Raw genomic sequence first — 50,500 nt, forward strand, 5'->3', positions numbered from 1 at the left:
TTAAAAATATTTCAAAGAGTTTCCCAAATCCATATGGTCAACCCAACACTATATTTGAAAATTTATCTCTTAGTATAGAAGATGGTGAATTTGTAAGTATCATAGGTAGTAATGGAACTGGTAAATCCACTTTATTAAATATAATATCGGGTCTTATAAAAGAATCTTCTGGTCAAGTATTATTAAATAAACACAATCTATCTAATTTAGCTGAACATAGAAGAACTCAAATAGTAAGTAGAGTTTTTCAAGACCCAAGTTTAGGAACTTGTCCTTCTATGACAGTTAGAGAAAACTTATCCTTGGCTCTTAATAAAGGTAAGTTATTGAATCTAAAAAAATGTCTTCGTTATAAAAGAGATTTTCTAGAAAATTTATTAGAAGGAGTTTCTCTGGATTTAAAAAAATACCTAGACGTACAAGTACAATTTTTATCAGGAGGTCAAAGACAATCACTTTCACTAATTATGTCATGCTTAACAAGCCCTTCAGTTTTATTACTTGATGAACATACAGCGGCACTTGACCCAAAGACATCAAATGAAGTAATTGAATTAACTGATAAGATTGTAAGAGAAAAAAATATAACTACCCTTATGGTAACTCACAACTTAAAGCATGCTCTTCAGTATGGAGATAGATTGATAATGCTCCATAAAGGTGAAGTTGTCTTAGATGTAAAGGGAAAAGAAAAAGAAAAATTAACAGTTGAAGAAATATTAGAAAAATTTGAATATGCAGTTTAAAAGTATCTATTATGATAATTTAATTTTAGCTTAGTTACAAATTAGTTTATTTATAAAATAATTTTAAAGTCATAATATTTTTAGCAATACTACAACAATTCATATGAATATATGAACATATATAACAATAAAACTTTTGAGGGGGATATAAAAATGATTAATAAAAAAAGATTGGTAAGTTTAATTTTAGCTGGTGCTCTTGGAGTATCTATGCTTACAGGATGTTCACAAGGTGGAGACTCTGGCAATTCTAAACAAGAAAATAGCTCTAAAGATAAAGAAGTGAAAAAAATTGGTATAACTCAATTGGTTGAACATCCAGCCTTAGATGCTACTAAAACAGGATTTGTAAAAGCCTTAGAAAAAAATGGATTTAAAGATGGAGAAAATATTGATATAGATTTCCAAAATGCTCAAAATGATATGCCTACTACACAAAGTATTGCAAGTAAATTTGCATCTGATAAAAAGGATTTAATATTTGCCATATCTACTCCATCTGCTCAAGCAGCGTACAATGCAACTAAGGATATACCTATACTTATAACTGCTGTCAGTGACCCTGTTGCTGCTGGCTTAGTTAAATCAATTGAAAAACCAGGTGGAAATGTATCTGGAACATCAGATTTCGTTTCTGTGGAAAAAGGCTTAGAACTTCTTAAAATATTTGCTCCTAAGGCAAAAACTATAGGAGTTATGTACAATACTAGTGAAGTTAATTCAAAAGTTCAAGTGGATGCTTTAAAAGAATATGCTTCTAAAAATGGTTTTAAAGTTGTTGAAAAAGGGATAACTACTTCAAATGAAGTCAATCAGGGAATTTCTAGTTTAGTTGGTAAGATAGATGTTTTATATGTTCCTACTGACAACTTAGTAGCTTCTTCTATGCCTATAGTTTCTAAAATAGCTACTGAAAATAAGATTCCAGTTATAGCAGCTGAATCTGGTCCAGTTGAAAAAGGTGCTCTTGCTTGTCAAGGTATAAACTATGAAAAACTTGGTTACAAAACAGGTGAGATGGCTGTTAAAATTTTAAATGGTGAATCAGTTTCTGATATGCCTGTAGCTACATCAGATGATACAGATATCATTGTTAATGAAGATATATTAAAAGCTTTAGGTATGGAAAAACCTTCTAATGAAAATATTTCTTATGTAAAAACTAAACAAGAATAAATATAATAGATTTTTATGAGGGAGTGGTCAAAATGAAGTCCAGTAAGTTGATAAATTTAATTTTAATTGGTGTTCTTAGTGTATCCACCATTACAGGTTGTTCTAAAAATAATGAGGATGATTCAAATAAATCATCTGATAAAAATAATGAAATTAAAAAAATTGGTATTACTCAATTGGTTGAGCATCAAGCTTTAGATGCATCTAGAGAAGGATTCATTAAAGCTCTAGAAGATAATGGATTTAAAGATGGTAAAAATATAGAAATAGATTATCAAAATGCTCAAAATGATATGCCTACTACACAAACTATAGCTAGTAAATTTGTTTCTGATAAAAAAGATTTGATATTTGCTATATCTACTCCATCTGCTCAGGCAGCATACAATGCTACTAAAGATATACCTATACTTATAACTGCTGTAACTGACCCTGTTTCTGCTGGATTTGCAGATTCTTTAGATAAACCAGGTAAAAATGTTTCTGGAACTTCCAATTTTACACCTATTGATAAGAGTTTAAAGGCTCTTGATATACTCATCCCACAAGCAAAGACTATAGGTGTTATATATAATACTAGCGAGGTAAATTCTAAAGTTCAAGTTGATAACTTGAAGAAATATGCAAATGATAAAGGCCTTAAAATTGTTGAAAAAGGAATTAGTTCTTCTAGTGAAATAAATCAAGCTGCTTCTAGTTTAATGGGTAATGTAGATGTTATTTACGCTCCTACAGATAATTTACTTGCATCTTCTATGCCTATAGTTTCTCAACTTGCTACTAAAAACAAAATACCTATAATAGCTGCAGAAGAGGGTATGGTAAAAGGTGGAGCATTGGCTTGCCAAGGTATAGATTATGAAAAATTAGGTTATAAGACTGGTGAGATGGCTGTTAAGATTCTAAAAGGAGAATCTAAAGTTTCAGATATGCCTATAACAAGTTTAGAAGAAACTAATTTAATTATTAATGAAGATACTCTAAAGGCACTTTCTATAGATAAACCTTCTGACGAGAATATAGTTTATATTAAAACTGAAAATAAATAATTTGGCTACTCTAATTAATATAAAATATTAAAACAAAGTAAAATTCAATGAGATTTTTGTATACAATCAATATGCCTGTTTCTATGAGTTTTTCAAGACATAAAACAGGCATATATTTTTACTTTTAATACATTATTTATTTAAAGATAGTATGTAAATACTCTTAACTTATTTATATAAATAAGCTTATTTTTCTATTTTCTTTATTACTCTACATGGATTTCCAACTGCTATAGTATTTGATGGTATATCTTTTGTAACCACACTTCCTGCACCTATTACCACATTATCACCTATAGTAACTCCTGGAGTTATAATTGCTCCTCCACCTATCCATGCATTATGCCCTATCTTTACAGGTGAGCCATACTCTATTCCTGAAATTCTAAGCTGTGCATCAATTGGATGATAAGCTGTATAAATTTGAACATTTGGAGCTAACATTACATTATCACCGATTTCAATTTTACATACATCTAAAAAAATACAGTCATAATTTGCAAAAAAATTTTCACCTACATATATATTATATCCATAGTCACACTTTATGCTTTGTTCCACATTTATTTTATTACCAACTGAACCAAATAGTTGTCTTAAAATATCTGCTCTCTTTTCATACTCATCTTCCAAAGTATTATTAAATAATCTAGTTAATTTTCTACAATACTCTCTCTCTTTTACTAACAATTCATCACTTGCATAGTAACCTTGACCTGACAACATTTTTTCTTTTTCAGTCATATAATTTACTCCTTTTCGTTGTAATTGTACTTAAAGCAAAATAAATATTCCTGTGGAAAATCTAAATAAATGCTGTCTCCCTTCTCAAATCTCATTTTGTTTTTTTCTAATTCTATTTGAATAGGCATACTTTCACTAGATAAATTATGGTTTCTAGCATATATAGTATATGTAAATGGATTTTCTATGATGTTAATTAATTGAAAACATAACTTGCCATCTAAATTTTCACTAGAATCTAAAACCTTAATATGATGCTCTCTGATTCCCACATATTCTATATTATCACCTATGTTTCCAGTTAATGTCAACTTGCATCCCCAATCTGTGGCGTAAATAGTATTTTCATCTATTCTATTTAATCGAGATATATTTTTACATCCTGTTATTTTTGCTTCTATAAGATATTTTGGAAACTCAAATAGTTCTTTTTTAGGTCTTTTGGGAAGACCTTCTCCTTTATTATAAACCATAATATCATCACAAACTCGGTAAGCTTCTTCAATATCATGAGTAACAAACAATATATCTCCCTTATAATCTTTTAACATGTTCATAAGTTCTTTTTCCATATTACTCCTCAAATGATGGTCTAATGCAGAAAAAGGTTCATCTAAAAGTAGTATATCTGGAGATGTAGCTAATGCTCTAGCTAGTGCCACTCTTTGTTGTTGCCCGCCAGATAATTGCCAAGGATATCTCCCCTCAAATCCATTTAATTTAAGTATTTCTAAATATTTCATTATTATTTCCTTTTTTTCATCTTTACTTAACTTCGAAAGACCAAGTTCGATATTTTGGCTTACAGTCATATGTGGAAATAATGCATAATTTTGAAATAAAAAACCAACGTTTCTTTCTTGTGTTGATAAATTTATCTTTTTTTCAGAATCAAACAACACTCTTTCATTTAATATAATCTTACCTCTTGTAGGTTTTTCAAGTCCTGCTATACATTTTAATGTCATACTTTTTCCAGAACCAGATTCACCTAAAAATCCTAAAATTCCTTTTTCCTGTTCAATTTTTACTTTTAATTTAAAAGAGGATAAATCTTTTTCAATATCTACATATAAACTCAACTATCTACACCTCTTTCCTATTATTTTCTGCTGGAATTCCGACCAATAATTTAATAATAAAATCATTGCTATAGATATTGCTACAATAATCATAACCCACATCATAGCTTTATTCATATCTCCACCTTCAACTGCAAAAAATATAGCGATTGGCATCGTTTGAGTTTTTCCAGGTATATTTCCAGCTATCATAAGTGTAGCACCAAATTCTCCAAGTGCTCTGGCAAACGACAACACAAGTCCACCTATTATCCCAGGCCAAGCTAATGGTACTGCAATCTTTAAAAAAACTTTCCATTCATTAAGACCTAAGGTTCTAGCAGCAGACAACATATTGTTATCAATTTGTTCAAAAGCTGACCTTGAGGTTCTATACATCATAGGAAAAGATACTACTACTGCTGAGATTACAGTTGCTGTCCAGCTAAATATTAAGGTTTTATCAAAATTCAGTAAAAATTTACCTACAAAGCCATTTTTCCCACATAACAACAATAAAAAGAATCCAACAACTGTGGGTGGCAAAATTAATGGAAGTGTAAATATACCATCTATAAAACCTTTCCACTTACCTCTATAGTTAGCCATAATATATGACACAAATATTCCTATTATAAAAGTTATTATCGTTGACAAAAAAGCTGTCTTAAGTGATATCCATAAAGGTGACCAATCTGTCCCCATTTTTTCCCTCCTTAATTTAAATGGAAATAGTGAAATTAATAAATCTATTAATTTCACTATTTCCATTTTATTATAATATACAATTATTTTCAATTTTCATTTATCTATATACAATTTCTTTTTAATTATATATAAATTATTTTTAAACTTATTCTACTTTTTTATATCCAAATTCCTCAAAAATCTTTTGTCCTGCATCACTTAATAGAAATTCTTCAAATTTCTTAGCAGCATCTGCATTTTTACTAGCTTCAATTACTGCAACTGGATATGTAATAGGTGAATGAGTTTTTTCATCTGTTTTTTCAACTACTTTTATTTTATCATTATTAACAGTATCACTAAAGTAAACGAATCCAACATCTGCATTTCCTGATTGTACCCATGCTAAAACTTCTTTTACATCTTTTGCAAACACTAATTTATCTTTCAATGTATCTTTTAAATTTAAATTAGTTAATACTTCATCTGCATATTTACCTGCTGGAACACTTTCAGCTTCTCCAACTGCAATTTTCTTTACTTTATCTGTAGTTAAGTCTTTCATACTAGATACATCGCTACCAGCAGAAGAAATAAGAACTAAATCATTTTTAACTAAATCTTTCATAGTATCAGAAACCAATAACTTTTCTTCATCTAAAGCTTTCATTTGTTTTTGGCCTGCTGAAATAAATAAATCACATGGTGCACCTTGTTCTATTTGTTGTTGAAGCGAACCTGATGCTCCATAGTTAACTGTAAGTTTTACATTGGAATCAACTTTTTTGTATTCTTCTTCAATTTTTGCCATTGCTTCTTTTAAACTTGCTGCAGCTGATATGTTTAATTCTACTGCCTCACTACTTTTACTTGTTTGTTCTTCTTTTCCATCATCTTTTGGACTTTCTTTACTACTACATCCAACTGTCCCCAAAGTTAAACATGCAACTAGTCCTAATATTCCCAATATTTTTTTCATAATACTCTCCCTTTTTGTAAATTTGATACATATTTTAATTCGTTTTATCATGTTTTATCATGTTTTGTTATGTATAACTTAATTATATATACCTGCTAATAAATTTTCAAGTAAATTATTTATATTACTTTTAAATATTTTTCTACATTTTTCTTTTTTTAATGTTAAAATAACCTTATATGGAGGTGGATTATGGACTCATTATCATCTTTGACACCTGTTGAAGTAGCTGAACTATTAAAAATAACAAAAAATACTGTATATGAATTAATCAAAAGAGGTGAGCTTCCTTCTTACAAAGTAGGTAAAAAAATAAGAGTTGATATTAAAGATGTTGAAGAATATATCAACAATCAGAAAACTAGTAAAATTAAAGATACACATTTTAACAATAAAAATATAGATATTGATAATAATTCTAAAATTATTATTTCTGGTCAAGATGTAATATTAGATATTTTAGCTAGGTCTGTTGAAAAAAAATTAGATAGAGTAAATACATTTCGCTCTTATATAGGCAGTTATAATGCTCTATATGAATTGTATAATGGCAGGGTTTCTATAGCATCATCCCATCTATGGGATTTTGAAACAGATGAATACAATAGTACTTTTGTTAAAAAACTGTTACCAGGAATCCCATGTGTACTTATAAATCTAGCTTATAGAATGCAAGGTTTTTACGTTGCTAAAGGAAATCCTAAGGAAATAAAAAATTGGAAGGATTTAACCAGACCAAATATAACACTTGTAAATCGAGAAAAAGGGGCTGGAACTAGAGTTTTGCTTGATGGCAAACTTAGACTTTTAAATTTTAATGGCACTGATATAAATGGTTATTATAATGAAGAATTATCACATTTAGGCGTAGCAAGCAAGGTTTCTCGTGGTATAGCTGATGTTGGATTGGGCAATGAAAAAGCTGCTCTACAAGTAAACAATATTGACTTTATTCCTCTTCACAAGGAACGCTATGATTTGGTCATAAAAAAAGAAGACTTAAAAAACCCTGTCTACCAAACTATAATTAGTATAATTAATTCAGCTGAATTTAAGGCTGAACTTCAGGGTCTTGGTGGATATGATTTGATTGACACAGGTAAAGTCATAGCAGAAGTTTAAAAATAAAAATCGCAATCTATTTTTACAAGACTTATAAATTAATAGTAAGGTAAATTGCGATTTTTATGTATATCAAAAAACTTAACCTATCAAAGAAACCTATACTATTCGTCTTAATAGTCATATATAGAATTCAATACACTAAACAGTTAAATATATATTAATATATATTTACATAATAGTATTTTTCCTTAATGTAGATTAACGCGTTATGTGTTTTAAATATGAATAATTCTCCTCTCTTGTATACATGTGGTAAAATAAATGAGTTTAATAGGTTATATACAAAGTTGCTTTCTTCTTGTATTTTCTCAACTAATAAATTATTAATAAAATTATCTTTTTCATTTTCAATAACTTCACTCCAATTTATTTTAATTTTTAATGTGTATCTTCCTACTAAGTATACACATTCTGCAACAAATAATAACAATACTATATAGTCGGCTCCTCCTGGTTGATATAAACTTCCTGATACTAAGGGTTTAGCAAAAAAGTTATAAAAATTTAAAGTATCTCCTGTATAATCAAAAAATATCAATAGTAATCCCAAAACTCTTAATGCTCTCACATTCAACATGCCTTTTTCTTTATTATTTTTGTTTTTCATATATACTACCTCTCTTTTCGTTAGATTTTGTTATATATAATACTAACTCTTTTATTTGAGGTATAAGTGAATTTAATTGGTAGTTATTTTCATTTTCATAATCAATTAATTCATATTAAACATTTATATTTAATATGAAAAAGGGACTGTCTCAAAATAGAGATAAGCCTCTTTGTCATTGTTGAAATGATGAAAATATAGTTGATTTCATACAAAAAAGAGTGCCTCATGAACTAAAAAGTTCATTTTGAGACACCCCCTTGAAATATACAACTAATTTCTATTAATTAATAATACTACTATCTATAAACTTGAAAATTCTATTGAAATATGTTCTACTATCAGAGTCATATCCAGCGACATGTTCAACACCTTCTATAAGCCATAGCTCTTTTTTATTATGTTTGACTAAGTCATACATTGTTTGGCTATTTTGATAATTACAAACAGTGTCTTTTGTTCCATGTATAAATAGTATAGGAACATTACTCTTTTCGATTGCCTTATATGGCTCTACATCACTATACCAAAATCCAGATTTAAATTTATTATACAAATCTCCACATGCTACTACATAATTTACTAATATATTTGGTATATGTTTTTCTATTACTCCCATTCTAATGGCATCCTTCATTTCAGAATATGGAGAATCTAATATATAAAAATCGACCTCTTGACTTTCTGAATTTATAGCTGTATGCATAGTAGCCGTTCCTGCACCCATAGAAAATCCATGGATTCCCAATTCACCACCTGGGAATTTATTTTTTACAAACTTAACCATACTATCTAAATCATATCTCTCATAAAGACCAAATGTGAAATTATCGCCTCCACTGTTACCAGTATTTCTTTGATTGTAAATCAATACATTATAACCTTTATCTAAGTATTCATATGCTATTTTTAACATTTCATAGTGACTACTTCCAATTCCATGAACAACTATAATAGTATTTTTTGTTTTTATATTTGAATTTATAAAAAGACTTTCCAGTTTGTAATTATTAGAACTTTGTATCATTAACTCCTCTGTCTTGTAGTTTTTTAATTTATCTAATGGTTTATCTTTTCTCTCAGAAAATACTTTTACTACATCCTCTTTTTTTATTAACTGTTCTGAGCCAACTGAGCTATCGTACACCAATTTTCCAAATATGTACGATATGATTAATAGTATTAACAGAAATACAACTGACACAACTATTACCTTATTTGTTAAACTAATATAATTTTTAAAACTATTTTTCATATTTATTTACCATTTAATTTTCCTATATTGTGTTTTTTAAAAGTAATACAATCACTACTTATACTACTCTTATGATTTCTATTATACCTATTAATCTACTAAAATTACAAATTATATTTTTTTAATCATTAATATTTATAAGCTATTACCTCATCTAATAAATATTACTATATACTTTATTGACAAGTACTATCTAAATATTCTTCTATATTTTTCTTCTTCCTCTTCTGTGAATACATTAAATACAACTTTTAAATTTTTCTCATGATTTTCTTTTAACCACAATCTCACCCTATTTACAGCAAGATTAGCTGCTTCTTTTTTTGGATATCCAAATACCCCTGTAGAAATACCACAAAAAACGATATTCTTTATTTCATCAATTTCTCTTATAGTATTTAGAGATGATTTGTAGCAATGTAGTAATTGTTTTTCCTGTTCTTTACTTGGCTGACCACCAGATACAATAGGTCCAACAGTGTGTACTACAAATTTTGCAGGTAGACAATAACCTCTAGTTATTTTAGCATCTCCTGTATATTCTAAATGTCCTTGTTTTTTTATTATTTTGTCACAATCTTCTCTAAGTCTAGGACCTGCACATGAATGTATCTCATTATCTACACATAAATGTAATGGTTGCAGGCATCCCAATAACTTATTATTTGCAGCATTTACTATTGCATCTGCTTTTAAATTAGTTATATTGCCTCTCCATATAGCAATACCTTCCTCTACTTCTTCTATATCATTTACATCTACTAACTCTCTTTCTTCACATTCAATTAACAATAAATTATGTAACATACTCAGTATCTCTGGAGCAATTTCTTTTGGTGGATATACATTAAGAAGTCCTCTAAGTATATCTCTAGGCTTGATTTCATCATTTGATAAATTGTATATTTTAGAAGGAACTTCTTTTGAAAAATATGCAATTAAAGTGTTTATATTTTTCTTTTTTTGTTCGTCAGTTAGAGGTTTGATACTTCTATCAAAATCCTCAAATAAGTTTACATCATCAGCATAATCTCTCCACTTCATAGCTATCTCTCCATTCTTGTATTTTAGAATTATAAAAAATAATTATGTATTATGTACATACTTATTTATTTCTATAAACACTTACATAAATCCTGTTAAAAGTGTAAATTTTTTAATATTAATATATTTAAAGACAAAATATAGAACTATTTTAAGTATTTTATAGAACCCTTTATAGAAATAATATGCTACTTGCTAACACTTTAAACATAAAATTTTTAAATATAATAATTAAAGGCGAAAGTTTCTAAAACTGACACTTTTACACATAAATTTATATACATAAAAACCACTCTAAATCTATATACTCTCTTACCTAGAGTGGTTTTTACACTAAACAACTTTTAAATTTTGTTGGTATTTATCTATATCTGATTTAGAAGCATATACAAAATGACCATCTGAAACCTCAATCCAACTTGATAACTCATCATTTGAACAATTATACATACTAGAATTATATTCCACTCTATTTCTTAGCTTAGCATATCTTGGGTCAGGAATAGGAATTGCAGAAAGTAAAGACTTTGTATATGGATGAATAGGATTATTATACAACTCTTCTGAATCCGCTAATTCTACTAATTTTCCATTATGCATAACTCCTATACGGTCACTAATATGTCTCACCATAGATAAATCATGCGCTATAAACAAACAAGTTAAGTTTTTTTCTTGCTGTAATTTTTTAAATAAATTTACTATTTGTGCTTGTATAGATACATCTAAAGAAGCTATAGGTTCATCAGCTATTATAAACTCTGGGTCTACTGAAAGAGCTCGAGCTATACCAATACGTTGTCTTTGTCCACCCGAAAAGTCAGAAGGATACTTATTTGCATAGCTTCTATCAAGCCCAACTAAATTTAACATCTCATAGACTTTATCCAGTCTTTCTGCTTTATTTTTACAGACACCCTGAATTTTAAGTGGCTCTGAAATTATATCTCCAATTGTCATACGAGGATTTAATGATGAAGTAGAATCTTGAAAAATAATCTGCATACTTTTATTTACATCTTTTTTTACAAATTTATATGCTTTTTTATCTGAGATACAATTTCCCTTATAAATTACCTCTCCACCAGTAGGCTCATGTAACTTTATTATAGTTTTACCAGTTGTAGATTTTCCCGAACCAGATTCTCCTACTAAACCAAATATCTCTCCTTTATATATATCAAAACTTATATCATCAACTGCTTTTACAGTAGTACTTTTATCCAAATGAAAATATTGTTTTAAATTTTTTATTTCTAGTAATTTTTCTTTATTCATTAGAAATCACCCTTCCACCATTTACCCTAACTGGTATATTTATTTTAGGTGCATCTGGATGCAATAACCAAGTTGCTGCACTGTGTGTATCATTAATTTTAAACATTGGTGGCTCCTTTTCATAATCTATCCTAAGAGCATTTTTATTTCTTACTGCAAATGCATCCCCCTTTGGAGGATTTAATAAATTTGGAGGCATTCCAGGTATATTATACAAATACTCTTCTTGTGAATCTAAAGTAGGTAATGAACCTAATAATCCCCAAGTATATGGATGTCTAGGGTCATAAAATATATCTTCTACTGTTCCTATTTCTACAATCTTACCTGCATACATAACTGCTATCCTATCAGCCATAGTTGCAACTACACCTAAATCATGAGTTATAAATATTATTGATAAACCTATTTTATCTTGTAGTTCTTTTATTAAGTCAATTATCTGAGCTTGTATAGTCACATCCAAGGCTGTTGTAGGCTCATCAGCAATTAATACTTCTGGATTACAAGCCAGTGCTATAGCAATTACTATACGTTGCCTCATTCCTCCTGAAAAATGATGCGGAAATTGTTTAAATCTTTTTTCAGGATTATCTATCCCAACTAATTCAATAAGTTCTATAGCTCTTTTTTTAGCTTCACTTTTACTTATGCCTTGATGGATTACTATAGCTTCAGTTATTTGCTTTCCTATTGATATGGTTGGATTCAAAGATGTCATAGGGTCTTGAAATATCATTGATATATCTCTTCCTCTAATCTTTTCCATTTCTTTCTCAGATTTTTTAACTAAGTCCTTTGATTTAAGTAGAACCTCTCCACCTTTGATATATCCATTATATGGAAGTATCTTCATCAAACTTTTACACAATACAGATTTTCCACAACCAGATTCTCCTACTATAGCTAGTGTTTCACCCTTCTTTAGAGTAAAATACACATCTCTCACAGCTTGTACTTCACCTTCTTCAATTTTAAAGCTTACAGATAGATTATTAACCTCCAATAAATGTTCCAAAAACCATCAACCCCTATGCTATTCAAACCTTAGGGATATATTTTATCCCTAAGGTTTCTAATTAATCTAACTATTATTCTATTGTCCAATCAGCTATGTTCCAGAATATACCTACACCATGATGACCTAAAACTGTATCAGGTGTTAAACCTTTTATATTTGGTTTTCCAACATATATGGCATCTATATAAGCAATAAATGTGTATGGCATATCTTTAGTCATCTCTACTTGGAATTGTTTATATAACTTTAATTTTTCATCTTTATTTTCTGTTTCTCTTGCTTGTTGAAGTATTTTATCTATAGTAGGATTAGAATAAGCATTATAGTTTGCACCTTTATCTGTTCCAAATACTTTATATGTATGGTCATCTGGGTCAAATGGACTTCCCCAACCGATTAAATGTGCATCTTGATTAGCCCAATCTGTTTCAGTTACAACTACAGCTTTAGCATCAACACCTATTTCTTTTAACTGCTGTGCACATATTTTAGCCATATCAACTCTAACTTGGTCACTTTCACCAGCTGTTATTTCAAAAGCTAATTTAGTACCTTCTTTTTCATATATTCCATCAGAACCTAATTTCCAACCTAATTTCTCAATTTCTTGCTTAGCTTTTTCTGGATTATACTCAAATTTCTCTATATCAGGATTATTATATGGTCCCATTTGTAAAGGTGAATATGCTGGTACACCATGTCCCAATAATACACTATCAACTATTGCTTTTCTATCTATTGCATAACTTAAAGCATTTGGTAATCCTTTAGTCTTTTCATCTTTAAAGAATTTAGAATTGAAGTTATATAGTATCCCTCTATAATCTGCAGTTTTCATTATATTTACTTTAAAATTCTTTTCGTCTTTCTCAAAATTAGACATATCTTTAGGAGTTACTTGTGCTAAATCTAATTCGCCTGATTTTAATTGCATTGCTTTAGCTTTGTCATCTGGTACAATCTTAAATACTACTTTATCTAGACCTGGCTCTTTTACAAAATAATCACTATTTTTAACAAGTGTTATACTTTGACCTTTATCCCATTTTTCAAGTTTAAATGGTCCAGTACCTATTGGTTTTTGATTAAATCCATCAGTAGCTATATCCTTACCTTCTAATGCATGTTTTGGTAATATTCCAACTGTTAGATAATCAAGCATTGCTGTATTTGGTGCTTTTAAAGTAATTTTTATAGTAGTATCATTAACTACATCAATTTTTGTTATATCTTCATAATTTGATGCTATTTCAGAAGCATTGTCTGGATTCATTATAGTTTCCATTGTGAATTTAACATCATTTGCTGTAAACTTCTCTCCATCATGCCATTTAACATCATCTCTTAAATTAAACGTATATGTATTTGTTGCTTCATCAAATTTCCAATCTTTTGCTAGACAAGGAACTACTTTATTATTTTCATCATGAGCTGTTAATCCATTAAATATCAATGAATTTATTTCTCCATGTTCATATAGTGCCGGATTTATACTTGTATAGTCATTACTTCCATAAACAAGTACTTTACCATCTTTAGGTTTATCTGTTTTTTTGTCCCCATTTCCTGCACTAGAACAGCCTGCCATTAGACTAAGTATCATTACTAGACTTAAAACTTTTAATTTCTTTAATTTCATGATGCTCCCCCTTTTGCTTTTAATAATAAATATTTTTTAAAGCTTTGACCCCATTTATTTAAATAGATATTTCAAATACCTTAGTATTTGCTTATTTAACACTTGAAACGCTGATTTATAAATTACTTGATTTTTTATTATTGCTCTTTCTTATATAATTACCAATATTAGTTATACAAACCAATGTAGTAACTAAAAATATACCTGGAATTAGGATAATCCACCATCTATTTGAAAGCAGTGCTTCCTCTGATAAAGATAGCATACTTCCCCAAGAAACAATTTCTATTGGCAAACCAATTCCTAAAAAACTCAGTGTTGATTCAGTTCCAATAGCTGCACCTATATTTGTTACTACCATAAACATTATTGATGCAACAAAATTTGGAAGTAAGTGCTGTTTTAATATATAGAAAAATCCTCCACCCATACTTTTAGCTGCTAGTATGTACTCACTATTTCTTATTTGTCTAACTTCAGTCCTTACAATTTTAGATATATTCATCCAACTTGTTATCCCTATTACTATGGACATAGATATTGGATTTGAATTCCCAAGTATCGCTTGTACAAATATTATAATTAATATTGATGGTATACTAAGTATGATTTCTGTAAATCTCATCATTGCATCATCTACAAGTTCAGATGCTGAACCACTTATGCTACCATAAACAATTCCTATGATAGTTGATATTATTGTCGAAAATATTCCTATAAATAAAGATATTTTTCCTCCATACCATATCATAGAATATATATCTCTTCCCATTGAATCTGTTCCAAAGAAAAAATCTTTACTTGGAGCTAAATTAGAACTTACTAAATCCATATATGTTGGCTCATGTGTCATTATCAAAGATGAAAATACACTTCCAATAACTATAATGGATAAAATGATGATTGATATATATGGTAACTGTTTAAATTTTTCAAACAGAGTTTTTTTTATTTCTATTTGTTCGTCTTCTACTACTGAAATATAATTTTCTCCTACAATCTCAAAATCACTACATTGCAGCTTCATTGTTATCACCTCTATCGTACTTCATTCTAGGGTCTATTTTATTGTTTATAATTTGAGCTAACATATTTCCAAATACTACTAAAGCCCCTGTTATTAGACATAAAACTAATAACATATTATAATCGTGATACTTTGCACTCTCAAAGCAAAGAGTTCCTAACCCAGGATAAGAAAAAACCTTTTCAACTACATAAGTTCCTCCTAATATGTGAGGTATTGAAATAGCCATAATGCTTATATAGGATGGCATTATATTTCTCAGGCAATGCTTAAAAACAATGGTTCTATTGTTTAAACCTTTTGCTTTACATAGCAATACATAATCTTCTCTTATTTCTTCTAGCAATTTATTTCTTATCATATATGTGTAATACCATAAATGGCTCAATATAAGTACTGTAAGAGGTAATATTAAATGAGATATCCTACTTGATATACTAGATTCCTCTCCCATTGAATAAGCTCCACTACTTGGAAGTATACTTAGATTTATACTGAATATAAGTATAAGTACTAAAGCAACCCAGAATGATGGAATACAGTTGGTTATTGTTCCTAGTTTACATATAATCCTATCTATGAGCTTGTCTTCATGCAATGTACAAAAGATTCCAAGAAGTAATGCTAGCGCAAAGGTAAGTATATATCCTGACCCACCTAATATGATAGTGTTTATATAAACATCATTTATAACAGAAGTAACATTTTGCTTATATTTGAATGAAATTCCAAATTCGCCTCTTGATGCATCTGAAATCCATTTTATATATTGACTGTATATTGGTTCGTTTAGACCAAGTTTTTTCATAGCATTTTCTTTCTCTTGAGTACTCATTCTTTCTACACCATCTCCATAGTAAGAAATTAACGGGTCTCCTGGAGCAAGTCTTGCCATATAAAAAACTACAAAAGATAATAAAAACATTACTAAAATAAACTGCAACAACTTTTTAACTATATCCTTTAACAAACCCCTATTCCCCCTTTGTTGCAATAAAAAAAACCACCAAAAGCAAGCGTCAATCGACGTTTAAACCTTCGTGGTTTTATTATCATTAAATAAAAATTAAATTTTAAATATTTATCTATAAACCAATTTTAGCATCATTTATGTTGTGTGTAAACAAACTTTTGAAAAATTGTTAAAATTTCATCAAATTGTTTTATTTTTACCTAAAATAAAATTTTTATGATGTTACGAATCTTTTATTTTATATAATTATTAAGTTTTTTATTATATAATTATTGGTTTTATATTGACTATTTATTAAAACTATATTATATTAGTTTCTATGCAAACCATCTAAGAGGTGATTTTATTGAAAACTAATTATGATTGTTTTAGAATAGCTATGCTTCTCAAAGAACTCTATTCTAAAACAATGTACACAGTGGAAGAAAATTTTAAAGAAAATGGATTGACACATCAACAGATTATAGTTATAAAACTAATAGCTCATAATCAAGAGCTAACAATATCACAACTATGCGATGAGATGTCTTTAGCTAAAGGAACTGTATCAGGTATAGTCAGTAGATTAGAACAAATTGGCTATGTAGAAAAGTTCAAAAAATATGATGATAAGAGAAATACATATGTTAAATTTACAGAAGATGGACTTGAATTTGCTACAAATTTTAAAAGTAAAATGCAAGAAAGCTTTGATGATATTTTTAAAAATTGTGATGAAAAAGAATTAAATGAATTAGTAAAAAATCTTAGAAATATATTAGCAAAAATAAAGGAGAGATAATTATGAATTCTAAATTAATACTTGCAATAGTGTTTATAACATCAGCTTTAATTTTTTATACTATAGGTGTATTTGGAGAGAGAAAAGCTAAAATTTTAAAAAAGAAACATGTAATTATATTTTGGCTTGGTTTAATATTTGATACTTTAGGAACATTTACAATGAGTAATATAGCTAATAGCCACTCTTTTGAAGTAAAATCTGTATTGTCCCAAAATCTTCATAGTATAACAGGTCTCCTAGCAATTGTTCTTATGCTTTTTCATGCAGGATGGGCTACTTTTGTTTTGTATAAGGATGATGAAGATAAGAAAAAATTCTTCCATAAGTTTAGTATAGTTGTATGGACTATCTGGTTAATTCCATACTTTATAGGTATGTTTATTGGTATGGCTGGATAATAAGTAAAAAAAGTGTGTAAGAAAATGAATATACACTTACACACTTTTTCATATCTATCTATAATATTTTACTTACTCTTTTACACAACTTCATAAATCCTTATGTATAATTTAAATTTATTAAACACCTAATACTTGAGTTACTCCTGGAACTTCGCTTACCAAAACATTTTCAATAATAGCTTTTATTGTCATAGTTGCTCCTGGACATCCACTACAAGCACCTTGTAATCTAACTAAAACTACTCCATTCTCATTTACATCTATAAGCTCTACATCTCCACCATCTCTTTGTAATACAGGTTTTATCTTTTGTTCAAGCACTCTTTCAACTTGTTCTCTCATAGTTATTCCCCCCAGAAATATTTTTATTACCAAGATTATACCAATGGTTTAAATTTTTGTCCATCTAATGATTTTTTAAATTCTATATTTGCCTCATCAATAACCTTAGTATTCATAAATACATCATAAGCACTACAAGCCAATACCTTAGCTGAATTTATCATAGCTGAAAATCCTATGCTTGAACCAGCTGATGCACATGACTGCCATGTATGGCTTGCCACACCAACAGGCCATGCTGCCATTGCAAATTGAGCCACTGGTATCACATAACTTACATCTCCAACATCAGTAGAACCAGCTAATCCTTTACCTTCTGCTCCATCAGCTATACCATGATGTATATAACTGTCCATAATAGATTTATCATCTTGGAATGCTGTAGCTACACCTAGTCTCTCTTCCTTAGTAAGAGTAGCACATAATTTTTTTGCAAATTCTTCTTCTTCAGGAGTAGTTTTAGGGGGGCCAACAAGAATCATATTATCGTATACTAAATCAGTTAAACACTGATTTGGTATATAATCATAAATCCCATCAGTAATTACATACTCCATTTCAGTCTCTGTCATCATAGCTGCTCCTTGTGCCACTTTTATTAGCCTGTCAAGAACATGCTCTGCATCTTTTGCTTTTTTACCTCTTATAAAATACCAACTTTCCGCAAAACCAGGAACTACATTAGGTCTTCCCCCACCATTAGTTATAACATAATGCATTCTTATAGAGTCAATTACATGTTCTCTTAAATAATTTGCTCCTACATTCATAAGTTCAACAGCATCCAATGCACTTCTACCATTATGAGGGGCTTGAGCTGCATGTGCTGTTATTCCCTTAAACTTAAATCTAGCAGATAAATTTGCCAGACTTCCACCTCTCCATGTGGCATTTATATCAAAAGGATGCCATGTAAATGCGCAATCTACATTATCAAAACATCCATTTACACACATTACAGTCTTTCCTCCACCTTCTTCTTCAGCAGGACAACCGAAATACTTTATTGTTCCATTAAATTTATTTTTTTCCATTAGTTCTTTAATAGAAACGACTGCTCCTACACCTGCTACACCCAATAAATTATGACCACATCCATGTCCAGATTCTCCCTCTACCAATGGATTTTTTTCTGTACTCACAGATTGTGATAGTTCTGGCAAAGCATCATATTCGCCAAGTATTCCAATTACTGGCTTCCCTTCTCCAAAACTTGCTATAAATCCAGTAGGTAAATTGTCTACTTCTTCAATTTCAAATCCTTTTGACTTTAGATATTCCTTTTGAATACTGCTTGCATACTTTTCTTCAAAAGCTAATTCTGGATTTTCCCATATTTTTTTAGATAAATCAATTAATTCTTCTCTTATCTCCTCAATATTATTTATAATATATTCTTTCATAATCTCCTCCACAGATATGTATTTTTGATATGCTTTACAAATTATATTATATACTAACATTCTATTTATTCACAATTTTTTGTTAATTAATTTGATTTATATATTCTTCTATACAATGTATTTTTTCCTTATTTTGTCTCTTCATAAATTCAATGTACTCTCTTTTCCATAGTGTAGTTTCACTATTTTTATTTAATAAGAGTTCCAATAAATTAATTTCTTCCATTCTCATATCTTCATAAAATACTACACTTCCCAGTATTGCCAATTCAAATTCACTTAATGAAGCAAATAGCATTAGATAATCATCCCCAAATAAGCACTCAGATTCAAGAATATCAATAAAGTCTTTTTTTGCATTGATGTTTTCCTTTATTATTTTTATTTTTTCAATTATAGAAGTACTCTCTAGTACAGCATTGAATATCGCTCTAAATGAATCATCATCTAATTTATTTTCATCATCAACAATATACTTTTCTAAAGGTTCATTTTCATTCTTACTTACAGTTATCATACTTTTAAAAGTGCCACTTTTTATTGAACTTAGTACAGACTCAATAAATATCTTCTCATATGCTTTTATGTATTTTATCATGGCTTCATCTTCTATATTTAATCTTTCTATCAATACATCAATTGCTTCTTCAAGCAATAAAACTATTTTTTCATTTATTGTACTTTGTTTATCGAGTTCTTCAGAATCATTAAAATCAAAACTATTATTTTCTTCAATAAATTCAACTACATTATTTTCCTCATATACCTTAATTTCACCTTCAAAGATATGATTGTAGATGTTTCTAAATTGTTTTTCTAAAAATTCATATTCATATTCTGAAATTTTCAAATTAGTTGATTCATTGCCTAAAATTGTAGAGAAAATAGAGTTATTTATAATAAGTTCAAATAAGTTTATAAGTATAACATCACAATCTATTTTATAAGTTATTCCATAATCATAAAATAATTTTTCTCTATCTTTCTTTTTAAATAAATTACAAAATCTATTTTCTATATCTATACTCTCAATATAATTTTTTACATAATAAATTCCTTGAATATCCATATCATCTAATGCCAATGGATAATCTATACTCACTGGAATATCATAGGCTTCAAATTTTATACTATAGTTTTTAAAGAAACCAGACAATTCCATTAAAGTATCATTATATGCTATTGAGTTAGTATATAATTTTCTACTTTTCATTAGTTCATAAAATTTTTCTAACTCAAGTAAATCATATTCAAGAATTTTAATGCCTTCTAAATATATATTCTTAATATTTTTAGACGTCAATCCTACAATTCTTTTTTCTATATTTTCAAGTTTACTTACATATGCATCAATAGCATACCAAATTGAAAGCAATAATTTTTCAGCAACTTCAGTCTTTACTGATGTACTTTGACCATTTGTATATTTTTTAATTAAATTTATAAGAATTAAGGATATTTCTTGTTGTATGTTATATACTTCTCTCTCATTTATTACTTTACAATCCATACATTCTTTAAGTAGAGATATTGCATATTGATTTTTTATTAGATTATTTTCGTTTATATTGATGTTGGTTAGATTATTATTTGACATAGTAAGTTTCCCCTCTCATTAGATTAAACTTCTCCAAATTTAAACTTTTTTGCAAATTCCTCTGCTTCCCCTCTTACATTATCCATATTCCCTGTAAATTTTTCATAAAGTTCATCAAGTATTTCTATAATTTCATCATCACAAATTTTATCATCTGTTTCATTTTTTAAGTAATAAAAGATTTCTTGCATATCATTAATAGTCTCTAAATAATCATCCATATTTGTAAACTGTGATGTATATATATTTTCTATTAATTTTTTTGTAACTTTTATCTCCAATTCTATTCTTCCATATCCCTTTAAAGTATCATTTCTTGAAGTTATTATATCTTTTACATCCTCCTCTGAAAGTACTAGACCATAACACTTAGATTCTTTATTAGTTTCAAGCAATTCATTTCTTTCTATTTCCTTTAAATTTTGATGCATAGAACTCAAAATAATAGGTGATATCATTTTAAAATTCTCCTTTTCCATTTTTCTATTGACTTTTAACTTATTTTATGATATATTTAAATTAGTATATATATCAACTCACAAAACTACTTATAATAGTATTATTATAAGTAGTTTTTGTCAACTCAAAATTACTATTTTAATTAAATTTTTCAATAAAAAAATATATCATTACTCAGATATATTTTTTATAACTATTTATTCATTTAATAGTTATTTATAATTAAAATCTAAACAATGATATATTAATTTACTTATCTTTTTTAGCTCTACTTCTGCTTTTCTTTACATTTGAGCAATTTCTACAGGAAGGTGAACAGTATTGAGATTTAGAATTTGTAGGTATATAAATCTTTCCACAATACTTACATTTATTTAAAGATGCAGGTTCACTTGTAATTGCAAATGCATATATAGTTTCAATAGCTGTTTTTAAAGAATTAAATTCCCATGCAATAGTGGGTTTATCTAATTGACTTATAGAAAATCCTATCTTTTGAGGGTTAAACCCTCCAGACATAATAGTCACACTTTCAGTTAATAAGTTAGACATATTTTTATAGACACAAATTTGATTAAAATGTCTACACATATCCTTAGCAAAATTTACAATCCAATCCAATTGTTCTGTATAAAACCTTGAAAATACTAAATCCAAAATCAGTGGTCTTTTTCCAAAAAACTTAGGTGATTCCTCTCGTTTTGATACATCTATACCTCGTTTATATTTTTTAAAGTATACATCTTCATCACTTGCAAATGGGATAAACATATTTACATACTCATCAGTATTCAATATATTCTCTTTTGTAATATAATTCTTTTCAATCATCAGTACTCTTTCTTCACCAACAATATCTCTATTATATACACTTGAATAAATCAATCCTAACAATCCATATTTCTTTACAAATTCAAGTACTTCTTTTTTTAATCTCATTTCTTTAGTTTCTTTTGATATATCTTGTAATGCTTCTTGCCCTATGCGAATTATATCTACTATAATTTCATCTGCAACATCAAATGGATTGTACATAGTAAATACAGCATCTTCTGTTGGTACTATATACAGTTCATCTTCTTCAGTAATTTTATATTCATAATCACTATAGCGAATCCAATCACTAGCAAAATTTCCAATTAATTCTATATTTTTATTCATATTAATAATTTCCTCCCTTTCATAATAATAATTCCCTTTCAATGTAATAGTTAATATTTATTTACTATTACATTTTTAGTTTATTCTATAATTTTCATCATGTCAACTCTTCTTTTTAATTTTATATAACATTAAATCATATAATAACTCTAATTAGCCTAAATATTAATACTAAGCAATAGTAAAATTATAATTAATTTTATCAAAATCTATTTACATTTCTAATTAATATCTTTATAATAATATGTAATATATAAATAATTTTACATATTACATATTATTATAAAGAGAGGTACTCAGAAAATGGATAGAAAACGTGAATTAAAACAACTATACAGGGAAATGAAATTTGACATTGGTGTATTTATGATAAAAAGTGATATTACTAAAAAGATTTATCTTGGAAAAAGCAATGATATAAAAAGCAAGTTTAACTCCCTCAAATTTCAACTTTGTGCTGGGTCATGTATGGTAAGAGATTTAAATAATGATTGGAAAAAATATGGAGAAAAAGCATTTACATTTGAAATTTTAGAACTTATAAAACATGATGATAATAAAACTGAAAAAGATTACTTAGAAGAATTAGATATTTTAGAAATGGTTTGGTTAGAAAAGCTAAAAGAAGATAACTCTTATGAGATTTATTCTTTATAAAAAATACGCATCATATCTTCTTTTTTGATGTGAACATGATAGGATGGAATTGTCATACAATTTTGTGTATGACTCCATTCATCTTGTCATTTATGAGGATAATTGATTCTTATATATGAATAGCTCATGCATTATTTTTTAACATATACAGTTCAATTTTAGTATATAACTTTGATACATAATTTTAATAAAAAAAATCTTCTAATTGATTTTTGTCATAAAATCAACTAGAAGATTTATATAGTTTAATATTTATACACTATATATCACTAAAATATAAGCATTATACTTACTTTTACTATATATTATGTATTCATTTTACTGATAACATTCTATTATTTTGTAGCTTCTAAACATTGCTCTATAACATTCTTATCATTTATACCTATTGCAGTGACTTTATTAGCATTATTTAATACACTCTTATCACTTTTATCTGAAACTAAAACAACAGGAGCGTTTTTAGCCATTGGTGAAGCAACTAAAGCATAAACTAAATCATCTCCACTTGCCACATAAAACTCTTTTGTTTCATTATAAAACTTCTTAATTACATTCTTATTAGTTTCATATCTATCACTACCATCAATTCTTGTTGCTCTATATCTACTTACTATATAATCACTTAGTGCAGATTTTCCTCCAACAGCATATACTGGAACAGGTGAAACACCAAACCATGGGTCTAAATCTGTATCTTCTTCTGCTGAAGCTATATCTTTTGTCAATAAAATAGGAGCACCATCTCTATACGCAACAGATGCAACACTCACTGCGTCAGCTTCATCTTTAAATCCATTTACTAAAAACGTCTTATCACTGCTTTTTATCTTTTCTATTTCAGCTGCAATTTTATAACTTGTATCTACTCTATCTACTCCATCAATTCTTATGACCTGCATTCTTCTCATAAGTAGCATTTTTTCTACATCTTTACTTATAGTATTTTCGCCACCTATTACATATATCTTAGTAACTCTATTAAGCCTTTGTAAAGTGGCTTCTGGTATATCATCCTTATTAGTTAATAAAATTGCTGCATTATTTACCCCTGCAAGACCACTAGCAGAAATACCATCTACCATCGTAGAATCAGAATTGATAAGTACAGCTGTTGTATAATCTTGCTTATCTGCAATAATACCAGCTGTTTCATATTTATCTGTTCCCTGGATATTTTCGATTTTATCTAGTGCATTTGCTGATGTTGGAAAACTAACACTTAATAATAATGCTGAAATACCTAATGCTAATATTCTTTTACTAAACTTCATAAATTACCTCCCTCAAAATAAATATATTTAGTATCAGTATAATATAAATTCGCTTAAAAGTAGTGTAAAAATAGTTACACTTTTTTTATAATTTAAATCACTCTAAATTAGACACATCTCGTCCATTAAAATAACTTCATTCATCCTATAAGCTAAACCATCCCATGTTTTTTTTGACATATCTACAGATGACCTTTTCTCCAAATGAGACAATAGATATTGTATTTTAAAATCTATTGCATTACATAAATTCTTCTCAAAGATAGATAACTCTTCTTCGTTTGGAATACCATCTAAACTCATAGAAGGCAACATTACATATTCTATCTTTCCAGAATCATTAATCTCACTACCAATCCATTCTCTAACGCCAGGAATATCAGTGGTAATTACATCAAGTCCACATGATAAGGCCTCTAAAACTACAACTGGCAACCCTTCATAAAACGATGGTAAAACAAATATATGTGACTTATTAAATAACTCAGCTAAGTCACTTTGGTCTAATTTTCCTAAGAAATTCATTTTAAATGGAGATTGACTTGCAAGCTTAACAATCTCATTATAAGATTCAACATCACTTCCTGTACCTGCAAAATTGACTTCGATTAAATCTTTACGATATACTAGTCCAGATATAGCTTTTATAAATGGAATCAATCCTTTTGATTTGCATATCTTTCCTGCAAATACTATCCTTATCTTATCATTTTTTATTTTATAATTTTTATCATAAAATACACTATCATTATATCCACTACCAATTACAACTACTTTACTGTCGCTTACTCCAAAAGTCTTTATAATATCATCTTTTTGCTTTTTATGAAGAGCAAATATTAAATCCAAATTTTTTATATTTGATATTATATATTCTTTTTCTAAATCGATAGTATTTAACTGTCTTAAGCAAGTCCCATGACAAACAGACATAACTTTAATATCTTTCACAATCTCTCTGACAAATGCAGTTAAAAGATATAAATGATGACATATTATAATATCTGGCTTAAAATCTTCCATAGCTCTGTCTATATTTATTTTAAATTGATGTTTTAATCTATTTAGCATTTCTACATTTAAATCTCTATATCTAGTACTTTCATATGGCATAGAATCACTCATTCCTACAACAGGAAAATTTAGTTCTCCACAATTATACTTTACTGGATAAAAACTTACATCACTTGAAAAACAGTTTACATTGTCATTAACATCTATCCCTGCAATTACAGCTTGCTCATGACCTATTTTTTCAAACCCTTTTATCATACCACACATGTATATTCCACTACCCGTACTATTTGGTTTTTGTGTTATTATATGAAGAATTTTCACTTTTTTACTTACCGCCCCTCTAAAATTAAACAATTTCATATAATCTAATCGTTATATATATCCAGATACAAACAGGAAGAATCATCTTTTACTTTGAATCTTGGAACCTTAATTGCTTTATAGTCATTATCCTCAAAGTCTCTAACTTTATTATGTATATATCCTATGCCAAATTTTTCTGCTATACGTATCAATTCTTCTTCTTTTATGAGGTTATACCTATCACAGGCACTTGTAAAACCATCACTTGTTAACATCAATTGAAAATCTTTTTTTATTTCTAAGTATCCGTATATTGAGTTTTCTACAGCATCCTCATCAAAATCCAATATCCAGTATCCATCTTTAGTATTCTTTTTCAATCTATTGCTTACTATTGTATCCATGACACTTGACTTTATCTCATCAAAAGTCATTTCTTCTAAATTAGAAAGCTTACTCATTTCATCAAACACAGCATTATCAAATTTACAAATAGTTCTATCTTTTATGACTTTAGAATCTCCATTTTTAATAAATAAAGAACAATCTCCTAATAAAAAATACTCTACTTTATTTTCATGAAATTTAATAATAGCTATAGAACTTGATGGTAAATCTAATTTTTCCACCTTTATTCCATTTAATTTCATCTCATACTCTTTTTTAATTTCTATTATCCCACTATTGATAATGCTCTTTAATGATTCTTCTCTATTCATATTTTTATATAAATACTTATTCCACCACTGAACATACCATCTTGCATCACTTTCATTTGATATTAAGTTTTTTCCATTGAGCCCTGTTGCACCATCCAAAACCCATGCTCCAAATGGACTTATACCAACTACATCTTCATTAAATTTAGCTGTACCTTGACTACACAATAGGCTATAGTCTCTTATATTTAAAGCCATATCATCCTCCAAATTGAATATCTAAAAATAAAGTTCTATTTAAAATTATACAGCAAATAAAAAAATCTACAACAAAACTCGTTGTAGATTTTTAATTTAATCAGTATTTATTTTATATTTTTTATACTTTAGTGATGGAATAATCTATTTTTAGTAAATGCCATAACTATATTGTACTTATTACAAGTTAATATAACATTATCATCACGAATAGAGCCACCTGGTTGTGCTATAAAACTTACTCCACTTCTTTTAGCACGTTCTATATTGTCTCCAAATGGGAAAAATGCATCAGAACCAAGAGCTACTCCTGTTAAAGTTTTAAGCCATGCTCTTTTACCTTCTCCAGTAAGAGGTTCTGGTTTTTCTTCAAATAAATTCTGCCATATACCATCAGCAAGTACATCCATATAATCATCAGAAAGGTATACATCAATAGTATTATCTCTATCTGGACGACCTATATCTTTTTTAAATTTTAAATTTAATACTTTAGGATGTTGACGAAGATACCAAATATCTGCCTTATTACCTGCAAGTCTAGTGCAGTGAATACGTGATTGTTGTCCTGCACCTACTCCTATTACTTGTCCATCTTTAGCATAGCAAACTGAATTTGACTGTGTATATTTTAATGTGATAAGAGCTATAATTAAATCACGCTTTGCACTATCTGTAAAGATTTTATTATCAGTTGGAATATCTTTTAATAAGTCTTCATTTATTAATATTTCGTTTCTACCTTGTTCAAAAGTGATTCCATAAACATCCTTTGTTTCAATAGGTTCAGGAGTATAATTTTCATCAATTTTTACAATATTGTAATTCCCTTTACGCTTTCCTTTTAATATCTCAAGAGCCTCGTCTGTGTACCCTGGGGCTATTATACCATCAGAAACTTCTCTCGCTATAATAGTCGCAGTCTCTTTATCACACACATCTGAAAGTGCTATAAAATCTCCATAAGAAGACATTCTATCTGCCCCTCTTGCCATTGCATAAGCACAAGCTAATGGAGAAAGCTCTAAATCATCAACAAAGTATATTTGTTTTAAAGTATCTGATAAAGGTATTCCTACTGCTGCACCTGCTGGACTTACATGTTTAAATGAAGTTGCTGCTGGAAGACCAGTAGCCTCTTTCAATTCTTTTACAAGTTGCCAACTATTAAATGCATCCAAAAAATTTATGTATCCAGGCTTTCCATTTAATACTTCTATAGGAAGTTCTCCATTTTTCATATAAATTTTTGATGGTTTTTGGTTTGGATTACAGCCATACTTTAGTTCTAGTTCTTTTGCCATACACTCATCCCTCTCTATAGTAAATTAATCTTGAATTTGATTAATTCCATATTAATTAAATTATTCGTACTAATAAAATTATATGGCATATTTATCCATTAATCAACTATATTTTTTAAAACTCCTATCCCTTCGACTTTACATTCGACTACATCACCATGTTTTAAATATACTTGAGGATTCATTCCCATAGCAACACCTGCTGGAGTTCCAGTTGAAATTATATCTCCTGGCTTTAGAGTCATTCCTCTTGATAAATCACTTATTACAGTAGGTATATCAAATATAAAGTATTCTGTATTAGAATCTTGTCTTACTTCTCCATTTACCACACTACTTATATCTAGTTTTAAAGGATGCTCAAATTCTTCTTTATGTACTATGCAAGGTCCCATAGATGTATGTGTATCTAAACTTTTTCCTCTATACCACTGCACGTGTTTATCTTGAAGTGCTCTTTCACTTATATCATTCATTATTGTATATCCAAATATATATTCATAGGCATCTTCTTTTGATATGTTTATACCTTCTTTTCCTATAATTACTGCAAGTTCTGATTCATAATCCAACTTTTCTACTAAATCTCCATGTAAACTTATCTTATCATCCACTCCAATTGCCTTATCTGCTCTTTTAGAGAAATAAATTGGATAGTCTGGCATAACTACATTTTTTATAACACCATCTGGAATTTCATTGACATGGTCTTTATAGTTTAAACCTAAACATATAATATCTTTTTTAGGTCTTACAATTGGGGAACATAATTTCACTTCTTCTAACTTATAACACTTTGCATTTTCAAATGAATGTTTTTTTATTTTTTCTAAATCTCCAGTAGATACATTTTCAATAAAATCATTCATATCTGTATATAATTTGCTTAATCCCAAACTATTAATTTCATATATACTATTTGTTTCTGAGTTAAATACACCTATATTTTCTTCATTGCCAGTACAGAAAGTTACAAATTTCATTTCTATTCCTCCATTCAATAAGTTGATTAATAATATTTTATTTTTATTAGTTTATATCAATTGTAATAGATAATATATATATGTCAATATATATTTAAAAATAGAGTTCTAAAAAGTATAACAATTCATAAATATCAGAAATTATCAAAAATAAGATAATTAGTAAAAATAATATAATTATAAGAAGATTGTTTTAAAAAACTTTATTTATGCAGATAAATTTTCTATAAAACACAATAAAAAAAGGTACCCTTAATAAAATAAGCATACCTACACTCTTTCAATATTATTATATCCAGCCATTTTATAGTTATAATATTTTTTATTTAGACAAAACCTCTTGGTAAAACCTATTTACTTATAAACTTTCATTAAATCTTCTCCAATACATATATCTCCAGTTCTTAAAATTTCAACTTTATCTATGTCATAAGAATTGGTTATAACTATAGGAGTTATTACAGATTTAACGCTTTTTTTAATTTTTTCTAAATCAAATCTTATAAGTTTTTGCCCACAGTAGACTTTATCTCCTGCATTTACTAATACTTCAAATCCATCTCCATTCATCTTTACAGTATCTAATCCTATATGTATTAGTATCTCCAAATCATCTTCACTCTTTATGCATATAGCATGCTTAGATGGCAAAAATACTTGAATTACCTCCCCATCGACAGGAGAAGATACGACTCCTTCTTGTGGTTCTATAGCAATCCCATCACCTAGCATTTTACTAGAAAAAGCATCATCAGGAACATCAGTTATACTTAATACTTTCCCTGTAAGTGGCGATTGTAATACTCCTTTTATATAATTACTTTTTACTTCTTCATTTTTATTTTTTGAGAATAACTTTTTGAACATATTAAATCTCCTCATTCCAATAATTTAAATTGACTTCTCGTGTTATCTACATTATACACTTTAATTCATAAAATATATTACTTGAAATATACTGTATATATTTATTCCAGTAATAATTATAGTCATATACGAGAACATATATTTAACTCTTTTGTCATCCATATTTTTACTAATCGAGGAACCTATAATTCCTCCTAATACTGCTCCTATTATCATAAAAGGTAATCCAGATAAATCATATATACCAAACCCTGTATTTATGAAAACTGTAACTAACTTTGAAATATTAGAAAATAAAATAGTTATAATGGAATTAAACGCAGCTTCTTTAGCTGATAATCCAAATAATATTGTAAACACAGCCACATTTATAGGACCTCCACCTATTCCTAAAAATGAAGATATAACCCCTAAAAAAATGCCAACAATAAAATATGTAATGTTAGTATTAAACTTAACATTTAAACTTTTATCTTTATATAAATAAACCATTACTAACAAAATAATCATTATAATATTTTGAGTTATTTTTATTATAGAAGGATTATTTACATATGAAATAGATAAATCTAATAACCTTTGACCTATAGTCCCTCCTAATACTGATGCTCCACCAATTAAAATAAGTCTAAAGTTTATTTTAAAAAGTTTTGATTTAATTTGTTTATATACAGAAACAATTGCCATCGATAATACAGTAAATGATGATAACACACTTATTGTCGAAACATCAAATACTCCAATCAAATCTAGCACTGGCTTTATTATTACCCCTCCACCAATACCCGTTATAGCTCCTATAGTTGTTGAAAGTATAGCTATTACAAATAAAATTACATTCATTTAAAATCATCCTAACTAAATTTACTCTGCTCAAAACCCTTTAATTATACATAATTTTTAATCACTTTAACTTAGAATTATAAATACTAAAATTATTTTAGTATTTGATTTTTATATACTAATACTGATATTTTTTCTAGGTCACTAAAAGTAGACATTAAAAATTCTTTATATCCACAGTAATTGTTACTAGAGTCAATATACATAGAATTTTTCATTCTTTTGCATCCACTACCACATATTTTGTAAAAATTACAATTTAAACAAATACTTTCTTTCTTTATATCTTTATGCAAAAATTCTTGCATTTTAGATTTTCTTAAAATATCCAACAAAGTGTTATCTTTTATATTACCTAAATTAAAGTTATCTAGTACATAAAAATCACATGGATATACACTTCCATCAGCCTCTATTACAAATTGTGGTTGGCATTTTCCAATTATCCCACAGGTACTAGGAATTCCTGTAATTAAAATGGATATAAGATTATCAAACAAATTAATACTTATATAATTTCCTTTATTGAACTCATTTTTCCAAAGCTTAAATATTATTTTATAAAAGTATGCAAAATATTTAGGTTCTAAAGAGTACTCTGACTTAGTTTTACAGTCTAAATCATCTAAACAAGGGATAAACTGTATATACTTCACATCGTTTGCTTTTATAAAATTAAAAACCTCTTTTGGATTAAGTGCAATCTGATTTGTCAGAACACATAGTATGTTAAAGTCTATTTTGTATATTTCCAGTAGTTTTTTTGTATTTATTACATCTATATAACTTCCCTTATTATTTGAATATACACGATTTTTATTATGTAAATCTTCTAGTAAATCTAATGATAATCCTACTAAAAAATTATTTTTCTTTAAGAACTCACACCATTGATTATCAATAAGAGTTCCATTCGTTTGAATAGAGTAGTTTACTGTTATATTTTTTTCCATTTTACCAACATACTCAATAAAATATTGGAAAAATTTTAATCCCACTAAAGTAGGCTCTCCACCTTGAAAAGCAAATGTAACTCTATCTCCATTATCCAAAATTTCAAATGTATTATTTACTATGTTTTTTACAGTATCCTCCTGCATAATACCATAGGATTTTACTTCTCTTAAATCGCTCACATTTGCATAAAAACAATATTTACATCTCAAATTACATAACGATGAGACTGGTTTAATCAAAACTGATATACTTTTCATTATAAAAAACCTTCTTTTTTATATATTTTTACTTATTTAATGTTTTTTACTTGTTTAATATTTTCTACTTATCAGATAATAGTCTATAATATTCTTCTCTTCCTGGATAAGCTCTACCCTCTTCTATTTCTGTTTTCCATCTACTTGAACCTGTCCCTTTTACAGGTCCTTTTAAAAGTGGGTCATTCGTTTCTAACATCCAATTATCAACTTTCTTTCTCAATTCATTTGCTATGTCTTGATAATCTGAATCATTTATTAGATTATTTTCTTCTAGTGGGTCTTTTCTTAAATCATAAAGTTCTTCTTTATCATTAGGAACATAAAATTTATCTCTAACAGCTTTACCTGATAAACTCAAATGTGAATCAACTGTAATATATACTTTAGGCCCATCTTCAAAATTTCTAACATAGCTATATTCATTAGTCCTTATGCCTCTCATTGGTCTATATTGATCATGCCATGTCATCTCTGTAAAGAATGAGTCTCTACCTATATCTTCATTTGTTTTTAATAAATTGGCAAAACTTTCTCCATCTATATTCTTAGGAATTTCAGCTTCAATTAAATCTAGTATAGTTGGCAATAAATCAACATTACATAATAGTGCTTCTTTTTTCACATTTTTTTGAGAAGAATTAGGTAATAAAATTATAAGCGCTGTCTCTAATCCTGCTTCTTTTAGCATTCCTTTCGCTCCTGGAAATGCAACTCCATGGTCTGTTGTCAGTATAACAATTGTATTTTTATCTAATCCTGTTTCTTGTAATTTATTGTATATTTTGCCTATTGCCTCATCCAGTACTTTTGCTGAACCATTATATAAAGCTATATCTTTTCTTACATCTTCTGTATCAGGTAAAAACTTAAATACTTCTACTTCATCCAATTTATCTGCATAAGGTTCATATTCATCAAAATCTCTATGTGTTTCAAAAAATCCTACACTTAAGTAAAATGGCTTTCCTTGATTTTCTTTATATTCCTCTAAGAATTTAACTACCTCTTTAGCAACCTTAGGAGCTCTATCCCCTGGAACCGCTATAAAATTATCATATCCTAAGTCATAGGTTGAAGAAAATACTCTATCTTTTATTGGTGGTGCTTCATTTATTGTTTCATGGCTTAGCCCTATTAATGTTGTTTCATATCCGTTTTTTTGTAACTCCATAGGAAGTGTTGTATGTTTAGAATCTATACAAAAACCTAGATGTGCAAGTCCCATTAACCCATTATTATGAGGGTATAATCCAGTTAGTATACTTCCTCTACTTGGACTGCATTGAGGTGCTGCACAAAAATAATTATCAAATTGAATTCCTTCTTGAGCTAATTTATTTATACATGGAGTTTCCACATTATATCCATAGTTACTGAATTTTCTACCACTATCATGAGAAATCATAAGTAAAATATTTGGTTTCATTAATACTACCTCTTTCCATTATTTTTTTATATCCTTACTATAAAATGCTACTGTTTCATAAGGTCTTAACTTTAACTTAGGTTCTAAATCTCGCTTTTCATAATTCCCTATCAAATATGTAAGTGATTTGCCTAAAAATTCCTCACTAATCTCAACTTCAACTTCACAATCATAGAAGTTGTTAAATACTATTAATCTTTCATTTTCTAAGCTTCTAACATAAGCATAAACTTTATCATCATCTAGTAAAATTCCCTTATAAGAGCCTTCAGATATAATATTTAATTGCTTTCTTAAAGATATTAACTTTTGATAGAAATTAAAAATTGACCCTTCTTTAAGTTCCTTTTCAACATTTATCTCTTTATAATTTTCTGCTATTTTAATCCATGGCTTTCCATTTGTAAAACCTGAATTTAATTTGTCTGACCACTGCATAGGTGTACGACTATTATCTCTGGATTTGGACTTTATAATATTCATTATTGTTTCTTTTTCGATTTTATTTTTTAAAAATTCATTATACGCGTTATGAGTTTCAACATCTAAATAATCATCTATTTTTTCAAAGTTTGGATTTGTCATACCTATTTCTTCACCTTGATATATATACGGAGTTCCTCTTAATAGATGTATTGTAGCAGCTAACATTTTCGATGCTTCCACTCTATATTCTTCATTACAAAATCTGCTAATAGCTCTTGGTTGGTCATGATTATTCCAAAATAGTGCATTCCATCCACCACCACTTTCAATATTTTCTTGCCATTCATTTAAGAGTTTTTTCAGCATCATAAAGTCAAAAGGTATATCGCTCCATTTTTCTCCATTTTTATAATCTACTTTTAAATGGTGAAAATTAAATGTCATTGAAAGCTCTTTTTCTTCTGGAGAAGAATATAAGATACAATTTTCAATAGTTGTTGAAGACATTTCTCCAACAGTTGTTATGCCCTCAACTCTTCCAAAAGTTTCTTTGTTCATTTCTTTAATAAATTCATGGACAATAGGTTTATCTGTATACATTTCTTTTCCTATATTATTTGTAGAATCGTTCAATTCTTCATCTTTACCAATCACATTTATTACATCAAACCTAAACCCCTTAACACCTTTATCTATCCAAAAATTTACAACTTTATATAATTCTTCTCTAACATTAGGATTACGCCAGTTGAGGTCAGCTTGTGTAACATCATATAAGTGTAAGTAGTACTTATCTGTATTTCCAAATTTTCCCCAAGCATTTCCTCCAAATTTAGATTTCCAATTTGTCGGTAGTTGATTATTTTCTTTGCCCTCTCTAATAAAATAGAAATCTTGATACTTTTTATCTCCTGCCAAAGCTTTTTTAAACCATTCATGTTCTGTTGATGTGTGATTTAAGACCATATCCAGCATCAATTCTATATTATATTTTTTACTTTCATCTACTAACTCTTCAAAATCCTCCATAGTTCCAAACATAGAATCTATTGATGTATAGTCAGCAATATCATATCCATTATCCCTTTGTGGAGAAACAAAAAATGGGTTAATCCAAATTATATCTACACCTAATTTATATAAATAAGGTAATTTCTCTATAATTCCTTTTAAATCTCCTATCCCATCATCATTAGAATCATTAAATGATTTTGGATATATTTGATAAATAACTTTCTTCTTAAAATCCATATGCAAATTTCTCCTTTCATTTTTGTCTAGACAACTTTTATATTTTTATAATAAACCTTTTTTTTGTTAAAATCAATATTTACTCTAAATAAAAAAACATATTCCCTATAATCCTTCCATATTTACTCTTACTTTTTTGATTTTCCAATAATATACAATTTATCTTTTAGCAATTAAATTTTAAAAATATTTAGGATAACGTTGACATAAAAATTTCTCTATGGTATATTATTTTCAAGATTTGTCTATACAACATCGTATTTTAAGAGGGAGGTAATTTTATGAGCACATTAAAAGAAAATACACATCATAAAGAGCAGGTTGAGCAAATCCTTGAAGCAATTGGGGGAGTAGAGAATATAATATCTGCGACACACTGTATTACTAGATTAAGATTTGCTCTAAATTCAGAAAGTAAAGTTAATATAAAGCAATTAGAACAAATAGATATAGTGAAAGGAAGCTTTACCTCAAATGGTCAATTTCAAGTTATTATAGGGCCAGGTCTTGTAAATAAAGTTTATGCTACATTAATAGAAATTACTGGACTTAAAGAAGCAACAAAGGCTGAGGTTAAAGAGATTTCTAATAAAAAATTAAATCCACTTCAAAAAGCTATAAAGGTGTTGGCAGATATATTCATTCCTATATTGCCTGCTATAGTTGCCTCTGGTTTATTGATGGGGATAAATAATCTACTTGCTAACCCAGGAATTTTCTATGAACAACCCTTTTTAGAAGTTCATAGTAATTGGGCTGGTATATCTAATATGATTAATCTTATAGCAAATACTTCTTTTTCATTTTTACCTGCACTAATAGGTTGGTCAGCTGTCAAAAAGTTTGGAGGAAATCCTGTACTTGGTATTGTATTAGGTCTTATTTTAATTAATCCAGATTTAATGCCCGGTGCACAATACTCTAAAACACCTGAAGCTGTTACTTACTGGAATATATTAGGTTTTAATATTGCTAAAATAGGCTATCAAGGACAAGTAATCCCTGTTTTATGTTCTTCTTATCTTTTAGCGACAATCGAAAAGTTCTTAACTAAAAAAATTCCTGAGATGGTTCAGCTTATTTTTGTTGCTCCTCTTACATTGTTAATAACTGGTTTCTTAACATTCTCTATCATAGGACCTATAACAATGTCATTTGCCAATTTAATTACAAGTGGAATTCTTGGATTGTTTGAAATTAATGCAGTACTTGCAGGAGCACTTTTTGGATTCATATTGTCTCCATTAGTTATAACAGGTATGCATCACTTATTCTTAGGTATAAATTTACAAATGATAGGTACTTTAGGATTTGCTACATTATGGCCAATACAAGTTATGGCTAGCCTTGGGCAAGGCGCAGCAGCTTTGACAATGTTTTTTATATTAAAAAATAAAAAAATCAAGGGTGTTGCATTAACAGCTTCAATTTCAGCTTGGTTAGGTATTACTGAACCTGCAATATTTGGTATAAACTTACGTTATCGTTTCCCATTCATAGCATCTATGATAGGTGCAGGTATAGCTGGAGGAGTTGTATCTTACTTTAATGTTAAAGCAAGTTCTATAGGTATATCAGGGTTACCAGCGTTTTTATCTATATTTACAGACCAATGGAGTGTTTACTTCTTAGCAATGGGGCTTTCTATAGCCATTACTTGTATCCTTACATACATATTCTCAAAGAGCAAATACTTTAATAAAGAATTTATAGAAAATTAAATAATATATGGTCTAATAAAAAAAGAGTGTCTAAATATACTGAAATCCAATCATTAGAATTTTGATTCAACAATTGAGGGTACAGTACAAAACAGACACTCTTTTATATAATTAAAGATTTCTTCTTCTTGCAAAATCTACAAATCTAAATGTATCAACTCTATGTCTAGATTCATGATACTGAAATAATCTTGTATCTTCTAAGTAAACTTCACTTCGTATCACTACAACATGTGTATCTGTTCCAATATCTAGCAATATTTTATCTTCTTCTGTAACAGGAGCTACTGTTACTTCTTTATTTGCATAACCTATTTTTAGTTCTAGATTTTTCTCTATATAATTAAATATTGAACTTTGAACTGCTGTTAATGGTATTTCTGGTATTATTTCAGATATAAAGTAATCTTTATCTAAAATAACAGCTTCTCCATTAATCTTTCTAAGTCTTTCAACTGCTATAACCTTAGTTTTTGTGTCTATATCTAGTTTTTTACAAATTTCTAAAGGCATAATCTCCTTTTTATTTTTTAGTACACTTATTTCTGTATCTAAATTTTTATTCTTTTGTAATTCATTGAAACTAATCAACCCTGACCCTTCTATTTCAAATTTATTTATATCTAAAACAATAGCCCCTTTACCTTGTTTTTTTTGTATAAACCCCTTCTCCAATAAAAGCGACTGCGCTTTTCTAATAGTTTCTCTTGATACTCGATATTTTTGAGCAAGCTTTACTTCTGTTGGTAAAAGCTCTCCTACTGCATATACATTATTTCTTATATCTTTCTCTAAATCTAAATATATTTCATAAAATTTCTTCAAGTAAATCACTCTCATTCATAATTAGTTTTAGTTTGTACACTCATCTCATTTTATATAAATATCATATTATGGGCTAAGCTGTCAAATAGTCTTGTTAATCTTTAAAACAATAAATTGCATAAGTAATATAATTAATTTCTTAAAATAATTTCCTACAAAAAAATAAACTCCAAATATTAGAGTTTATTTTATATATATAGCTATCATTCATTACCTTTATATACTTGTTACAAGATAATTATATTATCTAAGTAGATATTATTTATATACTTATTACAAGATAATTATATTATTTAAGTAGATATAATCATATTATCTGTCTAATAAGTATAGTAAACAGACTTCTCAATATTATACAAAAGCTTACATCTTTAAATCTTGACTTAACAATACCAAGTACAATACCAAAAACAGTACCTATAATAATTTTTGAAATAATAACTTCAAATGTATAGTAAGAGTTATTATATAACATTATGTAATTATGTATAACATCTATATATCCTATATTATAAATACCAGATAATATAGATGTTATACATATAACTTTACTCTTTGATTTTATAAAATTGTTTAAATAATTCCATATGTACTCTCTAAAAAATAATTCTTCAAATACTGGAACTATTAATACAGATAAAGTCATCATAGTTACATAAAAAAACATATAGCCTCTATTGTAATAAATTGAGATTACCACTAGAGATAAAGCTACTATAAAAAGTATCAACTTACATCTTTTTATAAGTACATTATCTTTATTTTCATTGAAAGCTTCTGTGATTTTTCTATTTCTCACCTTATTATACAAAGGACTATTTTTTAAAAATAAAATTAATGATAACCCAACTATTGTAAAAGAAATTAAATTTACAATGTTAAAATTTTCAAGGGTAAATTCAAATTGACTTAGAAGTATATAATTTAAAATCATCCTTACTATCTGAACTATGAACATCAATGAAATAGAATCCATTATACATTTTTTATAACTATACTTCATCCCCAATTTAAATCACCCCATGTATATACTAATCGTAAAGTCCATTTAATACTCTACTCACAGTTGCTTTACTCCAACTTGTTTCACTTGAAATTTCTTTATAGCTTAAACCATCTCTTCTCAAGTTTTTTATATTATTTATATCATCATCAGTAATTTGTTTTTCCTTTGGCTTAAGACTATTTTTGTAGCTTCTAAGTCTATCTAATTCTGATTTTAAACTATCTACTTCAAACTGTTTTTTTTGAAGCTTACTCTCATAAGAGTCTCTCATTTCATTAAATTCTTTGATGTAGTTTACTTTCCAATCCTCATCAATCTTTGTTTTAAATATACCCATATTTGAACCTCCTTAAATTTTGTTACTCTAGTTATGTATCGATTATAAACATTAATTTCTATACTTATCTTTAAAATCCTTGTACATAACCCCTATATAAGTTAGTAAAATTCAGATATATTTTTACAATTTTAAATATATATTAACAATATCAAAAAAACATACTGTCTTAATATAATATATTATACATTAAAATTTATTAAAATGAACTTTTTCATAGTCCAAATCAGAGTCACAGTATGATTTTTTTTCTTCATCAGGGTAGCCTATAGAAATTATACATTCTACACTGTACTTATCAGGTATGTTCAGTTCATCTCTAATATATTTATCAGCATCTATACTATCATCATGCATCCTATTTCTTACTTGTATCCAGCAAGAGCCTAATCCAATTTCATGAGATTGAAGTTGTATATATGAAGCAGCAATACTTGCATCTTCTATCCAAGCATCATTTTTTTCTTTATCTCCAATAATTACAATAGCCAAAGGTGCATTTTTTAGGAAAAATCCACCACCTTTAGTCCTACATTGAGATAAGTTAAGTAATGTTTCTTTATCATCTACCACGATAAATTCCCATGTTCTAAGTCCCTTTGATGATGGTGCCAAAAGAGCCGCTTTTAATATTTTATCTAGCTTTTCTTTTTCTACTTCAACATTTTTATACTTTCTAATACTTCTTCTTTTTTTTAGAAATTCAATCATCTAAATCAACCCTTTCATAATAGCATACATCTGGCTTACATCATGCCCCTACTAATACTGAAAATGTATTCTCTAGCCTTTGTATGATAAATACTTTTTATAATATTTTATCATAACAATAGAAAGATTTCTCTTTTCCTAGGAAACTCATTTCACCAATTTTGATAAATCCACATTTTATAAGCAATGAATTCATCTTTGAGTTTATTGAATATGTATCACTCTTTAAATATGATACATCGTTTTCTTTAGCTAATTCTTCAGCAAAATCAACTAGTTTAGATGCAATTCCCATCTTTCTAAAACTTGGATTTACTGCCATTCTATGTACTACCATAGCCTTCTCATTAGACGACCAATTTAAATCTATATATTCTTTAGGTTCATCATAATTAATACATATAAATCCTGCTATCTTTCCATCTACTTCTTCTACATATAAATCTTGTTTCTCAATATCAGAAACAAAGTCTTTATCTGATGGATAATTTTCATCCCATTGTGTATTATTATAGCCTTTCATTTCCTCTACTGTTGATTTTATAATTCCCATGATACTATCTAAATCATTTATATTTGCTTTTCTAATCATAAAAATATCTCCTTATATTCATATATTAATTTATTATCTTTTTACTTTAAACCATTCTTCTTCTATATTTTTTCTCATTTTCTCTAGTATATTGTTTGCTGTTTGCTTCTCTTCATCTGTAAGATTATTAAAACAGATTTCTATACTTCTATTTTCTTCTTCAATTATTAACTCATATACTTCTAAAGATTTATTAGTCGGAGTTAAATTATATCCTCTTTTATCAAACTCATCTTGCTTTTTATCCACATATCCTGCTTTTATTAACTTCTGTATAGCTTTGGTTGTAGTAGCCTTATCTACTTTTAACACATTTGATAATTCTACAAGGTTTATACCAGGATTTTCACAAATTCGTGTTAAAAAAGTAAATTGCCCTTTTTGTAACTTTAATTCTTTGTACTTCATATCATTTATTGAATTTACTGCTCTAGATAAAGTACCAACTTCTCTTAATATATTACTGTCTAAAGTTTTAATCAAATACACCTCCAATCAATACCCCTAAGTTTAAAATATATTTAGTTGAACTTTCAACCATATTTGTATGTTACCATATATTGGTTGAGTATTCAACTAAAAAAATAACTTTTTTACATTTATTTTTATTCATATTTTTGAATGGATGCTTACAAATATATAATTACAGAGCTAAAAAAAGAGCTGTTAATTGTCCCATATACAATTAACAGCTCTTTTTAGGCTTACATCATATTATTACTATAAATAACAACTAAATATATTTACATACCTCATCTGCAAATTCAGTAGTTGAAGCTGAACCACCTAAGTCTACAGTTAATTTACTTCCATCAAGAAATACTTTTTCTAAAGCTGTTTCTATCTTTTGTGCATTTTCATATTCCCCTAGGTATCTAAGCATCATTACTGACGATTGAATAAGAGCTGTTGGATTAGCTTTATTTTGCCCAGCTATTTGTGGAGCACTTCCATGAACAGCTTCAAATATAGCACAATCTTTACCAATATTTGCACTTGGAATTATACCTAAGCCTCCAACAAGACCAGCTCCCAAATCAGATAGTATGTCTCCATAAAGATTTGGCATTACCATTACATCGTAGTTTTCTGGATTTAAAACTAAGTTCATAGCTGCTGCATCTACAATTAAATCATCATACTCGACACCATGTTTTGATGCTACTTCTCTAAATACATCTAAAAACAAGCCATCAGACATTTTCATTATGTTTGCTTTATGTATAGCTGTAACTTTTTTTCTCTTGTTATCTTTAACATAGTTACATGCAAAGTCAACAATTCTCTCACTTGCACCTCTTGTTATTATCTTTATACTTTCAGCTGCATAATCACCTATCTTATGTTCTATACCAGCATATAAGTCTTCTGTATTTTCTCTTACTACCACTAAATCAACATCTTCATATCTTGACTTTATACCTTTAAAACTCTTAATTGGTCTTAAGTTAACATATAAATCTAATGCTTGTCTTAAAGTTACATTTACACTTCTAAATCCTTTCCCTACAGGAGTAGTGATTGGACCTTTTATAGCTATTTTGTTCTTTTTTATACTATCTATAATATATTGAGGAAGTGGAGTTCCATATTCTTCAATAACTGCTTCTCCTGCATTAACTTCTTCCCATTCTATCTCTACCCCAGTAGCTTCTACAACCTTTTTCATAGCTTTCGCAACTTCTGGTCCTATTCCATCTCCTGGTATAAGTGTCACTTTATACATTAATATTCCCTCTTTTCATATTAATTAGCTTGATTCTTAGTGTAATTTAATTTTCCACCTGCTTTTAATACATCAACTTCTTTTGATGATAATTCTACTTTAACTTTGAAAAAAGTTCCTTTGCTTAAATTCTTAACCTCTAAAACACCACTATCTAAATTATCTAAAATATTTGGTATTTCCAGACTATCTAAAAGAGATAAATTTTCATAATCTTTTTCATCACAAAACTCCATTGGAATTATACCACTGTTTATTAAATTTGCTTTGTGTATTCTTGCAAAACTTTTTACTATTACTCCTTTAACACCAAGATATAATGGTGCTAAGGCAGCATGTTCTCTACTTGAACCTTGTCCATAGTTGTCTCCACCAATTATAAATCCACCATCATTATCTTTTGCTCTTTGAGGAAACTCTGTATCTACAGTATTAAAACAATAATTTGCAAGATATGGTATGTTACTTCTAAAAGGAAGTAATTTAGCATTTGATGGCATTATATGGTCAGTAGTTATATTATCTTCTGTCTTCAATATTACTTTTCCACTTATAGACTCACTTAGTTCTGTATTAAGAGGGAAAGGCTTTATATTAGGACCTCTAACTACTTCTACATCGCTTCCTACATCAGAAGGCTTTATTATCATACTATCATCTATTAAAAATTCATTTACATCTAAGTTTTCAAATTTAACATCAAATTCTCTTGGGTCTGTAAGTTCTCCTTTTATAGCACTTACTGCTGCTACTTCTGGGCTCACTAAATATACTTGTGCTGATAGAGTTCCACTTCTTCCATAGAAGTTTCTATTGAAAGTTCTTAAAGATACAGAATCTGTTCCTGGAGATTGACCCATACCTATACATGGCCCACAAGAATTTTCTAATATTCTAGCTCCAGCACTTATTATATCTCCTAAAGCTCCATTTCTAGCTATCATTTCCATAACCTGTCTTGAGCCTGGTGCTATTACCAAACTTACATTCTTATGAACTTTGTTGCCTTTTAAAATTTGGGCTACTTTCATTAAGTCTTCATAAGAAGAATTTGTACAGCTTCCTATCGCAACTTGGTCTATTTTAATCTTTCCTATATTTTCGACTTCATCTACATTGTCTGGACTATGAGGCTTTGCAGCTAATGGTTTTAATTCATCTAAGTTTATAGTAATCTCTTCATCATAAATTGCATCTGAATCAGATTTTAGCTCCATCCAAGCATCTTCTCTTCCTTGACTCTTAAAAAACTCTAGTGTTTTTTCATCACTTGGGAATATTGAAGTAGTTGCTCCAAGCTCAGCTCCCATATTTGTTATTGTGGCTCTTTGTGGAACAGATAGATTTTTAACACCTTCTCCTCCATATTCATAGACTTTACCTACGCCACCTTTTACAGTTTGTTTTCTCAACACTTCTAATATTATATCTTTTGAAGATACCATATTATTTAATTTTCCAACTAAGTTTACCTTACAGACTTTTGGTGCTTTTATATAGTATGCTCCTCCTGCCATAGCTAGAGCAACATCCAATCCCCCAGCACCAATAGCCATCATACCAACACCACCAGCAGTAGGTGTGTGGCTATCAGAACCCAAAAGTGTATCTCCTGGTGTTGAAAATCTTTCTAAAAACACTTGATGGCAGATACCATTTCCTGGTTTAGAAAAATAAACACCATATTTATCAGCTACTGTTTGTATATATTTATGGTCATCTGCATTTTCAAATCCTTGTTGTAACATATTATGGTCTACAAATGCAACGCTTCTTTTTGTTTTTACTTTATCTATGCCCATAGCTTCTAATTGAAGATATGTCATTGTTCCAGTGGAATCTTGTGTTAAAGTCTGGTCTATTTTTATCCCAATTGAATTGCCAGCAACAGCCTCTCCATCCACTATATGTTTTTTTATTATTTTATAAACTATATTATCTCCCATACTTTCCTCCTAAACAATTATATCTTAAATATATGAACCTCTAACTGCTTCTTCTTCTGTTGTACCTTTTTCATGTGCTAGTATATCACAATATAATTGAAGAATCTCTTTATCCATCAAACTTCTTTTCAATCTTATAGATGTAGCTCTTATGGCATTTAATAATTTGGTAGCGTTTTCTGGAGAAATATACATTTCATATTCACTCAATTTATTTATTACTGCTGCTCTTCCTGAATGCTTTCCTATTACTATCTTTCTTTCAAGATTTACTTCACTTGGGTCAAATGGTTCATAGTTATGTGGGTCTTTTAAAGCTCCATCTGCATGTATACCTGATTCATGTATAAACATATTATCTCCAACTACTGGTTTCCATGTAGGAAGTATTCTTCCTGATGCTTGTGACACATACTCACATATCCCTCTAAACTTTCTAGTATCTACGTTATTTAAATCACATTTATAGATGCATTTAAGTGCCATTAAAACTTCTTCTAACGCTGCATTTCCAGCTCTCTCACCTAAGCCATTAACTGTAACTCCAACATAGTTTGCTCCTGCTGCTAATCCTGCAAGTGCATTTGCTGTTGCCATACCAAAATCATTATGTGTATGCATTTCTATGTCAAAATTAGTTCTTTCATAAAGAGTTTCTATTGCATTTTTTATAGAAAAAGGATTCATAACTCCTACAGTATCACAATATCTAAATCTATCTGCTCCTGCTTGCTTTCCAACATTTATAAACTCAGTTAAGAAGTCGATATCCGCTCTTGAAGCATCTTCTCCATTTACTGAAACATATAATCCATTTTTCTTTGCAAATTCAACTGTCTTAGCCATGTTCTCTAAAACCCAACCTCTAGAAGTTCTAAGTTTATTTTCTATATGAATATCAGATACTGATATTGATATGGCTACTGCATCAACACCACAAGAAATAGATTCTTCAACATCTTTTATCACTGCTCTATTCCAAGCCATTATATCTGCTTTTAAATTTCTATTGCATATGTGCTTTATTACATTTTTTTCGTCTCCACCCATAGTAGGTATACCAACTTCAATTTGGTCGACACCTAAATCACTTAACATTTCAGCAATCATTATTTTTTCTCTATTCGCAAATACAACCCCAGCTGTTTGTTCCCCATCTCTTAAAGTAGTATCTACTATTTTGATTTCCTTTGCTCTATCTTTTGATATAATGCACATATTAATGCCCCCCTTAGTATACATTTAGTTTTAATAATATTAGGTCTTATTTTTCAGTGATGTCTCTAACTTTTGATTATTTTTTTATTTTTTATTCATTTTAATTTCATTTGCAATTTATTTTTTTAGCTTTTCATATCTTGTAATCTATTATATTACTTTATATTAATTATTGCACTATATTTTTTCCTTTTTGTGAAAACTTCTTAAAAATGAAAGTTATTATGTTTTTCTTGCATTTTAATTTAATTTATAAATAGATTTATTTTCAAAAAACCTTTTAAATTAAACCTCTAAAATTCTAGCTAAAATTTAATTTAATCTACACTATATTTTAAGAGTTATACACTATATTTTTAAACTATATAAATAATAATCGAAAAAATTACTAAAAATACTTACAAATATGATATTATTAATTGATTAATAAAATAGAAAATTTTTCATGAAAGGTAAGATAATAATGGATTTTAAGAGCTTAGGAATTAGCGAAGATACTATAAATATTATAAAAACATCAGGAATAACAACACCTACACCTATACAAAAAGAAAGTATTCCTTTAATAAAATCAGGAAAAGATGTCATAGCAGAAGCTCAGACTGGGACAGGTAAAACACTTGCTTTCTTGCTTCCGATATTTGAGAATATATCATTGGATATAGATGATATACAAGTACTTATACTGTCTCCAACTAGAGAACTTGCTATTCAAATAACAGAAGAAGCTATAAAACTTAAAGAATCTAAGGATATAAATATTCTAGCAGCTTATGGTGGAAAAGACATTGGTTCTCAGATAAAAAAACTAAAAGGAAATATTCATATGATTATAGCAACACCAGGTAGACTTCTAGACCACTTAAATAGAAAAACAATTGACCTTAGCAAATTAAAAACTTTTGTTTTAGATGAAGCAGACCAAATGTTGCTTATGGGATTTAAAAATGAGGTTGAAGCTATTTTAAAAGAAACTTCAAATAAAAAACAGACATTATGCTTTTCTGCAACTATGGATTCTCAAGTTAAAAAATTAGCTTATAGATATACAAAAAATCCTGTTGTTGTTTCTATTGAAAAAGAAGAAATTACTCTTACTAATATAAAACAAGAAGTAGTAGAAACTACAGATAGAAAGAAATTAGATGCTTTATGCAGTGTTTTAAACGAAGACAATCCTTTTATGGCTATAATATTCTGTAGAACTAAAAGAAGAGTTGACAACCTTGAAGAGGCTCTTGCTATACGAGGATATAATTGTCAAAAGTTGCATAGTGATATCGCCCAATCAAAGCGAGAAAGAATAATGAAATCATTTAGAAATTTAGAAATACAATATTTAATAGCTACAGACGTAGCTTCTCGAGGTCTTGATATATCAGGAGTAAGTCACATATATAATTACGATTTACCAGAAACGCCTGAAGACTATATTCACCGTATTGGTAGAACTGGTAGAGCTGGAGAACAGGGTTATACTTGTGCTTTTATTGACCCTAAAAACGAGAGAATATTAAGTGAAATTGAAACAGCTATAGAATCTAAAATTAATAGAAGAATTGTAAAATTATAATATATAGGCTAACTATCAAATTGTCAACTGCCAACTACCCTAAAGGGTAGTGGCTTGTAGGAGATTACAAGTTAGTTGAATAGCCTAAGTTTTAACTACGTTATGTAAGAATATATAGGTACTTTAGGATACTTCTCTAGTCCTAAACTCTACGGTGTATCATTAAACATCACTGATGGCAGGCGAAGTGTGGTATATTTAAAACCTTTCATAACATTGGCGAAGAGAGCTTACCACCGTAAGGTGAGGTTAAATTATCTGAAAGGATTAATATTATGGTGTATGTAATTAGCTTTGAAGGAAAACCGTTAATGCCTACTAATAATGCAAAAGCTAGAAAATTATTAAAACAAAAGAAAGCTACTGTTAAAAGAGTTAATCCATTTACTATACAATTACTGTATAAAACGGATACTGAATATATTCAATCTGTAACATTAGGGATAGATAGCGGATATTTAAATATAGGATTTTCAGCTATAACAGATAGTAAAGAATTGATAGTTGGAGAAGTAAAGTTGCTTCAAGGTATGAAAGATAGATTATTAGAAAAAAGTCAATATAGAAGAATTAGAAGACAAAGATTAAGATATAGAAAACCTAGATGGAACAATAGAAAAATAGAAAATGGATGGTTAGCACCAAGTTTACAACATAAGTTAGATACTCATGTTAAATTTATAGATTATCTTAATTCAATACTGCCTATTAAAAATATAGTAATAGAGGTTGCCAACTTTGATATACAAAAAATCAAGAATCCTGATATATATGGAGTAAAGTATCAACAGGGAGAACAAATTGGTTTTTGGAATGTAAGGGAATATGTACTTCATAGAGATGGACATAAATGTCAAAATCCTAATTGTAAGAATAAGAATAAAGAACAGATATTAGAAATTCATCATATTAAGTACAAGAGTGATAGTGGTTCTGATGCTCCTAGTAATTTAATAACTTTGTGTAATAAGTGTCATACATCTCCTAATCATAAAAAGGGTAAATTTCTGTATGATTGGTGTGAAAATGGTAAAAAGGTTAAAGATTTTAAAGATGCTACATTTATGTCAATGATAAGATGGTACTTATTGGAACAGTTGAAAGAAAAATATACTAACATTAAAGCAACTTATGGTTATTTGACTAAAAATCATAGAATTGAACATGGTATAGAAAAAAGTCATTTTAATGATGCTTTTGCTATAGCTAAAGGTGTTAATCAAGTTAGAAATTTAGAAGTATTTAAAGTTGAACAATCAAGATTAAACAATAGAAGTCTTGAAAAATTCTATGATGCTAAATATATAGATAATAGAACTGGTGAGAAAGTTTCTGCAAGTGAACTTAATTGTGGAAGAAGAACTAGAAACAAGAATTTAAATTCTGAAAATCTTAGAGTGTTCAGAGGTCAGAAAATATCTAAAGGTCAAAGAAGAATAAGGAAGCAAAAATCATTGTATCAGCCAAATGACTTGATTAAATATGATGGAAAAGTTTATACAGTTAAAGGTAGTCAAAATGAGGGGCAATATATAGCTTTAAAAGAAATCAAAAAAGTGCCAAATGTAAAACTAATTAAACCATATATATTTAAGAAGGGATTGAATTGGAGTTGTGGATTATGTTAGTAGAAATCATTCTAAGTGTTTGTTATTGGTACATCTGATATTTGTATGTAAATACAGAAAAAACTTGTTAATTAAATTTGGTGATGAAATTAAACATATTCTTAGTAATATAGCAAAAGAAAAAGATTTAATCATAGTGAAATGGAAGTTGATAAAAATCATGTGCATCTATTAGTTAAATATAGACCAACAATTTCTATATTAGAGATAGTAAGATGGTTTAAGCAAATTTCAACTTATAGGATTTGGAGAATTAACAATAACCAATTATATCTTAACAAATATTTCTGGAAGGAAAAAACTTTTTGGTCAGATGGATACTTTGCTTGTAGTATAGGAAATGTTTCTAAAGAAACTATTGAAAGATATATACAAAGTCAGGGATAGGCTTACATCCACTAACCTAAAGGTATAGTGGTTTTACGCCTTAATTTATAAAAATTGAATAAATAAAAACGTATGTGTACTTATCTTAGATAAATTCACATACATTTTTATATTGTTTCATTTTAATAATATTGTTAATATCATTTTAAATTTTTTCTGATATTAATCTTATATTAATTTTGCACTTAAGTCATCATTAATGAATCTTTTATAGACCATCTTTTTATACTTAAGCTACTAATTTATACTATAAATTCTCAACATTCTCATCTAAATCTGCTGGCCATTTAGCCTCTGGATGTTCTTTTGCAAATTTCTTATTCTTATAATGACCCAATGTTAGAAAAGGTATAACTATAGTGAATAGACCAAGATAACCACAATATCCATATCCATACTTAACTATGTTACTTAACCCTGTAAGAGATATAAGCATTGATACTACCATTATTGCACATGCTGTAAATACTCTTCTTTTCATTTTTGAAGAAAGGAAAGAAAGTGCTTTATGGTCTTCAAATCTATTTACAAGACCAAATATTGTAGTTACTCCTGTAGACATCAAACAAAGGAATAGTGCTACATTATAAATTATGTATATAGTGTTATTTCCAGATTGACCTGCAACATAAAGAGTAGGAAGCGTTGTTTGTCCAGCAGCAGTAAATTCTCTATACCATCCCATTAGCATAGTTACAGCAAGCCCCAACGCAACTGCATTCATAGCAAATGAAATTATCATTGCTTTAGTAGCTTCTTTAGAATTTTTAAGAAGTGGTCTTGAACAACTTGCAAGTGTAGGTATAACAACTGATTGGAATCCTGCATAAATAAAAGTATTAAGTATTGGCTTAAAGTATCCAGGTGTGAAGCTTGTTCTGTTTGAGAATATTTCAGATATTTCTGGTACCTTAGCTTTTATACCCACTATAAAAATAGTAAGAGTACATACTAATATAGCTATGGTCATTGCTGTTGCTGCTTTAGATACAAGCATAGCTCCAAATATAGTAAAAATAAGAAGTACAATTCCGATAATAAAGACGGCTATAAAATAATTAATTCCTATACTCTGAAAAACTGCTGCTGCACCTGCTATAACAGCGCTTACAGCTATTAAAACCATTAGATAATAATATATCTCCCATATTATTTCAAGTTTTGGATATGGACTCCAAAGTTCACAAAATAAATCCTTATAATTCTTACAATTATTATTATTATACATTATAATAACTTCTCTCATAGTAGCAGTAAGTATAATCATTGCTAAAATTGCCATGAGTGGTGCAATCCATCCATATTGCACATAATACTGAGTTTCTTGATTTCCTGTAGCAAATCCTCCACCTGCATGCGAACTAAAAAGAACACTTGCAACTCCAAATATAGCTAGAATAGAGCCTGTTGCTTTTGCTTTTTTTACATTTTTTTGCATAAAATCATCCTCTCTAGAAATAATAGTAAAAAATTTATAATTTAACATACATTTGACAAAATAATAACATTTTTGTCAAGTTAATTCAACAGTAATTTTTCTAAAAATTTACAATTTTAATTTTTTTATTTCTAATCAGGTAAATTTCATGCGTTTATTTTATTATTATGAATTAATAATATTTTTATATTATATTTTTTTTATATGAAACTGTTTTTATAACGTTAAATTTTTTACAAACGAACTTATGTAATTAGATAATGCTTAACATACCTATAATAGTTATAATCATTTATTACTATATTTGCATTCTTATTGAAATCGTTAAGACTTATATTCGTCTCTTATT

47 protein-coding genes and 1 pseudogene are annotated in these 50,500 nt (G+C 28.4%); 11 read left to right on the forward strand and 37 right to left on the reverse strand.

Translation table 11 applies throughout. The features are described 5' to 3' along the window. The 3 genes from KGF45_RS18315 to KGF45_RS18325 form a co-directional block, all read left to right on the forward strand. Nucleotides 1-746, forward strand: a 746-nt coding sequence (locus KGF45_RS18315) for an ATP-binding cassette domain-containing protein (RefSeq protein ID WP_227842999.1), incomplete at its 5' end; no start/stop codon positions are given. A 153-nt stretch (nt 747-899) separates the two neighbouring features. Beyond that, on the forward strand, nt 900-1,922 hold the full coding sequence (locus KGF45_RS18320; RefSeq protein WP_227830167.1) for a CD0873 family tyrosine ABC transporter substrate-binding lipoprotein: 1,023 nt from the start codon (nt 900-902) through the stop codon (nt 1,920-1,922). Nucleotides 1,923-1,954: 32 nt separating this feature from the next. After that, on the forward strand, nt 1,955-2,971 hold the full coding sequence (locus KGF45_RS18325; RefSeq protein WP_227830166.1) for an ABC transporter substrate-binding protein: 1,017 nt from the start codon (nt 1,955-1,957) through the stop codon (nt 2,969-2,971). Between the two features lie 186 nt (nt 2,972-3,157). On the opposite strand, the gene KGF45_RS18330 is transcribed toward KGF45_RS18325, so the two are convergent. The 4 genes from KGF45_RS18330 to modA all read right to left on the reverse strand — a co-directional run bounded on the left by KGF45_RS18330 (nt 3,158) and on the right by modA (nt 6,442). Then, nucleotides 3,158-3,715 carry a sugar O-acetyltransferase gene (locus tag KGF45_RS18330; RefSeq protein ID WP_227843000.1) on the reverse strand — a complete coding sequence of 186 codons (558 nt, stop codon included), beginning with the start codon at nt 3,713-3,715 and terminating at the stop codon, nt 3,158-3,160. Nucleotides 3,716-3,720: 5 nt separating this feature from the next. Beyond that, a complete protein-coding gene (locus tag KGF45_RS18335) occupies nt 3,721-4,797 on the reverse strand; it encodes a sulfate/molybdate ABC transporter ATP-binding protein (RefSeq protein ID WP_227830164.1) in 1,077 nt (358 codons plus the stop codon). Then, nucleotides 4,798-5,481: a molybdate ABC transporter permease subunit gene (modB, locus tag KGF45_RS18340; RefSeq protein ID WP_227843001.1), complete on the reverse strand. Its 684-nt coding sequence runs from the start codon at nt 5,479-5,481 to the stop codon at nt 4,798-4,800. A gap of 148 nt (nt 5,482-5,629) precedes the next feature. Beyond that, nucleotides 5,630-6,442: a molybdate ABC transporter substrate-binding protein gene (gene modA, locus KGF45_RS18345; protein ID WP_227830162.1), complete on the reverse strand. Its 813-nt coding sequence runs from the start codon at nt 6,440-6,442 to the stop codon at nt 5,630-5,632. A gap of 192 nt (nt 6,443-6,634) precedes the next feature. Between modA and KGF45_RS18350 the strand changes: the two genes are divergently transcribed. After that, nucleotides 6,635-7,564: a helix-turn-helix transcriptional regulator gene (locus KGF45_RS18350; protein WP_227830161.1), complete on the forward strand. Its 930-nt coding sequence runs from the start codon at nt 6,635-6,637 to the stop codon at nt 7,562-7,564. Nucleotides 7,565-7,724: 160 nt separating this feature from the next. On the opposite strand, the gene KGF45_RS18355 is transcribed toward KGF45_RS18350, so the two are convergent. The 8 genes from KGF45_RS18355 to KGF45_RS18390 form a co-directional block, all read right to left on the reverse strand. Further along, nucleotides 7,725-8,174 (reverse strand): hypothetical protein, encoded by a 450-nt coding sequence (locus tag KGF45_RS18355; RefSeq protein ID WP_227843002.1) that lies wholly within the window; start codon nt 8,172-8,174, stop codon nt 7,725-7,727. Nucleotides 8,175-8,457: 283 nt separating this feature from the next. Continuing rightward, nucleotides 8,458-9,429 carry an alpha/beta hydrolase gene (locus tag KGF45_RS18360; RefSeq protein WP_227843003.1) on the reverse strand — a complete coding sequence of 324 codons (972 nt, stop codon included), beginning with the start codon at nt 9,427-9,429 and terminating at the stop codon, nt 8,458-8,460. Nucleotides 9,430-9,618: 189 nt separating this feature from the next. Beyond that, entirely contained in the window at nt 9,619-10,473 is an 855-nt protein-coding gene (locus KGF45_RS18365) for a protein-ADP-ribose hydrolase (RefSeq protein WP_227830158.1), read from the reverse strand. A gap of 333 nt (nt 10,474-10,806) precedes the next feature. After that, on the reverse strand, nt 10,807-11,751 hold the full coding sequence (locus KGF45_RS18370; protein ID WP_227830157.1) for an ATP-binding cassette domain-containing protein: 945 nt from the start codon (nt 11,749-11,751) through the stop codon (nt 10,807-10,809). Continuing rightward, nucleotides 11,744-12,769 (reverse strand): ABC transporter ATP-binding protein, encoded by a 1,026-nt coding sequence (locus tag KGF45_RS18375; protein WP_227843004.1) that lies wholly within the window; start codon nt 12,767-12,769, stop codon nt 11,744-11,746. Before KGF45_RS18375 ends, KGF45_RS18370 begins: the two co-directional genes overlap by 8 nt. Before the next feature lie 73 nt (nt 12,770-12,842). Further along, a complete protein-coding gene (locus KGF45_RS18380; RefSeq protein WP_227830155.1) occupies nt 12,843-14,411 on the reverse strand; it encodes an ABC transporter substrate-binding protein in 1,569 nt (522 codons plus the stop codon). A gap of 115 nt (nt 14,412-14,526) precedes the next feature. Further along, nucleotides 14,527-15,438 carry an ABC transporter permease gene (locus KGF45_RS18385; protein WP_227843005.1) on the reverse strand — a complete coding sequence of 304 codons (912 nt, stop codon included), beginning with the start codon at nt 15,436-15,438 and terminating at the stop codon, nt 14,527-14,529. Then, entirely contained in the window at nt 15,422-16,408 is a 987-nt protein-coding gene (locus tag KGF45_RS18390; protein ID WP_227830153.1) for an ABC transporter permease, read from the reverse strand. The genes KGF45_RS18385 and KGF45_RS18390 overlap by 17 nt, the downstream gene beginning before the upstream one ends. A gap of 349 nt (nt 16,409-16,757) precedes the next feature. Between KGF45_RS18390 and KGF45_RS18395 the strand changes: the two genes are divergently transcribed. Together KGF45_RS18395 and KGF45_RS18400 are read left to right on the forward strand one after the other, a co-directional pair. After that, nucleotides 16,758-17,192: a MarR family winged helix-turn-helix transcriptional regulator gene (locus KGF45_RS18395; RefSeq protein WP_255287880.1), complete on the forward strand. Its 435-nt coding sequence runs from the start codon at nt 16,758-16,760 to the stop codon at nt 17,190-17,192. Nucleotides 17,193-17,194: 2 nt separating this feature from the next. Further along, nucleotides 17,195-17,593 carry an HsmA family protein gene (locus tag KGF45_RS18400; protein ID WP_227830152.1) on the forward strand — a complete coding sequence of 133 codons (399 nt, stop codon included), beginning with the start codon at nt 17,195-17,197 and terminating at the stop codon, nt 17,591-17,593. Between the two features lie 120 nt (nt 17,594-17,713). On the opposite strand, the gene KGF45_RS18405 is transcribed toward KGF45_RS18400, so the two are convergent. From KGF45_RS18405 to KGF45_RS18425, 5 genes are all read right to left on the reverse strand, one after another. Beyond that, entirely contained in the window at nt 17,714-17,938 is a 225-nt protein-coding gene (locus tag KGF45_RS18405) for a NifU family protein (RefSeq protein WP_227830151.1), read from the reverse strand. A gap of 35 nt (nt 17,939-17,973) precedes the next feature. Further along, a complete protein-coding gene (locus KGF45_RS18410; protein ID WP_227843006.1) occupies nt 17,974-19,341 on the reverse strand; it encodes a M20 family metallopeptidase in 1,368 nt (455 codons plus the stop codon). A gap of 82 nt (nt 19,342-19,423) precedes the next feature. Then, the gene (locus tag KGF45_RS18415) at nt 19,424-20,938 is read right to left on the reverse strand and encodes a DUF6179 domain-containing protein (protein ID WP_227843007.1); all 1,515 of its coding nucleotides are present in this window, start codon (nt 20,936-20,938) and stop codon (nt 19,424-19,426) included. A 23-nt stretch (nt 20,939-20,961) separates the two neighbouring features. After that, entirely contained in the window at nt 20,962-21,396 is a 435-nt protein-coding gene (locus KGF45_RS18420; RefSeq protein WP_227840101.1) for a DUF6323 family protein, read from the reverse strand. 250 nt (nt 21,397-21,646) lie between these two features. Next, nucleotides 21,647-22,558: a recombination protein NinG gene (locus tag KGF45_RS18425; RefSeq protein WP_227830147.1), complete on the reverse strand. Its 912-nt coding sequence runs from the start codon at nt 22,556-22,558 to the stop codon at nt 21,647-21,649. Between the two features lie 303 nt (nt 22,559-22,861). On the opposite strand from KGF45_RS18425, the gene KGF45_RS18430 reads away from it, so the two are divergent. Beyond that, a complete protein-coding gene (locus tag KGF45_RS18430) occupies nt 22,862-23,215 on the forward strand; it encodes a GIY-YIG nuclease family protein (RefSeq protein ID WP_227840102.1) in 354 nt (117 codons plus the stop codon). Between the two features lie 335 nt (nt 23,216-23,550). On the opposite strand, the gene KGF45_RS18435 is transcribed toward KGF45_RS18430, so the two are convergent. The 10 genes from KGF45_RS18435 to treC all read right to left on the reverse strand — a co-directional run bounded on the left by KGF45_RS18435 (nt 23,551) and on the right by treC (nt 35,043). Continuing rightward, a complete protein-coding gene (locus KGF45_RS18435; RefSeq protein ID WP_227840103.1) occupies nt 23,551-24,489 on the reverse strand; it encodes a cell wall-binding repeat-containing protein in 939 nt (312 codons plus the stop codon). 102 nt (nt 24,490-24,591) lie between these two features. Continuing rightward, a complete protein-coding gene (locus KGF45_RS18440; protein ID WP_227840104.1) occupies nt 24,592-25,827 on the reverse strand; it encodes a glycosyltransferase family 4 protein in 1,236 nt (411 codons plus the stop codon). 44 nt (nt 25,828-25,871) lie between these two features. Further along, nucleotides 25,872-26,726: a hypothetical protein gene (locus KGF45_RS18445; RefSeq protein ID WP_227840105.1), complete on the reverse strand. Its 855-nt coding sequence runs from the start codon at nt 26,724-26,726 to the stop codon at nt 25,872-25,874. 128 nt (nt 26,727-26,854) lie between these two features. Further along, nucleotides 26,855-28,030 carry a phosphoribosylaminoimidazolecarboxamide formyltransferase gene (locus KGF45_RS18450; RefSeq protein WP_227843008.1) on the reverse strand — a complete coding sequence of 392 codons (1,176 nt, stop codon included), beginning with the start codon at nt 28,028-28,030 and terminating at the stop codon, nt 26,855-26,857. 98 nt (nt 28,031-28,128) lie between these two features. Next, nucleotides 28,129-29,013 (reverse strand): fumarylacetoacetate hydrolase family protein, encoded by an 885-nt coding sequence (locus KGF45_RS18455; RefSeq protein WP_227840107.1) that lies wholly within the window; start codon nt 29,011-29,013, stop codon nt 28,129-28,131. A 354-nt stretch (nt 29,014-29,367) separates the two neighbouring features. Beyond that, complete coding sequence (locus tag KGF45_RS18460) at nt 29,368-29,880, reverse strand: PTS glucose transporter subunit IIA (protein WP_227843009.1); 513 nt, start codon at nt 29,878-29,880, stop codon at nt 29,368-29,370. A 60-nt stretch (nt 29,881-29,940) separates the two neighbouring features. Continuing rightward, nucleotides 29,941-30,723: a sulfite exporter TauE/SafE family protein gene (locus KGF45_RS18465; protein WP_227840108.1), complete on the reverse strand. Its 783-nt coding sequence runs from the start codon at nt 30,721-30,723 to the stop codon at nt 29,941-29,943. 92 nt (nt 30,724-30,815) lie between these two features. After that, complete coding sequence (locus tag KGF45_RS18470) at nt 30,816-31,937, reverse strand: radical SAM/SPASM domain-containing protein (protein WP_227843010.1); 1,122 nt, start codon at nt 31,935-31,937, stop codon at nt 30,816-30,818. A 64-nt stretch (nt 31,938-32,001) separates the two neighbouring features. Then, the gene (locus KGF45_RS18475; RefSeq protein ID WP_227843011.1) at nt 32,002-33,366 is read right to left on the reverse strand and encodes a sulfatase; all 1,365 of its coding nucleotides are present in this window, start codon (nt 33,364-33,366) and stop codon (nt 32,002-32,004) included. An 18-nt stretch (nt 33,367-33,384) separates the two neighbouring features. Beyond that, nucleotides 33,385-35,043 carry an alpha,alpha-phosphotrehalase gene (gene treC / locus KGF45_RS18480; protein WP_227843012.1) on the reverse strand — a complete coding sequence of 553 codons (1,659 nt, stop codon included), beginning with the start codon at nt 35,041-35,043 and terminating at the stop codon, nt 33,385-33,387. 281 nt (nt 35,044-35,324) lie between these two features. On the opposite strand from treC, the gene treB reads away from it, so the two are divergent. Next, a complete protein-coding gene (gene treB, locus KGF45_RS18485) occupies nt 35,325-36,764 on the forward strand; it encodes a PTS trehalose transporter subunit IIBC (RefSeq protein WP_227830135.1) in 1,440 nt (479 codons plus the stop codon). Nucleotides 36,765-36,875: 111 nt separating this feature from the next. On the opposite strand, the gene treR is transcribed toward treB, so the two are convergent. The 9 genes from treR to nifV all read right to left on the reverse strand — a co-directional run bounded on the left by treR (nt 36,876) and on the right by nifV (nt 45,125). Beyond that, complete coding sequence (gene treR / locus KGF45_RS18490; RefSeq protein ID WP_227830134.1) at nt 36,876-37,589, reverse strand: trehalose operon repressor; 714 nt, start codon at nt 37,587-37,589, stop codon at nt 36,876-36,878. 307 nt (nt 37,590-37,896) lie between these two features. Next, nucleotides 37,897-38,592, reverse strand: coding sequence for a CPBP family intramembrane glutamic endopeptidase (locus KGF45_RS18495; protein WP_227830133.1), 696 nt, complete (start codon nt 38,590-38,592; stop codon nt 37,897-37,899). 28 nt (nt 38,593-38,620) lie between these two features. Next, nucleotides 38,621-38,932 (reverse strand): helix-turn-helix domain-containing protein, encoded by a 312-nt coding sequence (locus tag KGF45_RS18500; protein WP_227433351.1) that lies wholly within the window; start codon nt 38,930-38,932, stop codon nt 38,621-38,623. A gap of 189 nt (nt 38,933-39,121) precedes the next feature. Continuing rightward, nucleotides 39,122-39,643 (reverse strand): nitroreductase family protein, encoded by a 522-nt coding sequence (locus KGF45_RS18505; RefSeq protein WP_227843013.1) that lies wholly within the window; start codon nt 39,641-39,643, stop codon nt 39,122-39,124. A 97-nt stretch (nt 39,644-39,740) separates the two neighbouring features. Continuing rightward, complete coding sequence (locus tag KGF45_RS18510; RefSeq protein WP_227843014.1) at nt 39,741-40,235, reverse strand: GNAT family N-acetyltransferase; 495 nt, start codon at nt 40,233-40,235, stop codon at nt 39,741-39,743. A gap of 33 nt (nt 40,236-40,268) precedes the next feature. Next, entirely contained in the window at nt 40,269-40,718 is a 450-nt protein-coding gene (locus KGF45_RS18515) for a MarR family winged helix-turn-helix transcriptional regulator (RefSeq protein ID WP_227830131.1), read from the reverse strand. 250 nt (nt 40,719-40,968) lie between these two features. Continuing rightward, nucleotides 40,969-41,961 carry an isocitrate/isopropylmalate dehydrogenase family protein gene (locus KGF45_RS18520; RefSeq protein ID WP_227482972.1) on the reverse strand — a complete coding sequence of 331 codons (993 nt, stop codon included), beginning with the start codon at nt 41,959-41,961 and terminating at the stop codon, nt 40,969-40,971. Between the two features lie 20 nt (nt 41,962-41,981). Further along, a complete protein-coding gene (locus KGF45_RS18525; protein ID WP_227830129.1) occupies nt 41,982-43,907 on the reverse strand; it encodes an aconitate hydratase in 1,926 nt (641 codons plus the stop codon). Nucleotides 43,908-43,931: 24 nt separating this feature from the next. After that, entirely contained in the window at nt 43,932-45,125 is a 1,194-nt protein-coding gene (gene nifV / locus KGF45_RS18530) for a homocitrate synthase (protein WP_227433357.1), read from the reverse strand. A 445-nt stretch (nt 45,126-45,570) separates the two neighbouring features. On the opposite strand from nifV, the gene KGF45_RS18535 reads away from it, so the two are divergent. From KGF45_RS18535 to tnpA, 3 genes and pseudogenes are all read left to right on the forward strand, one after another. Next, nucleotides 45,571-46,698, forward strand: a complete 1,128-nt coding sequence (locus KGF45_RS18535; protein WP_227830128.1) for a DEAD/DEAH box helicase — start codon at nt 45,571-45,573, stop codon at nt 46,696-46,698. A gap of 275 nt (nt 46,699-46,973) precedes the next feature. Then, a complete protein-coding gene (iscB, locus tag KGF45_RS18540) occupies nt 46,974-48,326 on the forward strand; it encodes an RNA-guided endonuclease IscB (protein ID WP_227843015.1) in 1,353 nt (450 codons plus the stop codon). Further along, nucleotides 48,313-48,713: pseudogene (tnpA, locus tag KGF45_RS18545) on the forward strand (IS200/IS605 family transposase). Before iscB ends, tnpA begins: the two are co-directional and overlap by 14 nt. A gap of 247 nt (nt 48,714-48,960) precedes the next feature. Here tnpA and KGF45_RS18550 read toward each other — a convergent pair. Next, nucleotides 48,961-50,151, reverse strand: coding sequence for a hypothetical protein (locus tag KGF45_RS18550; RefSeq protein WP_227843016.1), 1,191 nt, complete (start codon nt 50,149-50,151; stop codon nt 48,961-48,963). Nucleotides 50,152-50,500 lie beyond the last annotated feature (349 nt).

This window comes from Clostridioides sp. ZZV14-6154 (genome assembly GCF_020657785.1).
Classification (GTDB): Bacteria; Bacillota; Clostridia; order Peptostreptococcales; family Peptostreptococcaceae; genus Clostridioides.

What these genes read in the sequence shown, in the direction of transcription:
- KGF45_RS18385 (WP_227843005.1), bottom strand. Translation starts at nt 15,438, where the DNA reads ATGAAGCTGCAATGTAGTGATTTTGAGATTGTAGGAGAAAATTATATT.
- KGF45_RS18400 (WP_227830152.1), top strand. Translation starts at nt 17,195, where the DNA reads ATGAATTCTAAATTAATACTTGCAATAGTGTTTATAACATCAGCTTTA.
- KGF45_RS18510 (WP_227843014.1), bottom strand. Translation starts at nt 40,235, where the DNA reads ATGATTAGAAAAGCAAATATAAATGATTTAGATAGTATCATGGGAATT.
- KGF45_RS18405 (WP_227830151.1), bottom strand. Translation starts at nt 17,938, where the DNA reads ATGAGAGAACAAGTTGAAAGAGTGCTTGAACAAAAGATAAAACCTGTA.
- KGF45_RS18380 (WP_227830155.1), bottom strand. Translation starts at nt 14,411, where the DNA reads ATGAAATTAAAGAAATTAAAAGTTTTAAGTCTAGTAATGATACTTAGT.
- KGF45_RS18420 (WP_227840101.1), bottom strand. Translation starts at nt 21,396, where the DNA reads ATGATATCACCTATTATTTTGAGTTCTATGCATCAAAATTTAAAGGAA.
- KGF45_RS18355 (WP_227843002.1), bottom strand. Translation starts at nt 8,174, where the DNA reads ATGAAAAACAAAAATAATAAAGAAAAAGGCATGTTGAATGTGAGAGCA.
- KGF45_RS18435 (WP_227840103.1), bottom strand. Translation starts at nt 24,489, where the DNA reads ATGAAGTTTAGTAAAAGAATATTAGCATTAGGTATTTCAGCATTATTA.
- KGF45_RS18410 (WP_227843006.1), bottom strand. Translation starts at nt 19,341, where the DNA reads ATGAAAGAATATATTATAAATAATATTGAGGAGATAAGAGAAGAATTA.
- KGF45_RS18465 (WP_227840108.1), bottom strand. Translation starts at nt 30,723, where the DNA reads ATGAATGTAATTTTATTTGTAATAGCTATACTTTCAACAACTATAGGA.
- KGF45_RS18460 (WP_227843009.1), bottom strand. Translation starts at nt 29,880, where the DNA reads ATGTTCAAAAAGTTATTCTCAAAAAATAAAAATGAAGAAGTAAAAAGT.
- KGF45_RS18455 (WP_227840107.1), bottom strand. Translation starts at nt 29,013, where the DNA reads ATGAAATTTGTAACTTTCTGTACTGGCAATGAAGAAAATATAGGTGTA.
- KGF45_RS18500 (WP_227433351.1), bottom strand. Translation starts at nt 38,932, where the DNA reads ATGGGTATATTTAAAACAAAGATTGATGAGGATTGGAAAGTAAACTAC.
- treB (WP_227830135.1), top strand. Translation starts at nt 35,325, where the DNA reads ATGAGCACATTAAAAGAAAATACACATCATAAAGAGCAGGTTGAGCAA.
- KGF45_RS18470 (WP_227843010.1), bottom strand. Translation starts at nt 31,937, where the DNA reads ATGAAAAGTATATCAGTTTTGATTAAACCAGTCTCATCGTTATGTAAT.
- KGF45_RS18495 (WP_227830133.1), bottom strand. Translation starts at nt 38,592, where the DNA reads ATGAAGTATAGTTATAAAAAATGTATAATGGATTCTATTTCATTGATG.
- KGF45_RS18320 (WP_227830167.1), top strand. Translation starts at nt 900, where the DNA reads ATGATTAATAAAAAAAGATTGGTAAGTTTAATTTTAGCTGGTGCTCTT.
- KGF45_RS18365 (WP_227830158.1), bottom strand. Translation starts at nt 10,473, where the DNA reads ATGAAGTGGAGAGATTATGCTGATGATGTAAACTTATTTGAGGATTTT.
- KGF45_RS18520 (WP_227482972.1), bottom strand. Translation starts at nt 41,961, where the DNA reads ATGTATAAAGTGACACTTATACCAGGAGATGGAATAGGACCAGAAGTT.
- treC (WP_227843012.1), bottom strand. Translation starts at nt 35,043, where the DNA reads ATGGATTTTAAGAAGAAAGTTATTTATCAAATATATCCAAAATCATTT.
- nifV (WP_227433357.1), bottom strand. Translation starts at nt 45,125, where the DNA reads ATGTGCATTATATCAAAAGATAGAGCAAAGGAAATCAAAATAGTAGAT.
- KGF45_RS18505 (WP_227843013.1), bottom strand. Translation starts at nt 39,643, where the DNA reads ATGATTGAATTTCTAAAAAAAAGAAGAAGTATTAGAAAGTATAAAAAT.
- KGF45_RS18350 (WP_227830161.1), top strand. Translation starts at nt 6,635, where the DNA reads ATGGACTCATTATCATCTTTGACACCTGTTGAAGTAGCTGAACTATTA.
- KGF45_RS18475 (WP_227843011.1), bottom strand. Translation starts at nt 33,366, where the DNA reads ATGAAACCAAATATTTTACTTATGATTTCTCATGATAGTGGTAGAAAA.
- KGF45_RS18370 (WP_227830157.1), bottom strand. Translation starts at nt 11,751, where the DNA reads ATGAATAAAGAAAAATTACTAGAAATAAAAAATTTAAAACAATATTTT.
- modB (WP_227843001.1), bottom strand. Translation starts at nt 5,481, where the DNA reads ATGGGGACAGATTGGTCACCTTTATGGATATCACTTAAGACAGCTTTT.
- KGF45_RS18360 (WP_227843003.1), bottom strand. Translation starts at nt 9,429, where the DNA reads ATGAAAAATAGTTTTAAAAATTATATTAGTTTAACAAATAAGGTAATA.
- KGF45_RS18430 (WP_227840102.1), top strand. Translation starts at nt 22,862, where the DNA reads ATGGATAGAAAACGTGAATTAAAACAACTATACAGGGAAATGAAATTT.
- KGF45_RS18550 (WP_227843016.1), bottom strand. Translation starts at nt 50,151, where the DNA reads ATGCAAAAAAATGTAAAAAAAGCAAAAGCAACAGGCTCTATTCTAGCT.
- KGF45_RS18445 (WP_227840105.1), bottom strand. Translation starts at nt 26,726, where the DNA reads ATGGCTTTAAATATAAGAGACTATAGCCTATTGTGTAGTCAAGGTACA.
- KGF45_RS18535 (WP_227830128.1), top strand. Translation starts at nt 45,571, where the DNA reads ATGAAAGGTAAGATAATAATGGATTTTAAGAGCTTAGGAATTAGCGAA.
- KGF45_RS18325 (WP_227830166.1), top strand. Translation starts at nt 1,955, where the DNA reads ATGAAGTCCAGTAAGTTGATAAATTTAATTTTAATTGGTGTTCTTAGT.
- KGF45_RS18525 (WP_227830129.1), bottom strand. Translation starts at nt 43,907, where the DNA reads ATGGGAGATAATATAGTTTATAAAATAATAAAAAAACATATAGTGGAT.
- iscB (WP_227843015.1), top strand. Translation starts at nt 46,974, where the DNA reads ATGGTGTATGTAATTAGCTTTGAAGGAAAACCGTTAATGCCTACTAAT.
- modA (WP_227830162.1), bottom strand. Translation starts at nt 6,442, where the DNA reads ATGAAAAAAATATTGGGAATATTAGGACTAGTTGCATGTTTAACTTTG.
- KGF45_RS18450 (WP_227843008.1), bottom strand. Translation starts at nt 28,030, where the DNA reads ATGGCAAAAGAACTAGAACTAAAGTATGGCTGTAATCCAAACCAAAAA.
- KGF45_RS18415 (WP_227843007.1), bottom strand. Translation starts at nt 20,938, where the DNA reads ATGTCAAATAATAATCTAACCAACATCAATATAAACGAAAATAATCTA.
- KGF45_RS18425 (WP_227830147.1), bottom strand. Translation starts at nt 22,558, where the DNA reads ATGAATAAAAATATAGAATTAATTGGAAATTTTGCTAGTGATTGGATT.
- KGF45_RS18330 (WP_227843000.1), bottom strand. Translation starts at nt 3,715, where the DNA reads ATGACTGAAAAAGAAAAAATGTTGTCAGGTCAAGGTTACTATGCAAGT.